The organism is Flavobacterium sp., from assembly GCF_039916025.1.
Classification (GTDB): domain Bacteria; phylum Bacteroidota; class Bacteroidia; order Flavobacteriales; family Flavobacteriaceae; genus Flavobacterium.
Genome location: NZ_JBDSMB010000147.1, coordinates 1 through 51801 on the forward strand (window position 1 = coordinate 1; position 51801 = coordinate 51801).

The 51801-nt window shown below is 34.5% G+C and carries 58 protein-coding genes, 1 tRNA gene and 2 pseudogenes; 32 read left to right on the plus strand and 29 right to left on the minus strand.

Going from position 1 to position 51801, the window contains the following annotated elements:
- Window positions 1-59 precede the first annotated feature (59 nt).
- The 3 genes from glyA to guaC all read left to right on the plus strand — a co-directional run bounded on the left by glyA (window position 60) and on the right by guaC (window position 3139).
- Window positions 60-1334: a serine hydroxymethyltransferase gene (gene glyA, locus ABIQ27_RS11060; protein ID WP_348033960.1), complete on the plus strand. Its 1275-nt coding sequence runs from the start codon at window positions 60-62 to the stop codon at window positions 1332-1334.
- Window positions 1335-1402: 68 nt separating this feature from the next.
- The gene (locus ABIQ27_RS11065) at window positions 1403-1996 is read left to right on the plus strand and encodes a tRNA-(ms[2]io[6]A)-hydroxylase (RefSeq protein ID WP_348033961.1); all 594 of its coding nucleotides are present in this window, start codon (window positions 1403-1405) and stop codon (window positions 1994-1996) included.
- A 102-nt stretch (window positions 1997-2098) separates the two neighbouring features.
- Complete coding sequence (gene guaC / locus ABIQ27_RS11070; RefSeq protein ID WP_348033962.1) at window positions 2099-3139, plus strand: GMP reductase; 1041 nt, start codon at window positions 2099-2101, stop codon at window positions 3137-3139.
- On the opposite strand, the gene ABIQ27_RS11075 is transcribed toward guaC, so the two are convergent.
- Window positions 3140-3712 carry a pentapeptide repeat-containing protein gene (locus ABIQ27_RS11075; protein WP_348033963.1) on the minus strand — a complete coding sequence of 191 codons (573 nt, stop codon included), beginning with the start codon at window positions 3710-3712 and terminating at the stop codon, window positions 3140-3142.
- Window positions 3713-3849: 137 nt separating this feature from the next.
- On the opposite strand from ABIQ27_RS11075, the gene ABIQ27_RS11080 reads away from it, so the two are divergent.
- On the plus strand, window positions 3850-5139 hold the full coding sequence (locus ABIQ27_RS11080) for an MFS transporter (RefSeq protein WP_348033964.1): 1290 nt from the start codon (window positions 3850-3852) through the stop codon (window positions 5137-5139).
- 232 nt (window positions 5140-5371) lie between these two features.
- On the opposite strand, the gene ABIQ27_RS11085 is transcribed toward ABIQ27_RS11080, so the two are convergent.
- A complete protein-coding gene (locus tag ABIQ27_RS11085; RefSeq protein ID WP_348033965.1) occupies window positions 5372-5800 on the minus strand; it encodes a hypothetical protein in 429 nt (142 codons plus the stop codon).
- 264 nt (window positions 5801-6064) lie between these two features.
- On the opposite strand from ABIQ27_RS11085, the gene ABIQ27_RS11090 reads away from it, so the two are divergent.
- The gene (locus ABIQ27_RS11090) at window positions 6065-6397 is read left to right on the plus strand and encodes a hypothetical protein (RefSeq protein WP_348033966.1); all 333 of its coding nucleotides are present in this window, start codon (window positions 6065-6067) and stop codon (window positions 6395-6397) included.
- A 158-nt stretch (window positions 6398-6555) separates the two neighbouring features.
- Here the strand turns inward: ABIQ27_RS11090 and ABIQ27_RS11095 are convergent.
- The 5 genes from ABIQ27_RS11095 to ABIQ27_RS11115 all read right to left on the minus strand — a co-directional run bounded on the left by ABIQ27_RS11095 (window position 6556) and on the right by ABIQ27_RS11115 (window position 10455).
- Window positions 6556-6629: transfer RNA gene (locus ABIQ27_RS11095), tRNA-Arg, on the minus strand.
- Between the two features lie 57 nt (window positions 6630-6686).
- Window positions 6687-6836, minus strand: coding sequence for an SsrA-binding protein (locus ABIQ27_RS11100; RefSeq protein ID WP_348033967.1), 150 nt, complete (start codon window positions 6834-6836; stop codon window positions 6687-6689).
- Between the two features lie 59 nt (window positions 6837-6895).
- Window positions 6896-8755 (minus strand): M56 family metallopeptidase, encoded by a 1860-nt coding sequence (locus tag ABIQ27_RS11105; protein WP_348033968.1) that lies wholly within the window; start codon window positions 8753-8755, stop codon window positions 6896-6898.
- 1 nt (window position 8756) lies between these two features.
- On the minus strand, window positions 8757-9116 hold the full coding sequence (locus ABIQ27_RS11110; protein ID WP_348033969.1) for a BlaI/MecI/CopY family transcriptional regulator: 360 nt from the start codon (window positions 9114-9116) through the stop codon (window positions 8757-8759).
- A 115-nt stretch (window positions 9117-9231) separates the two neighbouring features.
- Window positions 9232-10455, minus strand: a complete 1224-nt coding sequence (locus tag ABIQ27_RS11115; RefSeq protein WP_348033970.1) for an MFS transporter — start codon at window positions 10453-10455, stop codon at window positions 9232-9234.
- Window positions 10456-10550: 95 nt separating this feature from the next.
- Between ABIQ27_RS11115 and ABIQ27_RS11120 the strand changes: the two genes are divergently transcribed.
- Together ABIQ27_RS11120 and ABIQ27_RS11125 are read left to right on the plus strand one after the other, a co-directional pair.
- The gene (locus ABIQ27_RS11120; protein WP_348033971.1) at window positions 10551-11153 is read left to right on the plus strand and encodes a DUF1684 domain-containing protein; all 603 of its coding nucleotides are present in this window, start codon (window positions 10551-10553) and stop codon (window positions 11151-11153) included.
- Entirely contained in the window at window positions 11153-11806 is a 654-nt protein-coding gene (locus tag ABIQ27_RS11125; protein WP_348033972.1) for a TatD family hydrolase, read from the plus strand. The genes ABIQ27_RS11120 and ABIQ27_RS11125 overlap by 1 nt, the downstream gene beginning before the upstream one ends.
- Here ABIQ27_RS11125 and ABIQ27_RS11130 read toward each other — a convergent pair.
- Window positions 11790-12341 carry a ferritin gene (locus tag ABIQ27_RS11130; RefSeq protein ID WP_348033973.1) on the minus strand — a complete coding sequence of 184 codons (552 nt, stop codon included), beginning with the start codon at window positions 12339-12341 and terminating at the stop codon, window positions 11790-11792. The two genes, ABIQ27_RS11125 and ABIQ27_RS11130, sit on opposite strands and share 17 nt — an antisense overlap.
- 107 nt (window positions 12342-12448) lie before the next feature.
- Entirely contained in the window at window positions 12449-13030 is a 582-nt protein-coding gene (locus ABIQ27_RS11135; RefSeq protein ID WP_348033974.1) for a hypothetical protein, read from the minus strand.
- A gap of 133 nt (window positions 13031-13163) precedes the next feature.
- Here ABIQ27_RS11135 and ABIQ27_RS11140 point away from each other — a divergent pair, with 133 nt between their 5' ends.
- The 3 genes from ABIQ27_RS11140 to ABIQ27_RS11150 are packed head-to-tail and all read left to right on the plus strand — an operon-like array spanning window position 13164 to window position 15245.
- Window positions 13164-13883 carry a tRNA threonylcarbamoyladenosine dehydratase gene (locus ABIQ27_RS11140; protein WP_348033975.1) on the plus strand — a complete coding sequence of 240 codons (720 nt, stop codon included), beginning with the start codon at window positions 13164-13166 and terminating at the stop codon, window positions 13881-13883.
- A gap of 49 nt (window positions 13884-13932) precedes the next feature.
- Window positions 13933-14595, plus strand: coding sequence for an HAD family hydrolase (locus tag ABIQ27_RS11145; RefSeq protein WP_348033976.1), 663 nt, complete (start codon window positions 13933-13935; stop codon window positions 14593-14595).
- On the plus strand, window positions 14592-15245 hold the full coding sequence (locus ABIQ27_RS11150; protein ID WP_348033977.1) for a GDSL-type esterase/lipase family protein: 654 nt from the start codon (window positions 14592-14594) through the stop codon (window positions 15243-15245). Before ABIQ27_RS11145 ends, ABIQ27_RS11150 begins: the two co-directional genes overlap by 4 nt.
- A gap of 50 nt (window positions 15246-15295) precedes the next feature.
- Here ABIQ27_RS11150 and ABIQ27_RS11155 read toward each other — a convergent pair whose 3' ends face one another.
- Genes ABIQ27_RS11155 through ABIQ27_RS11170 form a run of 4 tightly spaced genes read right to left on the minus strand, consistent with a single transcriptional unit; the run spans window position 15296 to window position 18054 of the window.
- Window positions 15296-15526 (minus strand): hypothetical protein, encoded by a 231-nt coding sequence (locus ABIQ27_RS11155; protein ID WP_348033978.1) that lies wholly within the window; start codon window positions 15524-15526, stop codon window positions 15296-15298.
- Between the two features lie 58 nt (window positions 15527-15584).
- Entirely contained in the window at window positions 15585-16871 is a 1287-nt protein-coding gene (locus ABIQ27_RS11160) for a deoxyribodipyrimidine photo-lyase (RefSeq protein WP_348033979.1), read from the minus strand.
- Window positions 16872-16883: 12 nt separating this feature from the next.
- Complete coding sequence (locus ABIQ27_RS11165) at window positions 16884-17582, minus strand: SDR family oxidoreductase (RefSeq protein ID WP_348033980.1); 699 nt, start codon at window positions 17580-17582, stop codon at window positions 16884-16886.
- 1 nt (window position 17583) lies between these two features.
- On the minus strand, window positions 17584-18054 hold the full coding sequence (locus ABIQ27_RS11170) for an SRPBCC family protein (protein ID WP_348033981.1): 471 nt from the start codon (window positions 18052-18054) through the stop codon (window positions 17584-17586).
- Between the two features lie 137 nt (window positions 18055-18191).
- Here ABIQ27_RS11170 and ABIQ27_RS11175 point away from each other — a divergent pair, with 137 nt between their 5' ends.
- Window positions 18192-19040, plus strand: coding sequence for a DUF2911 domain-containing protein (locus ABIQ27_RS11175; RefSeq protein ID WP_348033982.1), 849 nt, complete (start codon window positions 18192-18194; stop codon window positions 19038-19040).
- 56 nt (window positions 19041-19096) lie between these two features.
- Here ABIQ27_RS11175 and ABIQ27_RS11180 read toward each other — a convergent pair whose 3' ends face one another.
- Both ABIQ27_RS11180 and ABIQ27_RS11185 read right to left on the minus strand, forming a co-directional pair.
- Complete coding sequence (locus tag ABIQ27_RS11180; RefSeq protein ID WP_348033983.1) at window positions 19097-20818, minus strand: sodium:solute symporter; 1722 nt, start codon at window positions 20816-20818, stop codon at window positions 19097-19099.
- 112 nt (window positions 20819-20930) lie between these two features.
- Entirely contained in the window at window positions 20931-23420 is a 2490-nt protein-coding gene (locus ABIQ27_RS11185; protein WP_348033984.1) for a PIG-L family deacetylase, read from the minus strand.
- A gap of 184 nt (window positions 23421-23604) precedes the next feature.
- On the opposite strand from ABIQ27_RS11185, the gene ABIQ27_RS11190 reads away from it, so the two are divergent.
- From ABIQ27_RS11190 to ABIQ27_RS11210, 5 genes are read left to right on the plus strand one after another with little or no spacing between them, the layout of a single operon-like run.
- Window positions 23605-23850, plus strand: coding sequence for a hypothetical protein (locus ABIQ27_RS11190; protein ID WP_348033985.1), 246 nt, complete (start codon window positions 23605-23607; stop codon window positions 23848-23850).
- Window positions 23843-23998: a lmo0937 family membrane protein gene (locus ABIQ27_RS11195; RefSeq protein ID WP_348033986.1), complete on the plus strand. Its 156-nt coding sequence runs from the start codon at window positions 23843-23845 to the stop codon at window positions 23996-23998. The genes ABIQ27_RS11190 and ABIQ27_RS11195 overlap by 8 nt, the downstream gene beginning before the upstream one ends.
- 31 nt (window positions 23999-24029) lie before the next feature.
- Entirely contained in the window at window positions 24030-24356 is a 327-nt protein-coding gene (locus tag ABIQ27_RS11200) for a YtxH domain-containing protein (RefSeq protein ID WP_348033987.1), read from the plus strand.
- Window positions 24357-24389: 33 nt separating this feature from the next.
- Window positions 24390-24743 (plus strand): phage holin family protein, encoded by a 354-nt coding sequence (locus tag ABIQ27_RS11205; RefSeq protein WP_348033988.1) that lies wholly within the window; start codon window positions 24390-24392, stop codon window positions 24741-24743.
- Window positions 24744-24746: 3 nt separating this feature from the next.
- Window positions 24747-25082, plus strand: coding sequence for a hypothetical protein (locus ABIQ27_RS11210; RefSeq protein ID WP_348033989.1), 336 nt, complete (start codon window positions 24747-24749; stop codon window positions 25080-25082).
- A 73-nt stretch (window positions 25083-25155) separates the two neighbouring features.
- On the opposite strand, the gene ABIQ27_RS11215 is transcribed toward ABIQ27_RS11210, so the two are convergent.
- From ABIQ27_RS11215 to ABIQ27_RS11260, 10 genes are all read right to left on the minus strand, one after another.
- A complete protein-coding gene (locus ABIQ27_RS11215; RefSeq protein ID WP_348033990.1) occupies window positions 25156-25542 on the minus strand; it encodes a hypothetical protein in 387 nt (128 codons plus the stop codon).
- A gap of 269 nt (window positions 25543-25811) precedes the next feature.
- A complete protein-coding gene (locus ABIQ27_RS11220) occupies window positions 25812-26273 on the minus strand; it encodes a hypothetical protein (RefSeq protein ID WP_348033991.1) in 462 nt (153 codons plus the stop codon).
- 73 nt (window positions 26274-26346) lie between these two features.
- A complete protein-coding gene (locus ABIQ27_RS11225; RefSeq protein ID WP_348033992.1) occupies window positions 26347-26496 on the minus strand; it encodes a lmo0937 family membrane protein in 150 nt (49 codons plus the stop codon).
- A 20-nt stretch (window positions 26497-26516) separates the two neighbouring features.
- Window positions 26517-26828 (minus strand): hypothetical protein, encoded by a 312-nt coding sequence (locus ABIQ27_RS11230; protein ID WP_348033993.1) that lies wholly within the window; start codon window positions 26826-26828, stop codon window positions 26517-26519.
- Between the two features lie 141 nt (window positions 26829-26969).
- Entirely contained in the window at window positions 26970-27500 is a 531-nt protein-coding gene (locus ABIQ27_RS11235; protein ID WP_348033994.1) for a mechanosensitive ion channel family protein, read from the minus strand.
- 30 nt (window positions 27501-27530) lie between these two features.
- The gene (locus ABIQ27_RS11240) at window positions 27531-28784 is read right to left on the minus strand and encodes an AI-2E family transporter (RefSeq protein ID WP_348033995.1); all 1254 of its coding nucleotides are present in this window, start codon (window positions 28782-28784) and stop codon (window positions 27531-27533) included.
- Window positions 28785-28814: 30 nt separating this feature from the next.
- Entirely contained in the window at window positions 28815-29399 is a 585-nt protein-coding gene (locus ABIQ27_RS11245; RefSeq protein ID WP_348033996.1) for a Maf-like protein, read from the minus strand.
- A complete protein-coding gene (locus tag ABIQ27_RS11250) occupies window positions 29386-30318 on the minus strand; it encodes a geranylgeranylglycerol-phosphate geranylgeranyltransferase (protein ID WP_348033997.1) in 933 nt (310 codons plus the stop codon). The genes ABIQ27_RS11245 and ABIQ27_RS11250 overlap by 14 nt, the downstream gene beginning before the upstream one ends.
- A gap of 72 nt (window positions 30319-30390) precedes the next feature.
- Window positions 30391-30918 (minus strand): HAD-IIIA family hydrolase, encoded by a 528-nt coding sequence (locus ABIQ27_RS11255; RefSeq protein WP_348033998.1) that lies wholly within the window; start codon window positions 30916-30918, stop codon window positions 30391-30393.
- A complete protein-coding gene (locus ABIQ27_RS11260) occupies window positions 30902-31663 on the minus strand; it encodes a DUF2520 domain-containing protein (RefSeq protein ID WP_348033999.1) in 762 nt (253 codons plus the stop codon). The genes ABIQ27_RS11255 and ABIQ27_RS11260 overlap by 17 nt, the downstream gene beginning before the upstream one ends.
- Window positions 31664-31816: 153 nt before the next feature.
- On the opposite strand from ABIQ27_RS11260, the gene ccsA reads away from it, so the two are divergent.
- A complete protein-coding gene (ccsA, locus tag ABIQ27_RS11265; RefSeq protein ID WP_348034000.1) occupies window positions 31817-35020 on the plus strand; it encodes a cytochrome c biogenesis protein CcsA in 3204 nt (1067 codons plus the stop codon).
- A gap of 56 nt (window positions 35021-35076) precedes the next feature.
- On the opposite strand, the gene ABIQ27_RS11270 is transcribed toward ccsA, so the two are convergent.
- The gene (locus ABIQ27_RS11270; protein ID WP_348034001.1) at window positions 35077-35865 is read right to left on the minus strand and encodes an anti-sigma factor; all 789 of its coding nucleotides are present in this window, start codon (window positions 35863-35865) and stop codon (window positions 35077-35079) included.
- Window positions 35866-36396, minus strand: coding sequence for a sigma-70 family RNA polymerase sigma factor (locus tag ABIQ27_RS11275; protein ID WP_348034002.1), 531 nt, complete (start codon window positions 36394-36396; stop codon window positions 35866-35868). It abuts the gene before it with no gap.
- A gap of 142 nt (window positions 36397-36538) precedes the next feature.
- Between ABIQ27_RS11275 and ABIQ27_RS11280 the strand changes: the two genes are divergently transcribed.
- The 5 genes and pseudogenes from ABIQ27_RS11280 (at window position 36539) to ABIQ27_RS11300 (ending at window position 39979) form a co-directional block, all read left to right on the plus strand.
- Window positions 36539-37189, plus strand: a complete 651-nt coding sequence (locus tag ABIQ27_RS11280; protein ID WP_348034003.1) for a DUF4331 family protein — start codon at window positions 36539-36541, stop codon at window positions 37187-37189.
- A 22-nt stretch (window positions 37190-37211) separates the two neighbouring features.
- The gene (locus tag ABIQ27_RS11285; protein WP_348034004.1) at window positions 37212-37775 is read left to right on the plus strand and encodes a DUF4331 family protein; all 564 of its coding nucleotides are present in this window, start codon (window positions 37212-37214) and stop codon (window positions 37773-37775) included.
- 154 nt (window positions 37776-37929) lie between these two features.
- A pseudogene (locus ABIQ27_RS11290) lies at window positions 37930-38202 on the plus strand (DUF4331 family protein); the annotation flags it as partial.
- An 84-nt stretch (window positions 38203-38286) separates the two neighbouring features.
- Window positions 38287-39138 (plus strand): annotated as a pseudogene (locus ABIQ27_RS11295) (DUF4331 family protein).
- A 157-nt stretch (window positions 39139-39295) separates the two neighbouring features.
- On the plus strand, window positions 39296-39979 hold the full coding sequence (locus ABIQ27_RS11300) for a HupE/UreJ family protein (RefSeq protein ID WP_348034005.1): 684 nt from the start codon (window positions 39296-39298) through the stop codon (window positions 39977-39979).
- A gap of 3 nt (window positions 39980-39982) precedes the next feature.
- On the opposite strand, the gene ABIQ27_RS11305 is transcribed toward ABIQ27_RS11300, so the two are convergent.
- Window positions 39983-41281 (minus strand): hypothetical protein, encoded by a 1299-nt coding sequence (locus ABIQ27_RS11305; protein WP_348034006.1) that lies wholly within the window; start codon window positions 41279-41281, stop codon window positions 39983-39985.
- Between the two features lie 481 nt (window positions 41282-41762).
- Between ABIQ27_RS11305 and ABIQ27_RS11310 the strand changes: the two genes are divergently transcribed.
- Both ABIQ27_RS11310 and ABIQ27_RS11315 read left to right on the plus strand, forming a co-directional pair.
- Window positions 41763-42359 (plus strand): glutathione peroxidase, encoded by a 597-nt coding sequence (locus ABIQ27_RS11310; protein ID WP_348034007.1) that lies wholly within the window; start codon window positions 41763-41765, stop codon window positions 42357-42359.
- Between the two features lie 187 nt (window positions 42360-42546).
- Window positions 42547-42921, plus strand: a complete 375-nt coding sequence (locus ABIQ27_RS11315) for a hypothetical protein (RefSeq protein WP_348034008.1) — start codon at window positions 42547-42549, stop codon at window positions 42919-42921.
- A gap of 2 nt (window positions 42922-42923) precedes the next feature.
- On the opposite strand, the gene ABIQ27_RS11320 is transcribed toward ABIQ27_RS11315, so the two are convergent.
- Window positions 42924-43421, minus strand: a complete 498-nt coding sequence (locus ABIQ27_RS11320; protein ID WP_348034009.1) for an N-acetyltransferase family protein — start codon at window positions 43419-43421, stop codon at window positions 42924-42926.
- A gap of 91 nt (window positions 43422-43512) precedes the next feature.
- Here ABIQ27_RS11320 and menD point away from each other — a divergent pair, with 91 nt between their 5' ends.
- From menD to ABIQ27_RS11360, 8 genes are all read left to right on the plus strand, one after another.
- Window positions 43513-45174, plus strand: coding sequence for a 2-succinyl-5-enolpyruvyl-6-hydroxy-3-cyclohexene-1-carboxylic-acid synthase (gene menD / locus ABIQ27_RS11325; protein ID WP_348034010.1), 1662 nt, complete (start codon window positions 43513-43515; stop codon window positions 45172-45174).
- 30 nt (window positions 45175-45204) lie between these two features.
- Window positions 45205-46443 (plus strand): HD domain-containing protein, encoded by a 1239-nt coding sequence (locus ABIQ27_RS11330; RefSeq protein WP_348034011.1) that lies wholly within the window; start codon window positions 45205-45207, stop codon window positions 46441-46443.
- A 27-nt stretch (window positions 46444-46470) separates the two neighbouring features.
- Complete coding sequence (gene lpxD / locus ABIQ27_RS11335) at window positions 46471-47493, plus strand: UDP-3-O-(3-hydroxymyristoyl)glucosamine N-acyltransferase (RefSeq protein ID WP_348034012.1); 1023 nt, start codon at window positions 46471-46473, stop codon at window positions 47491-47493.
- 11 nt (window positions 47494-47504) lie between these two features.
- A complete protein-coding gene (locus tag ABIQ27_RS11340; protein WP_348034013.1) occupies window positions 47505-48893 on the plus strand; it encodes a bifunctional UDP-3-O-[3-hydroxymyristoyl] N-acetylglucosamine deacetylase/3-hydroxyacyl-ACP dehydratase in 1389 nt (462 codons plus the stop codon).
- Between the two features lie 10 nt (window positions 48894-48903).
- A complete protein-coding gene (gene lpxA, locus ABIQ27_RS11345) occupies window positions 48904-49686 on the plus strand; it encodes an acyl-ACP--UDP-N-acetylglucosamine O-acyltransferase (protein WP_348034014.1) in 783 nt (260 codons plus the stop codon).
- A 79-nt stretch (window positions 49687-49765) separates the two neighbouring features.
- On the plus strand, window positions 49766-50332 hold the full coding sequence (gene efp / locus ABIQ27_RS11350) for an elongation factor P (RefSeq protein WP_293890376.1): 567 nt from the start codon (window positions 49766-49768) through the stop codon (window positions 50330-50332).
- Window positions 50333-50334: 2 nt separating this feature from the next.
- Complete coding sequence (locus tag ABIQ27_RS11355) at window positions 50335-51264, plus strand: UDP-3-O-(3-hydroxymyristoyl)glucosamine N-acyltransferase (RefSeq protein ID WP_348034015.1); 930 nt, start codon at window positions 50335-50337, stop codon at window positions 51262-51264.
- A 2-nt stretch (window positions 51265-51266) separates the two neighbouring features.
- The gene (locus ABIQ27_RS11360) at window positions 51267-51626 is read left to right on the plus strand and encodes a nuclear transport factor 2 family protein (RefSeq protein WP_348034016.1); all 360 of its coding nucleotides are present in this window, start codon (window positions 51267-51269) and stop codon (window positions 51624-51626) included.
- The last annotated feature ends 175 nt before the right edge of the window (window positions 51627-51801 follow it).

Sequence of the window (51801 nt, forward strand, 5' to 3'; positions counted from 1 at the left end):
CTATTAATTTACCAAACCATTTTTGTAATTTTGAGCACAATTAATCGAAATAATTTCAAATGCAACGCGACAAACAAATTTTTGACCTTATCCTTGAGGAACAAGACAGACAAATTCACGGAATTGAACTAATTGCATCAGAGAACTTTGTAAGCGACCAAGTGATGGAAGCCGCAGGTTCAGTGCTTACTAATAAATATGCTGAAGGATATCCAGGCAGAAGATATTATGGTGGATGCGAAGTGGTAGATGTGATTGAACAAATCGCTATTGACAGAGCCAAAGAACTTTTTGGAGCTGATTATGTAAATGTACAACCACATTCAGGTTCGCAGGCAAATACTGCTGTTTATGCAGCTTGTTTGAAACCTGGCGATAAAATTCTTGGATTTGATTTATCGCATGGTGGACATTTAACGCACGGTTCTCCAGTTAACTTTTCAGGAAAATTATATTCTCCGGTTTTTTATGGCGTAGACCAGGAAACAGGGGTTTTGGATTATGATAAAATTCAGGAAGTAGCGACAAGAGAAATGCCAAAAATGATTATCGCCGGAGCTTCTGCGTATTCACGCGATATGGATTTTAAACGTTTCCGTGAAATTGCAGACAGCGTTGGCGCACTTTTGTTAGCCGATATTTCTCATCCTGCAGGATTAATTGCCAAAGGTTTGATGAATGATCCAATTCCGCATTGCCATATCGTAACAACTACAACACACAAAACATTACGTGGACCAAGAGGTGGAATCATTATGATGGGGAAAGATTTCGAAAACCCATGGGGATTGAAAACGCCAAAAGGCGAAATCAGAATGATGTCACACGTTTTAGACATGTCAGTTTTTCCGGGAAATCAAGGTGGCCCATTAGAACATATTATTGCGGCGAAAGCTGTTGCATTCGGAGAAGCTTTATCAGATGAGTTTTTCACGTATGCAATGCAGGTGCAAAAAAATGCTAAAGCAATGGCAGAAAGTTTCGTTAAAAGAGGGTATCATTTAATTTCTGGCGGAACAGACAATCATATGATGTTGATTGATTTGCGCAACAAAGGAATTTCTGGTAAAGATGCTGAAATTGCATTAGGCAAAGCCGAAATCACAGTAAATAAAAACATGGTTCCATTTGATGATAAATCACCATTCGTAACTTCGGGTATTCGTGTTGGAACACCGGCAATTACTACGCGTGGTTTGATGGAAAACGATATGGAAACGATTGTTGACTTAATTGACAGAGTTCTTTCAAACTCAACAAATGATGAAATGCTGGAAGAAATCGCAGACGAAGTAAACGACATGATGAGCGAAAGAGCCATCTTTGTTTATTAATTCAATAAAATAAAATTACTCAAAACCTTCAGAAGCTGCTTTTGAAGGTTTTTTTAATAAAGAATAAAATGGGAGTATTACGTTTAGAATTGCCTACCGATCCAAGATGGGTAAATATTGTTGAGAAAAACATAGAAGAAATTCTAACAGATCATGCGTGGTGCGAACAAAAAGCAGCTACAAATGCTATAACCATTATTACCAATAATTCGGAACACGAAGATTTGGTTACCGATTTATTGGCTTTGGCCAAAGAAGAATTAGACCATTTTGAGCAGGTTCATGATATGATTAAAAAGCGTGGACTGAAATTGGGTCGCGAACGAAAAGATGATTATGTAAACGAATTGGCGCAATACATGAAACGAAGCAATACGGGAAGCCGTGTCTCTGCTTTGGTGGAACGATTGCTTTTTTCCGCAATGATTGAAGCAAGAAGCTGTGAGCGTTTTAAAGTGCTTTCAGAGAATATTCAGGATGAAGAATTGTCAAGATTCTACAGAGAATTGATGAAAAGCGAAGCCGGGCATTACACAACTTTTATAACCTATGCACGAAAATATGGCAAAGGCATTGATGTTGAAAAACGCTGGCGCGAATGGATTGCATTCGAAGCTCAAATCATTGCTAATTATGGAAATAAAGAAACTATCCACGGTTAAAATAAGCAAAACACTGTTGATAAATTACTGATTACTTTTTTGAAAAAAAACTGCTATTTGCATATCTAAATTCTATATTTGAGATAATTGAATTTTAGACAAATGAGAATTGAAACCGACATAAAATTGGGATTTAAAGATGTAATGATACGTCCAAAACGTTCAACTTTAAACAGTAGGGCACAGGTTAGTCTGGAACGTGAATTTAAATTTTTGCACAGTACTGTCACCTGGACAGGAGTTCCAATTATGGCTGCCAATATGGATACTGTTGGTACTTTTGAAATGGCATTGGCTTTAGCCAAAGAAAAACTATTTACTGCAATTCACAAACATTACACTGTTCAGCAATGGAATGATTTTGTCAAATCTGCTCCTGGTGATATTTGTGATTATATCGCTGTCAGCACCGGAACCGGAAAGAATGACTTCAAGAAAATAGCCGAAATATTCGAGCACAATCCTCAGCTAAAATTTATTTGCATTGACGTTGCCAATGGTTATTCAGAGCATTTTGTTGAATTTTTGCGTCAGGCGCGAAAACAATATCCAAATAAAGTAATTATTGCCGGTAATGTCGTTACTGGTGAAATGGTGGAAGAATTGCTTTTGGAAGGTGCCGATATTGTAAAAGTGGGAATTGGCCCGGGTTCTGTTTGTACAACCAGAATTAAAACAGGTGTTGGTTATCCACAGCTTTCCGCGATTATTGAGTGTGCCGATGCTGCTCACGGACTTGGTGGACATATTATCAGCGATGGTGGCTGCTCAACTCCGGGTGATGTTGCCAAAGCATTTGGTGCCGGTTCTGATTTTGTGATGCTGGGCGGAATGCTTGCCGGCCATACCGAAAGTGGCGGAAAAACATTAGAAATCAATGGTGAAAAGTTCAAGCAATTCTACGGAATGAGTTCGGAAACAGCCATGAAAAAACACGTTGGTGGCGTAGCTGAATATCGTGCCAGTGAAGGAAAGACAGTCCAGATGCCATTCAAAGGTGATGTAATTGGAACACTGCACGATATTCTTGGTGGAATTCGAAGTACGTGTACTTATGTTGGTGCAGCGAAACTAAAAGAACTGACCAAACGAACTACTTTTATCAGAGTAATTGAGCAGGAAAACAGAGTGTTTACGAAGTAATTACTTTATAACCAAATCATACTTTTCCAAAAGGCCTTTCAAACCATCGGTTGAGAACACAGCTTTCTTTAGTTTGTTTTTTTCAGGATCGATTGTGTAATCATAGCTCGTATAAAAGTCGGCTTTATTTGCAATAGCATCTATAAAAACAGCTCTTCGCAAGTTACAATTATCAAAAACAGCTTCGGTCAAATCGCTATTCATAAAATCTACCGAAATCATGCTGCAATTGATGAACTGCATTTTCTTTAATTTCAACGCATAAAATTTGGCATAATCCAACAAGCAGTCTTTAAAATTAAACTCATAAATCAACTGGTCAGTCATTGCAAAGTTTACGTTTGTGAAATTACATTTGGTAAACTGCACGCCACGTAACGAAACATAATTGATTTTGGTGTCGTTGAAATTGCAGTCAAAGAAATTGCAATCCACAAAATAAACGCTTTGGAAAGTGCACTGTGTGAAGTCGCAGTTGTAAAAAGTGCAGTTTTCAAACTCTTTGTATTTGATATCTGTTTCTTCAAAGTTGACATCTTTGAATTCCTGGTCAAGTAAGTAATCGGATGACATAATAAAATTTTAAAGCGTAAAACTAAGAGTTTTTTTGGATGTATTATTTTGCCTTATGTTAATATTGCTATAAACATTCAAAAGCTTTTTTTATTTAGTGACAAAAGGCTAAATTTACGTTGCTATTTTAAGTAAATATGAATCAGGAAAAGACTAAAATCTCTGGGTTTTTCTATAAAAATCCGTCACTCAAAATAAAAGAATTCCAAGCTTTTCTGACTACACGTTTCGGATTGATATTTGCCCTGAATATGCAGTCCACCATTTTATATTACTGGGTTTATCATATTACGAATGACAAGCTTTCTCTTGGTTTTGTTGGTCTTGCTGAAGTTATTCCCGCTATTGGCTGTTCTTTATTTGCTGGCCATTTTGTAGATCAAAGCGAGAAAAGAAAAATGATTGTGACTTGTTTAGCCGGTTATTTAATCATCGCTGTTTGTTTGGGATTTTTGGCCTTGCCTGTAACACATCAAAATCTCTCGGTAACAACGATTGTCTGTCTGATTTATTTCTTTGTTTTTCTTGGCGGAATCCTGCGTTCCTTTTTTAGTCCGTCTATGTTTTCATTGTTTGGATTGGTTGTCCCGAGAGAACATTATGCCAACGCGACGAGTTGGAGTAGTATGTCGTGGCAAATGGGAGCAGTGCTCGGACCATTAGTAGCAGGTTTCGGAATCGCGTGGTTTGGAATTCCGACCGGACTTTTCGGTGTATTAGGAATCCAGTTATTATTATTTTTTCCGATTTTATCTATTACGGTTAAACCGATATTAAAAAAGGTAAAAGAACCAATTTTGGAAAGTGTTGCTGATGGATTGCGGTTTGTTGTAAAAACTCCGGCGCTTTTAGGAGCATTATCTTTGGATATGTTTTCGGTATTGTTTGGCGGTGCGGTTGCCTTATTGCCCGTTTATCAAAAGGAAATTTTGCATGTAAACGAAATGGGATTCGGAATTCTTCGTGCGGCGCCAGGAATGGGAGCCTTGATTACGTTAGGACTTTTGGCATTTTTGCCTTTGAAAACTTATCCGGGCAGAAAACTATTTGTCTGCGTAACAGGATTTGCGCTATCGATTATTGTCTTTGGTATTTCAAAGAATTTTTATCTTTCGTTTTCAATGCTGTTGCTTTCAGGAATGTTTGATGCCGTTAGCGTTGTAATCAGAAGTACTATTTTGCAACTGGTAACTCCGGATGATATGCGCGGAAGAGTTTCTGCAGTGAATACGATGTTTGTGAGTTCGTCTAATGAACTTGGAGATTTTGAAAGCGGTGTGATGGCCAATTGGCTTGGAACTGTACGTGCGGTTGTCGTTGGTGGCTGCCTGACTTTGGGTGTTGTTGTCTTTACTTTTTTCAAAGCGCCGCAATTGCGCGACTTTAGTTTTGAAGATAAAGATAAGGATAATAAAAAAACAGTGTAAAATTAATTACACTGTTTTTCTGTGCAAAAGCACTGTAATCAGGAAAAAATATCACATGTGGTATTGATAATTGCTGACTGTTATTGCTTCGGAAAACTATTTAAATCTCTCTCTAAAGAGTATCATCTGTAGTTGTTCTTTTATTGTGCAATTCTTTTCACGGATACTTGTACAACTGAAGCCCTCTGCAGCAAATCCTGATTATATTGTTAAGTTAATATTCATTTTATTATTAATGATTTCTATGTGAGCCATTACGTGATGGACTGCTGTATCTGGTCTCATTATAGTTTTCTTCTTCTTTTTCTTCTTCTTCTTCAGAATCATAGACGTCGTTCTCGTTGTTTATGAAGTCATCATCATCTTCCGGCGTTCTATAATTATTACGGTCTTCTTCATCAAGAGAATCTTCATATTCATTTTCGTTGCCACCAATGTTAGGATTTCTACCACCAGGTGCCATTTGTTTGTTATATCCTTCGTTTGGATTATTTTGATTGTTTGGATAAGTTTTGCTTTTGTTGTCACCGCTTAAAAAATCGTCATCGTTTGCCTCTGGATTTCCTGAAGCAGTATTCATGTTTTTTTCCGTATCAGATTTTTTTCTACTATCAATTTCAGAACCTTGTCCAAATTGATTACCTTTTTGATTTGAGTTCATTTCTATTATATTTTAAATTAATAAAGTAGGTGCTTTACAAAATTGCATCAATATTCTAACTGATTTGTTATATAATTTTTTCTCTTCGTTATATAATTTTAATTGTCAGGAATGAGAACCAGATGTTTGAAAATCTTATCGTTAATGCATTTATAATAATTATATAAGATATCTATAAAAATGTATAAAACGAAAACGTATTAATAGTTTCAACTTTGTATGGACATTGAATAACAAATCAATAATAATTTAAAAACTATCATCATGGACTTAATTAAAAGTATCGAAAATTTTTTAGGTTTTGGAGACGAGCCAACAGAAGAAGCAACAAAGAAAACAACAAAAACTTCTACTGCAAAAACACCTAAAGCTAAGGCCACTCCGAAAACAAACGGCACAGCAAAAGCCAAAACTGCAAAGGCGACTACCGCTAATGCAAAAACTACCGCAACATCAAAAACATCAGCAGCTACTACTAAGACTGCAAAATCTGCAACTGCCAAAAAAACGGTAAAATCTACTGCTGCCAGTTCAGATTCTGCTAAAAAAGTTGCGAAAACAACAAGCGCTCCTAAAAAAGCTCCTGCAAAAAAATAACAGTAACTCTAAAACATTGCTGTAATATTCCCAAAGTTGAGCTTTTGACAAACTGGATTTTGCTAAACAACATTCGACTAAGCTCCGCTTTGAGAATAAAACAAACAAAAAAACGCTCAAGCAAGCTTGGCGTTTTCCTTTATTGTTCTATTCATCCGTGACCTTGACTGGATTCAAACCAGTAACCTCTTGAGCCGTAATCAAGTGCGCTATTCAGTTGCGCCACAAGGCCTTTTTTGTGGGTGCAAATATAGGCAATACTATTAAATTCACAAATGAATTAGGGAATTTATTTTGTAATTTTTAAAGCACGAGTTGTGACATAATAACGCCAACCAATGATAGCCATTTGCCATTTTTTGGCTTTGCTTAAATCCAATTGCTGTTTCGTAAAACTAGGCAGTAAGAGTTTATTTAGTTTGGCAAGCACTTTATACATAGTTGGTGTTTTGTACAAAATTAAAAAAGCAAGTCAATTACGATTAGCTTTTTTATAATTTATTTTTTCTGGTTCTTAAGTTCTGCTTTGGCTTTCTCAAATTCGGCTTTGGCGGCATCCATTTCGGCTCTGGCTTTTAGCATTTCTTCTTTGGCTTGTAACATTTCAGCTTTTGCTTTTTCCATTTCTGGTTTGGAAGCATCCATTTCGCGTCTGGCTCGTTCCATTTCAGGTTTAGCGCGTTCCATTTCTTCTTTAGCTCTTAACATATCTTTTTTCATTAACGGTCGCATTCTTTTCATTTGAACTCTGGCATTTTCCATAGCTTCAGTTCTGATTTTCATCATATCTTTACCATTAATAAAAATTTGATTTCCCTCGCCATCAGATGACGATGAAATGGAAACGCCACCTTTGCCTTCATATTTCTCTAATGCTTCTTTAATTTCTTTATCGTCAGATAGTACTTTTCCATTGATAATAACCATAGGTTTTTTATCTCCCAGTCTTTTGATTATTACATTTGAATTAGTATTATCATTCCAAGCCAATGCTTCCGGAGATTCGGGTGCTTCTGGAGCCTCAGGTGCTTCTGGCGATTCAGGAGCTTCGAAATTGTCAAAATCGAAATCGAAAGCAAACTTACCCGCAGCATCATTTATACTATCTTCAGTCGCTAATTCAATAACTCTTTCTTCATTTCTGCCACTTCCATTGTTAGTAAATACTCTCACTTGTCTCGGACTTCCAAAGCCGATATTATTATCATACTTATAAAACTTAATGGGTTTTATAGGTTCTCTTCCGTCAACTTGTGATACACCTTTATTACCTTCTTTGTCTTTATATTCTACTTTTATTCCAGTGATTTCGCTGGCACCGTTTCTTTTTACTTTTGAATATTTCAATGTAATTCCGTAGTGTTTTTTTAATTCAGCAGCATCATTTTTCATTTCTGCGTCAGTTGTGTTTTTATCTACAACGACATGAACTTCATTGCCAGACTGAACTCTTCTGGTGAAGGTTTGCTCTTCTTTTTCCTGGGCAATGACTTTTATTTGAAATAATAAGATAAAGCCAATTAATGCCGGAATGATAAGGGCATATTTTAATGAATTTCTTTTGTGGGACTGATTTTTGTTTAGCATAACGATTCGTTTTTTGATTAATGATTGATAAAAATTGTTGGTTATTGATAAGCAGCTTTGATGAGAGACTACTTTTAATAAAGCTCTTTGATAAGACTTTTTGTCTTCCAGTTGTTCGATGGCTTTTTGGTCGGCGATATATTCCAGGTTTTGTGTGATTGCTTTTTTGTAAAGCCAAACAAACGGGTTAAACCAAAATGCGATACAGAACAATTTGGTAATCAAAACATCCAATGAGTGCCTTTCCTGGCTGTGGATTTTTTCATGTAATAAGATACTTTGGAGTTCCTCATTAGAATACAAATTAGAGTTATAAACGATATAGTTAAAGAATGAAAATGGCGCTATATTTTCATTTAAATTAACCAGTTTAAATTTCTCTTTTCTAATAACTTGCTGTTGATAAAGCATTCGATAAAGCGATGTGAAATTAAAAACAATTTTAATCACTAGAGCGCAGGCAATGATGACATAACTAATCCAAATAAATTGCATCCAATCAAATGCTTCAACAACAGGAACATCTTGTATGGGTAAGACTGATTGCCGTGAATAGGTAATCAGATCTTCAGTCGAAATTTTAGGTCTTTCAATCAGTATAATTTTCTTAATAAAGAACAATGGCAATAGGAGTGAAGTAAATAAACCACTCAACAGAAACCAACGGTTGCTGTTGAAGAATGTTTCTTTTCGCACCAAAAAATGATACGCCAAGTAGAATAAAGCAATCAAAACGCTAGACTTTAAAAGATAAATGAATACTGATTCCATATTATTTCTTGTTTTCTATAATAGATAAAATTTCTCTTAATTCTTCAGCAGAAATCTTTTCTTCTTCCGCAAAAAAGGATACCATATTTTTATACGAACTATTGAAATAGGTGTCAATAGCTGTATTCATAAATCGCTTTCTGTAATCTTCCATTTTAACTTTTGGAAAGTATTGATGTGTGTTTCCAAATGCATTGTGAGAAACAAAACCCTTGTCTTCCAGGTTTCTGATAATGGTTGAAAGCGTGTTATAGTGTGGTTGTTCTTCGGTGATTTCTGCCATGACTTCTTTGACAAAAGCTTTTTTAAGCTTCCATAAAATCTGCATGATTTCTTCTTCTTTATTCGTTAACTTTTGCATAGTTGTTTAATTTGAAATCAAACGTACAACTATATTTCTAGTTACGCAACTATATTTCTAGTTATTTAACTATTTTTTAAGGATTAAAAAATTGAATAAATGATAAAGTATTGAATTACAGCATTTTGTTTTCTTTCTGTATCAAAGAATTAGTCCAAATACCAAAGACTGATCCAACAATACCTAAGCATCCCATAAATATCCAGTTGGCAGAATAACCATAATACTGAACAATTTGCATCCCTATTTTGGAACTGAGAATTTGAGCAGCACCGAAGCTCATAGTGTAGACAGCCATATAACGTCCTATATGACCTTTTGGTGCCCGGCTTACAGCTACTGAATTGGAAAACGGAAACGAAAATATTTCGCCAAAAGTCATAAAAACCATCATGACTAGCATAATGCCAACCCAAACATTTATAAGCAGCAAGAACATACTAATAGCCATGAGGAAACTACCAACAAGGGTGATTTTGATTTTGTTGATATTTTTTCTCTCCACAAAACTCACTATAGGCATCTCAAATAAAAAGATTATAAGCCCATTGAGCGTTAACAGCAATCCGGTTTGCAATTCGGTTAAATGAAATTGTACACTTTCATACAACGGAATAGTATTAAATAGCTGAAAGAATAAGATACCCACTATTAAACAAGTCACCTGAAATATCCAAAAAGGTTTGTCTTTAAAAACAGATTTACCCGCTGCTTCATCGGCTTCCTGCTGGGTGGCATGCGGTGCTACTTTCTTTTCTTTTACCAGCATCCAAAATAGGAGGATAGCAATGATACAAGTGCCACCGTCAGCCCAAAACAATCCCCGATAGCCGATAAACATAATGATTAATCCACCAAGTGCCGGACCAGTGGCAAATCCAAGGTTAACGGCTAGACGCACTAAGGTTAGTGCCCGGGTTCTGTTCTCGGGTTTGGCATATACTCCTAAAGAAACAAACATGGCCGGACGAAACATATCGGCTATGATAAAAATGCCAAACATAGCAGCACATAAACCATAAAACGTGGTGACAAATTCTAAAAAGAACAATAAGATTCCTGTCGTTAATAAACTGAAAATCATAATGCGGTAAAACCCTATTTTATCGGAGAGTTTTCCGCCCAACCAAGATCCTATCATTGAACCGGCACCACAAAATGCAATAATTGATCCCACATCACTATAACTAAAATGTAAATCCTCTTTCAAATATTTAGAAAGAAAAGGTAGTACCATTGTCCCAGCACGATTGATATAGGTGATGACTGTAAGTATCCAAATTTCCCGGGAAAATCCTCTGAAGTTGTTGATGTAGCGTTGAAAAGCAGTTCTGAGCATTGCTTATTGATTGATATTGCAAAGTTAAAAAAACTTTGTGTGTCAAAATCTTACTGTCGTACTTAGTTTTACATTATTTTTGTTAAAAACCACTTATGAAAAATCTGTTTTGTTTTATATTCTGCATCGCTAGTTTTACTCTTTTGGCTCAAGAACAATGGACGATAGAATCGACAAAAACGTTTCAGGATATTTTGAATAAAGAATATGCAACTCCTGGAGAAAGCCCGTTAACAGATGAAGATTTGGCAGCCTTTAAAGGTTTGGATTTTTATCCAATATCTCCAAAATTTGTAGTAAAAGCTACTTTTACCAAAAGCGAGAATGAGCAATCGTTCAAAATGAAAACCACAGGTACACGTACACCCGAATATATAAAATATGGCGAGTTGTATTTTAAATTGGATAATAAAGAATATAAGCTTAACGTTTATCAAGGTTTGGATTTAATGAAAAAACCGGGATTTGAAGACTATCTTTTTCTTCCTTTTTCAGACTTGACCTGTGGAAAGCAAAGTTATATTGGCGGACGTTATATCGATATGCGAATCCCAAAAGGAAAAACAGTAATTATAGATTTCAATCAAGCCTATAATCCTTACTGTGCTTATAATCACAAATATTCCTGTCCGATTGTGCCGCTTGAAAATGATTTAGAAATAGAAATTTTAGCAGGTGTCAAAAAGTTTCATGACTAATGCAATATTACAATTTACATACGCATAAGTTCACTAACAATTCTTCCATTTTGGAGTTGGTCAATCAATATCCATGGGAATTTGATAACAAAATTCCACAATATTCAATCGGCATTCATCCTTGGTATATTAATGAAGAACGGTTAGCAAATGATTTAAAAACGATTGAAGAGAAGCTCCAATTAAAAGAATGTTTGGCAATCGGCGAATGTGGATTGGATAAAAGGATTGAAGTTCCAATCGAATTCCAAATTGAGGTTTTTAAAAAACAAATTGCTTTAGCAGAAAAATATCAGAAACCATTAGTGCTGCATCTGGTAGCAGCTTTTGATGAACTTATCGAAATCAAAAAGCGGTTACAGGTTTCTGTACCAATAATCATTCATGGATTTTCTAAGAATGAACAAGTAGCAAAACAATTAATTGCCAACGGATTTTATTTGTCATTTGGAAAATACTTACTCCGAAACCCAGAATTAAAGGAAGTGTTCAAGACTATTCCAAACGACAGATTCTTTCTTGAAACCGATACGATTGAAGAAACGTTGGAAGAAGTTTATAAGTTAGCTGCAGATTATAAAAACATGACTTTAGCCGAAATGAAAACACTTGTTGAACAAAACTGGAAAAGTATTTTTAAGGTTCTTCCGTAGTAACATCCCGAGCTAAAGTAGCATCATCAGGAGTTTTTTCTAAATCTTTATCCAATTCATATAGCGCTTGATGAGTAGCTTTTTCACCACCACAAATTTTAATTTTATCCAATAATTCCAACGCAAGAGTTTCTTCTTCATCTTGTTCTTTTACAAACCACTGCATAAAATTCCATGTAATCCAATCTTCTTCGTTAAAGGACATTTTTACTATTTTGTAAACAGCTTTTGTGTTGTCAACTTCATGTTCAAATACTTTTTCAAAGCAATTGTTCACGCTAGTAGGATTGGAAGGCGGAGCCGGAATAGCAACAACTTTTACTTTTGCACCTCTTTTTAAGATATATTCAAGAATCTTCATCATATGATTTCTCTCTTCCCCAGCATGACGGAAAAGAAAATTGGCTATACCGCCAAATCCTTCACCATCAGCCCAAGCGGCATAGGATAAATATATTTGAGAAGCATGAGCCTCTTTGGTCATTTGATCGTTTAAGGCTTGTGCAAGTGTATCGGATAGTCGATTAGTTTTCATTTGATTTCTATTTAATTTTTCCATTATAAAATTAAATATAATTCAATGAGCGCTGTTGTAACATTTTGGCAACAAGTTATAGGATGTCCATATTGAGCTGGTTTAATTTATTCTTCCCATTTAATATTTGTTATAAAACTTTCTCCATGTTCTTTTGACCAAATCAATGATGCTGTAATTTTGCAATTTTTATATTTCCATTCTACCCGTCTTTCAGAACTGTAACTTTTTTTGCCATCAATGCCTTCAACAATATCTTCAACAGTTTTCTTTTTGCCTTGACCAGGTTCAGGCTCACCGATTTGTTTAGAAATAAACTTTACTACTTTGTCAAATTCGGTATTGTAAACTTTACTTCTTTTTGATTGCTCTACTTTATAAATGTTTATTTTCCAATTGTATGAAATGTCTCTGACAATGCTATCGTTTTTTGTGTAATAATAACGGACAGAAGCTGACGGAAGCCCGTCGTTTATTTTACGGGTAAAGCATTTAGGTTGTGCGTATTCAGCCTTGCTTCTGCTGGCATAGAAGGTTTTGAATTTCGGAAAATTTTCATAGGAATCAAATTTAGCTTCAATCGCAGCAATATCTTTTACTGTAATCTGATTATAATTGAAATAATCCTTTTGTGAATATAGATTCACACTTAACAGAAATAAGAGTAAAGCGAATGTTTTTGATTTCATAAGATGCGAATATCTCTCAAATATATAAAAAAGTATTACTCTTTATAGCATTTATTTAACCTATGCTTTCCTTAATTTTCCTTATTTTTGCGGCTTCAAATAGTACTTCGTACTTCAAAAATCGTACTTCAAAATGGCAAAGTGGCAGGAAAGAGCTGAGCTTTTATTCAAAACAGAAGGCTTAAATAATTTAAAAAATGCTAAGGTATTGGTTGTTGGACTCGGCGGCGTTGGTTCGTTCGCGGCAGAGTTTTTGGCTCGCGCCGGAGTAGGAAACTTAACCATTGTTGACGGCGATGTTGTCGATATTACTAATATTAACCGACAGTTGCCAGCCTTGCATTCTACTATAGGAATGCCGAAAGTCCATGTTGTTGGCGACAGATTGATGGATATTAATCCGGAACTGAACTTAACCCGTGTGGAAGAATTTCTTTCTCCCGAACGCGCTTTTGAAATTGTAACATCCGATTTTGATTATGTCTTAGATTGTATTGATAGCGTTACCCCAAAACTGAACCTTATTGCGGCCTGCAAAAGAAAACGCGTCAAAGTGATTTCGAGTATGGGTGCAGGAGGAAAGATGGATGCATCAAAGGTCAAGGTTGCCAATATAAAAAATACAGTCCATTGCCATTTGGCGAAGACCATCAGAAAGCGTTTGAAAAAGATGAAGATTGATAAACTTAAAGTAGTTTTCTCTTCTGAAATACAAGATGCCAGCAGCTTGAAAATGACCGACGGAACCAACTACAAAAGATCTTTTTATGGAACCAACAGTTATATGCCGTGCCTTTTTGGTTTGTATGCTGCCGAAACTGTGATTAGATATTTATTAAAAAAGAGTGATTAGTAACTAGTGATTAGCTTCGGATTAAATTTTAAAAACCAAATTATCCTCAATGATTAAAACCGTAATTTTCGATATGGATGGTGTTATTGTTGACACTGAACCGGTTCACCATTATGCCTACAACGAATATTTCAAGCAACTCAATATTGAGATTACTCCCGAAATGTATGCTTCTTTCACGGGGAATTCAACAAAGAATATTTTTGAAAAACTAAAAGAACAATTTGGCTTAGCTGACGATGTAAAGACTTTGGTTGATACGAAACGCAATTTGTTTAATGATGCTTTTGACAATAAGGAAGATTTGTATTTATTGGATGGTGTAGAAGATTTGATTAAAGATTTGCACAGCAATGGTATGCAGTTAGTCTTGGCTTCGTCTTCGGCAACAGTTACTATTAATAGAATTTTTAACCGTTTTGGATTGCATAAATATTTCACACATATTGTTTCCGGAGAAGATTTTCCAAAGTCGAAACCGCATCCGGCTATCTTTCTGAAAGCTGCCGAATTATCGCAAACGCCGGTAGAAAACTGCATCGTGATAGAAGACAGTACCAACGGGATTAAAGCTTCCAACGCTGCCGGAATTTATTGTATTGGTTACGATAGTTTTCATTCTAAAATGCAGGATTACTCATTGGCGGACAAAATAATCAGTAACTTTAACGAACTGAATTATAACAATATTGTCAATATCCAACCGTCATGAAAAAACAAATTTTAGCCTTACTGATTTTATTTATTTCGATAAATACATTTTCGCAAACCAAACCTTTTTGGGACGAAATCAAAGCTTTCAGAATTCAGGATAGTATTCAGAAACCGCAGGACGGAATTATATTGTTTATAGGTAGTTCATCTTTCCGATTGTGGAAAACAGCTAAGGAAGATTTTCATAACAACAACATTCTAAACCGTGCATTTGGCGGCGCCACATTGGAAGATGTAATCCGTTATCAGGATGATGTTGTTTTGAAATACAAACCTAAAAAGATATTTCTGTATTGTGGTGAAAATGATATTGCCAGTTCTGAAAAAGTAACGCCCGAAATAGTTTTTGGCCGATTTAAAACATTATACGAAACGATGCGCACTCAATTTCCGGATACGCCAATTGTATTTGTTTCGATTAAGCCATGTATTCTGCGTTGGGCAATGAAGCACAGAATGATGACGGCCAATAGTTTGATTAGTGCTTACTTGAAAGACAAACCAAATGCTGTGTTTGTTGATATATGGGATAAAATGCTGGAAGATGGTGAGCCAATGAAAGACATCTTTAAAGAAGATAATCTACACATGAACTCAAAAGGTTATGCTATTTGGATAAAGGAAATGAATGCTTTGGTAAATGAATGAGCATTAAAAAAGCCAGTTATTAAACTGGCTTTTTATTTTTGAAACTAAATTTATTTCTTGATTACTACGTCTACATCTTTACTGTCTACGTCAACGCCATCACTGTTTATTTTTACGGATGTTCCATCGTCTTTAGGTTTCGCGGCTACTGTATCAACTACGACCGTTTTTTCAACTGTTGTAGACTCAGTAGTTGTGTTCACTTCAGTTGGTGTTTCTTCTTTTTTACCACATGATGCAATCATCATTGCAGCAAAAATTGCCATACAGATATTTTTCATAAAATATATATTTAAGATTAATTGTAAAGATAGTTATATAATTTATTGTAAACAATATTTATCCGAGGGCTTCTTTGTAGACCTCTAAACATTTTTCCCGCGCTTCTTTATGGTCAACAATTGGTTTTGGATAGGAATCAGTTCCGAATTCAGGAATCCATTTTTTGATGTAGATTAAATCTTTATCAAATTTCTTGATTTGCTCCGTTGGATTGAATATCCTGAAATATGGTGCTGCATCGACACCGCTTCCGGCTGCCCATTGCCAGTTACCAACATTACTCGATTGCTCATAATCCAACAGTTTTGTAGCAAAATAGGTTTCGCCCCAACGCCAATCTATTAATAAATGTTTGCACAGGAAACTGGCCACTATCATTCTCACCCGGTTGTGCATGTGTCCGGTGGTATTGAGTTCCCGAATTCCGGCATCTACAAATGGATATCCCGTTTTTCCGTCACACCATTTTTGAAACAACTCTTCATTATTATCCCATTTGATGTTGTCGTATTTTGGCCTGAAACTCGCATTGATTGTGTGTGGAAAATGCCAAAGTATTTGCATAAAAAACTCACGCCAGATTAATTCTTTCAGAAAGGTTTCATTTTTGCTTTCGAGTGCTTTGGTCACTATTTTCCGAATAGAAACAGTTCCAAATCTTAAATAAATTCCAAGGTAAGATGTTTTATTCATCGCAGGAAAATTACGCGTCGCTTCGTAATTATCGATTAATAAATCGGAAATGTCATATTGCGTAACCTTAATTTTTGATGTCTCAAAACCAATAGCTGCCAAACTCAAAAATGGATAGGAGTGAAGTGTGATTTTATTTAATACATCTTCTGATTTGTAATAAGTTAATTTAGTTTTACTAAAGTTATCTTTCCATTTGTTGGAATAGGGCGTGAAAACTACATAAGGCGTTCCATCATCTTTAACAACTTCACTTTTTTCAAAAATAACCTGGTCTTTGCTGGTTTTGAATTCGATTTTTTTATCCTTGAATAAATGGTATAATTCCAAATCGCGTTTGCGCGCATAAGGTTCGTAATCGTGATTGGTATAAACGGTTTGGATTTGATTTTCATCAATCAGTTTGGAAAAAATTTCAAATGGATTTCCATGAAACACCGCTAATGATTTTCCAATCGCCTGAAGCTGGTTTTGTATTTTCTCTAATTGCTGATGTATAAAGGTTACTCGAGCATCATCTTTGGTTAATTGAGAAAGAATGGTTTCATCGAATATGAATATCGATAACACTTCTTCATTGCTATTTAAAGCGTGAAAAAGTCCAACATTATCTTCTAATCGCAAATCACGCCGAAACCAGAATATGTTCATTTTTGTTATCAGTTATGCGTTTACTAGTAAGGATGACATGCCACCATCAACATGAAAAATTTGTCCTGAAATCCAGGAATTTTTTTCATTTAAAAGAAAATTTGCCATTTGCGCTATATCTTTTGTTGCCCCAAATCGTTTTAATGGATGACGTTGTGCTGATTTTTCTCTTTTTTCATCGTTGCTTAAAAATTTGTCTGCCAATGGTGTATCGGTTAATGATGGTGCGATTACATTTACTCTGATTTTTGGCGCATATTCTGCAGCTAATGCTTTTGCAAAACCTTCGATAGCGCCTTTTGAAGCAGCAACACTTGTATGAAATGGCATTCCCATTTTGACCGCAACCGAACTAAATAAAACAATACTCGATTGTTCGGAAGCAGTTAGTTGTGGCAAAACACTCTGAACGACTTTAACCATAGAAAAGAAATTAATATGCATATCGCTTTCAAATGTTTCTGATTTTAAACCCCGAAAAGGACGCAAATTAATACTTCCTGGACAATATACCAATCCGTCAATAACTGTTGGTAAAATTGAAGTATCTAGAATATCTGCTGAAGCATCAAAAGGAATATGAGTAACGTTTAGATTAGCCAAATTTTCATTTGTTCTGGAAGCCACAAAAACATTATTTTCGTTCTGCAATTCTTTTGCTAATTCAAGCCCGATGCCATAAGAGCCACCAATTAATAGTATGTTTTTCATCTTATTGTTCTTTAAATTCTCCAAAAAGTTCAATTAGTTTATCTCTACGGTAATTAAAGATTTCTTTGAGGGTTGGTTTTACTAAAAAAGGATGCACCATTTGACCCAAAATTCCCATTGGGACTTTATAATCAACAATATCTTCCATCTCAACACCACCTGGAATTTCTTTTAGAAAATGTTTGTGATGCCAAAATGCATAAGGCCCAAAACGTTGTTCATCAACAAAATATATTTTATCTTTAATGTGTGTAATTTCGGTCACCCATTTGATAGGAATTCTGAAGAAAGGTGTAACTGTATATTGAATAATTTGTCCTGGAAACATATTTTTTTCATCGCCCGAAAGCGTTTTAAAATCCATATAATCAGGCGTTATAGTTTTTAAGTTTTTTGGATTTGCCAAAAATTCCCAAGCCTGATCTAACGAAACTGGTAAATTTTGCTTGGTATGTAAAGTGTAAATCTTCATTGCTGTCTTTTATGTAAAAGTAATACATTTGTTTATTTATATTTAAAATACATTAAACAAAATATATTTAAGTTATTCTTAACACACTTCAATTCATACTATTTATAAATTTGAGAAACTTTCTAAACTCTCAACAAATGAAAAAAATTATTTTTGTTTTAGCAACTATGATTGCTAGCTATGTTCTTCACGCACAGGTAAAAACTCCGGCTCCAAGTCCGCATTCAACAATAACACAAGTTGTTGGTTTGACTGATGTAACAGTAGATTATTCTCGTCCAAGCGCCAAGGGAAGAGTTATTTTTGGTGACTTAGTTCCTTTTGGTAAACTTTGGAGAACTGGTGCCAATGCAAATACAACGGTTTCATTTAGTGAAGATGTTGTAATAAATGGCAGTACTCTTAAAAAAGGAAAATATGCTTTATACACTACGCCAAAAGCTGATATGTGGGAAGTAATTTTCTATTCAGATACCGACAATTGGGGAACACCTGAAAACTGGAATGTCAACAACGTAGCTGTTTCGACTAATGTAGATCCAATTGCTCTTAATAATAATGTGGAATCATTCACTATTTCGGTTGGCAATCTAACCAATGATAGTGGGACATTAGATATTTCCTGGGAAAAAACAATGGTTTCCATTAAGTTCGATGTGCCTACACAAAAAGCTGCAATGGCAAGCATCGAAAAGACTTTGGCTGGAGCAACGGCTGGTGATTATTTTTCTGCTGCTCAATATTATTACAATTCCAACGGAGATATGAATAAAGCATTGGAGTATGTAAACAAAGCTATTTCAATGGCTAAGGAAGAAGTTCCTTTTTGGCAATTGCGTCAAAAATCATTAATACAAGCTAAACTTGGTGATAAGACCGGAGCTATTGCCACAGCAAATTTATCTTTGGCTGGAGCAACTAAAGCTAAAAATAATGATTACGTTAAGATGAATAACGACAGTATAAAAGACTGGAGTAAAAAATAGTATTCCCTTTCCAATAAAAACCGACCACGATTTCTGTTAAGGATTTCGTGGTTTTTTTATGCAATCACTTTTTGTTTTCCTTTAAAGAAGAATTGGGAAAACATAGACAATAGTACTGTTAGCGACGCACCGATGAAATTCAGCCATAAATAACCTAATTTTTCCTGACCAGTCGGATAGATATGAATGGTGTAATAGTAGATAAAAAATATCGTAATCTGACTAACAACAGCACTATAGAAAATAGCATTTGCTTTTACAAACTTGATATAAAATCCAACCAGGAATACGCCCAATACTGTTCCGTAGAAAATGGAACCAACAATATTTACCAACTGAATAAGGTTTTCAAATAATGTTCCCACGCATGCAAAACCAATTGCAATTATTCCCCAAAGCAGTGTGAAAGACTTTGTAGCATTCACATAATGTTTTTCGGATTTTTCTTCAGTAATATTTCGTTTGTAGATATCAATAGCAGTGGTGGAAGCCAGTGCTGTTAATCCGGAAGCCGAAGATGACATCGCGGCAGAAAGGATTACCGCCAACAAAAGTCCGATTAAGCCCGAAGGCAAATAGTGCAAAATGAAATAAATGAAGACATAATCTTTATCATTGGTTTCTGCTTTTTCATCAACTTTGGCAATAATTTCTTTGGCTTCATCATGCAAATCTCTTTCTTTTCCCGATAAGGATAGTAACTTATGTCTTAGGATTTTATTGTCGTAGCCTTGATTAAGGTGGTCAATATAAATAAGATTGAACTCTTTCTTTTCTTCTGATAATTGTGCTAATTGCTTTTCAAGTGAATGGTATTCTGCTGCATATTTAGATTTTTCAATCGCTGTTTTATTTACCGGATTGAAGTTCAGCGGCACAGGATTGAATTGAAAAAAGACAAATACCATCACGCCGGTCAATAAAATAAAGAACTGCATCGGCACTTTCAAAAAACCATTCATGATTAAACCCATCTGGCTTTCTCTATCTGACTTTCCGGATAAATAACGTCCAACTTGTGACTGATCTGTTCCGAAATAGGAAAGCATCAAGAAAAATCCACCGGTGATTCCGCTCCAGAAAGTATATCTGTTTTCCGGGTCAAATGAGAAATCCAGAATATTCATTTTATCATTGGCACCGGCAATATGCATTGCATTGGAAAATGTCATGTCATTGGGTAACAAATGCAATATCAAAAAGAAAGTGACAAACATACCCAGCATAATGACAAACATCTGTTGTTTTTGCGTAACATTGACGGCTTTGGTTCCACCGGCAAAAGTGTAAATGATAACCAAAATCCCGATGATAATATTGAGCATCGTTAAATTCCAACCCAAAATAGAAGAGAGGATAATTGATGGTGCATAAATGGTCAAACCTGTTCCCAAACCTCTTTGAATAAGAAACAAAATAGCAGTGAATGAGCGTGTCTTTAAATCAAACCGCTGTTCAAGATATTCATAAGCAGTGAATACTTTTAATTTGTGATAAATTGGAATAAAAGTCATTGAGATGACAACCATTGCGACTGGTAAACCAAAATAGAATTGCACAAATCCCATTCCGTCATGATAGGCTTGTCCCGGAGTTGAAAGGAAAGTTATTGCACTTGCCTGCGTTGCCATTACCGACAGACCAACTGTCCACCACGGAGTTTCTTTATTACCCAAAATGTAATCTTCTACATTTTTGCTTCCTTTAGTTTTATACACACCATAGAAAACAATAAATAAAAGTGTAACCGATAAGACAATCCAGTCGAGTTGTTGCATGGCTTAAAAGAATATTTGCATTAGTACAAAGAAGATAAGGATGTAAATGACATTAATCACTAAAACCCAAGTGTAACTGTTCTTCCAGGTGGTTGTTTTCTTGTTTTCCATATTATTTTCCGATTGCGATGATGTTTGCCAATAACCTAAATGCTCCCGAAACACCTTCGGGTAATTCTCTAAAGAAACTTAAGCCTGTATATACATAATTTCCTTTACCGTATTTTGCAATTAACAGCGCTCCGTTTTTTGGTTTTTCTCCTTTGTCATTAGAAGAAAGAATAGGAGTAAAGGCAGCATCCCATTCGTTTGGATAATTCAAGCCTTGTTCTTGTTTCCAATCTTTAAAATCGTCAGCCGTGATTTTATTAGGATAATTCAAGACAGGATGTTTTGGATTTAGGAATCGCATTTCAGCATTTTCTTCGGTAACCCTGTCACGCGAAATTTTTAATGGAAATGGCGACATGTCTTTGGTAACCAAATCGTCTGTCGTATTATATTGGACAATCATCGTTTTGCCGTTTTTTACAAAATCCAATAAAATATTTTGCTTGAAAGCTAATGCGTTTACCGTATTGTAAGCCCGGATTCCAGTCATAACAACATCAAAGCTTTCGAGTCTTTCTGCTGAGATTTCTTCAGGTCTAATGATTTCGACTTCATAACCCATTTGCGTTAAGCTTTTTGGAACTTCATCGCCAGCGCCCATGATGTAAGCAATCTTTTCGTTCTTCGTTTTAATTTTTAAACGAATTGCTTTTGCTTCGGCAGGTTTCAACACCATTTGCTTATAGATGTGCGGATAGTTGATATCGATTTTATTTAAACTGTAGGTTTGACCGTCAACTGTTACGATGCTCTTGATACTTATATCACTGGCTTCTTTAGATGGAGAAACATTGAAAACTGCTGCTACTTCTTGTCCTTTTTTATCAATCGTAAAAGGAATTTCTGCTGGAGATACTTCCCAACCTTCAGGCACTTCTAGTTTTACGTTACCGTTAATCGCATCTTTACCTGCTTTTACTTTTACGGTGATGGTTTTGTCTCTATCGTTGTTGAAAATATAAACTTTCTCAGCGAAAGCTGAAGTCACAACCGGAACAATATCCAATGGCTGATAGACTTCGCCTTTTACATCATCATTGTATTTATAGACTACTTTTTTTTCAAATGGAATTGTTACGCCATTTATTTCAATCATAAAAACAGCTTTGACATCTCGCAATACATCGGCTTTACCAATGTTCTGCTGGTCTTTAACGGTGTACATCCCAATTGTTCCTTTTTTGTTTAACCAATAAGCATTGGTGAATTGTTCATCATTTTGCAATTCAACGTCAATAGTTCGGGTAATGGATTTGTTGTTAGTTAATTCCGTTACAGATTGAATTGACATTGAACTTGGAAATGTCTGAATAGTATTCAGGTTCATTTTCACATCGCTTCTATTAATGGCTTCAAGTTTTATTTTGATAGTACTTCCCGGAGTTGCTTCTTGGTTTTCGGCAACAGATTCAAGGTATAAACCGGCACATCCTGCAATGATTTTTTTAATTTCTTCCGATTTGATGGCTTTCCAATGTTCATCTTCCAGCTTTTGAATTAAATCGTAAGCTTTAACCAATTCGGGAATAGAAGCTGATGGGTTTTTGAAATCGAAAGCCTTTTCTACGTTAGCAAGTAAACCTCCAATTTCTTTTCCGCCTTTAACGCGGTTCCATGTTGTGTCGATTCCGTCAAAAATGTTGGCTTTGTCTTTTGGAGCATCGCCTTTTAGAAATTCCAAATATTCATCTTCTTCGCCGCGGGTTCCTGTAGAACCAAAACCTTGTGACTGATGACGACTTCGGCTTAGTGCTGCAATTTCCTGATTGGATTTGCCCAACGATTGATAATACGTTCCTATTTGCAGTTTGCTCAAATTGCTTTTATCGGCAGCATCAAATTTTTCTTTGCTTCCATAAAACCACCACGTAGTATTAAAGAATAAACGTTTGGGTTGCCAGGTTGTTGTGTATTGAAACTGATTTGGAAAAACGTTTGCATCATTTACTTTGTCAAAAGCTTCAAAACTCAACATAGCAGATGATGTATGATGACCGTGCGTTGTTCCAGGTGAGCGATGGTCAAAACGGTTGATGATTACATCTGGTTGGAATTTGCGAATGACCCAAATGATGTCACTTAGCACTTGGTCTTTATCCCAAATTTGCAAAGTTTCATCTGGATTTTTAGAAAATCCAAAGTCATTGGCACGTGTAAAGAATTGTACACCACCATCAATTTTGCGGGCTTCAATAAGTTCCTGTGTTCTGATTACACCAAGTTGTTCACGTAATTCAGGACCTATTAGGTTTTGTCCTCCATCACCACGTGTCAAAGATAAATAACCGGTTTGTGCTTTGACATCATTGGACAAATAGGCAATCAGGCGTGTGTTCTCATCATCGGGATGTGCGGCAATATATAAAACAGAACCGAGGAAGTTTAGTTTTTGGATCTGATTGTATAATTCTACGGCATTAGGTTTAGCGGGTTGTTGAGCTAATGCATTTATAGTTAGTAAAAGTAGTGAGAATAGTATAAAGTGTTTCATGTGAAATGGTTTGCCATTGCTCAAATATAGTAATTTAAGTATTCAATATTCAGAGATTAGCATTGAGTTTAACAGTTTTTTAGACTTTACTTTATGGGATAAATATAACTAATTTTTAAAATCGTGTAATGCTTTTACAGCTACTGTTGACCAACTTTGTAACATAATTTAAAAACATCTGATTATGGATACTATAGATGAAAGAGGTTTTAGAATTCCAGGAGATTGGGATTTAAAATCTAAATTATTGAGGCGAAGATTTCCGCAATTAACTCTTTCCGATTTGGAATTTGAAAAAGACCGGGAAATCGATTTGTTAAAACGAATTGAAACACGGCTCAATAAAAAACGAAACGAAGTAATAGAAATTATCAAAAATACAATACCAAACAAATTTATTAATAACTTAAAAATTAAATATCATGAGTAATTTACTTTATACAGTTGCAGTAATCCTATTAATATTATGGGCATTAGGCTATTTTGCCTACGGAATGGGTAACATAATCCACGTTCTTTTAGTCATAGCAATCATTGCTATATTATTTAGAGTTATAAAAGGTAATGATCCTATTTAATCTTAATAAATAATTTAAAAATCAATATAAAATGAAAAATTCAAGTAGTACAACGAAAGTGGTAGGTGCCTTAGTATTAGGTGCAGCTGCCGGAGCAGCATTAGGAGTGTTATTTGCTCCTAAGAAAGGTTCAGAAACAAGAAAAGACATTGCAGATAATGCAAAGAAAATGTCAAAAAATGTAAAAAATAAATTCAAAGGCCAAGTTGATGAGTTGAAAAATCAGGTTGCCAAAGCTGAGAAATTCCTTGAAGACAATGTTTCAAGTGCAAAAAACTCTGTAGAAGATAAAGTTACTAATGCTAAAAGCAATTTTGAACACAAAATCGGTAATGTTGTTGATGCAGCAAAATCTTAAACCTCGAATTGTTTAACCCTTATTGTCCTCAATATGCAACTAAATGAAAAATTAGAAGCGCTGACTGACAGCTTGAAAGAGTATGCAGACACTAACTATGAGCTCATTAAATTGGAAGTCATTGATCATTCTTCGGATATAATTTCAGGACTTATCAGTGCACTCATAGTTGGAGTCATGTTAGTTTTATTCCTTCTTTTTGGTAGTGCTTATGTTGCTTATTATTTATCTGATTTGCTTCAGATAGATTATATAGGGTTTGCTATTGTTGGTGGATTTTACCTTCTCGTGGCCATCATTTTTCATTTCAATAAAAAGAAATTAATTGAAGGTCCGGTTTGCAACAACTTTATTAAAAGAAAAATGGCCAAAAAATCACAATACTAATTTATGGAAACTACAGCTATAGCATGTGAAAAAGACCTAATGGATAGAATTGCCGAATTGAAAATTCTCAAATCACAGCAGGAATCAATTATCAGCGAACAATTTAAAGACTTAAAAGATTCTTTAAACATTGGAACAATTCTAAAGGAATCTGTTGCGCATATTGCTGCAGATAGTGAAACACGTAACGATTTGGTCAAAATAGCAGCTACCACCGGTACAAAATATGTAATAGAAAAAGTACTGGGAAGTAATAATAGTATTAAAAGATTTCTCGGCTCAATGTTAGCTGAAAAAGTTTCAAATACATTCATTGGTAAAATGATTTCGAAACTTTAGAACTCACATTTACACCATAAAAAAAACCTCTTATCGAAATAAGAGGTTTTTTTATGTAAATAAGTATACGTTTTTATTCAGTAGAAGCAGAAGCACTTTGATTTGCAAATCTGCCTTTAGAATTATAAGGATACATTTTCTTATGGGTTTTGAGAAGTTGGTATGGTTCATCACCATCAAAATCCGTAATAGATACTCTTACTTTGTTGTAAAGCGAATAACCACCATAATTAGTTGGTAAATTTTCAGATTTTTGCCATTGCCCATCTACTTTATAATGATAAACTAATTCAAGATTATCAAAATAGGCTTCAAGGTTTGGGAAATAATAATACCGGACATAACAGTTCGTTTTAGAATCAATAGGTAACGAAGACACATCACCTTTGGAAGTCTGTGCACTCGACAAATAGCAAGTAAAAAGAAACAGCACCAGGAATAGTTTTTTTAATGATTTCATGATTTTGACTTTTTGTTTTTAAGTTTTGGGGCACAAAACGATACAATCATTTTACAAAACATAAAAAATTATTAGACAAATGTATATAATAAATTTTCAATAAAACAGTCAAAACGCAAAAAAAATCGACGAAATACACTTTAGTCAATTTTTTTTAAGAATTGTATTATACAAAATATTGATTATCAAGACTTTTGTATTTGTAATACATTATGTAATAAAAAAAAGCAAAGACTAAGTCTTTGCTTTTTAATGGATTTTATAAATTTTTATTTTTTTCCGTGGCCTTTTCCTTTTCCAGGTGTACCATTAGGTTTTCCTTTTCCTTTCATTTGTCCGTAATGGTTACCATTGTCGTGACCATTTTTCTTCCAGGCTTTACTTCCTACATATTTCACTTTATGTTTACTATATAATTTATAAGGAGCATTACCTCTATAGTCTGTTAAGTAAACGGTTTTACCTTTATATAAGTCATAACCTGAGTAACGGGTTGGAAGTACAGCTGTACGAGTCCAAACACCATTTTTTTGATATATATATCGTTGAGCAGGTACATCATAGTATGTTTCAATATCCGGAAGATAATAATAATTTACTTTGGCCGGAGCAGTTGGTGCCCATTTTGGAGTGATTCCATAGGTTCGATCCACTTTTACTGCTACCTGAGCTTTTGTATTGAATGCAATTAATAATAAAGCTGCAAGCATCAATGATTTTATAGTTTTCATAATTTAATTATTTTTAGTTATACTTAATGTTGTTTGAAATAATCATGCCAATTTTTTTTGAATGGCTGATTTGTTAAGATCTTCCTCTGATTAACCGCAATATTATTGCGATTACAGCTATAACCAGCAGAACGTGAATTAATCCACTAGTGCCATAAACAAAATATCCCAAGGCCCAAAGGATGACCATTATTATTGCTATTGTGTAAAGTAAATTTTGCATTTTTCTTCTTTTAGATTTGACTATAAAAGAATAATTAGCAAAAGGATAATTATAATAATAGCCCCGACTGAAAGATAAACGCCATTTCCTGTTGATTTTAGATTTGTTTTAATTGCTCTAACTTCTTTTCTAAGTGATTTTCTTTCTGAAGAAGTCAACTCTGATTTGTCCATTTTTTTTATTTCTTCCAATCTGTTGAGCATTACTTTTACTTCAGCAGGCACTTCCTTAGTAGTAGTGCTTACAGCCGCTGGTTCAGGAGAATTTGCGAACATTGGTGTAATTGATAAAGTCATTAACATTATCATCGTGTAAAAAGTCATTTTTTTCATCTTAAGTTGTTTTTTGAATTAAGCATTATTGCTTACGGTAAAATTGCAACTAAATGAAATGAGTAATGTTACACATATTTTGGTATAAGTTATGGAATTCACACCTAAGAAATATTTTGTTAAAATGAGATTTAATAAATATCAATCAGTAAATTCTTTGTCTTCAAATTTAGATGTGATGATAGAAATACCTTTTTGTAGCAGTAGGTTATTTGGATAAGTAATACGTTCTCCTTTATCGGTTTTCAGATACATATGAAAAGCTTTTATATCTTCAATTTCGGCTTGTATTGGAAAATCTTTATCATGCACCTGAATAATATCTCCAATTCTAAAAGGAAAAAAGAAAAACAGGATAATCCCTGATGTAATATTACTCAAAATTGACCATTGAGCAAACATGGCAACACCAACTACAGTTGTCACCGAAGAAAGCGTAAAGAAAATATCCTTTTTTTGCACACCCCAAATTACTATTACTGCAATAATTGCGAGTACGTTTATCAATAAATGGATATACTTAATCACCAAATTGGTTCTATGTTCCATAATGGAAGATAGCTTGGCATAACGTCGAATTAGCTTTGCTGCGACGATTCTGAGAAATATAACAATTGCCAAAAGAATTCCTGTGGCAATAACTTCTTTGGTTAGACTAGAGAAGAATAACATATTTTTTTATGTAAAAATACTTAATAAAAACTATTTGTCAACGTTGATATCTGCGCTATTTTGATCTTTTTCCAGGCTATCTTCTGTTGGCGTGAGACTAATTTCTGTTGGTGTAATAGTAACTTCTGCAGGCATAGTTGGTGTTACATCAGTGCTTATATCAACAGGTGTTGATGTGTAACGATAATTGTAATGAGGAAATCTGATTTTATGCCATTCGAAAGTTTTAGGGATATCATCACCCAATAAATAACCCCAAGGTTCAAGTGTGTCGATTCGGTCGAAAATAACTTTCAGGATAGCTATAATTGGTATGGCCAGGAACATTCCGGTAATTCCACCTAAAACATTTCCAATAATGATTCCGACGATAGAAACCAAAGCATTGATTTGTACTTTTGAATTGACAAACATTGGTACCAGAATATTGTTATCGATTAACTGAACAACGAGGTTTACACCTATAACTCCTAAAGCAATAGTTAAATCTGTGGAGCCCGAAAGCGAAATTACAATACTCAATGCACCGGCAAAAAGGATTCCAATATAGGGAACCAAATTTAAAATACCGGTTATGATTCCGAGTAGTATGAAATATTCACATCCAATTAAATATAATCCAATAGTTGTTAATAAAGAAACAGCAATCATTTCAAATAACAATCCTGTGATATAACTTTGTACGGCAATCTTTATTTGAGATAAAACTTCACGCAATTTTTTGTGGCTTTCAGGTTTTACCAATTTACACAAAAACGTAACAAAATGATTTTGGTACAACAAAAACAGGAAAGTATAAATAGGGATCAAGGTTATATTTAAAAGAATGTCTGCAGCGGAATTTAAAGTGGTGCCGACAATTTTTTTGCCCGAACTCATGCTGTCACTCGTAGCGTTTGTGATAATTTCATTTTGTTCACGCTTGCTCAAATTGAAGTTTTCTCTAATCATTTGCTGAAAATGTTCTAAATGATAGTAGAAATTGTGTTTAATTTTTCCCCAATCATTTGTCATATCACTGATTTGAATGGATAAAAAATAGAAAACTCCCAAAAACAACAGCACAAAAAGAATAATTGCAAAAATGACAGCGATAAAATGTGGAAAGTGAAGCTTCCTAATCAAAAAGCTAACTATAGGTCTAAGCATTATCGCAAAAAGTAGGGCGAGCAGTATCGGACAAATAATTTCCTGACCAAAAAAAAGCGTAACGAATATTGTTGCCAAACTAATAAGCGTGGCCGAAAGTTTAATATAGAAAGGGAATTTAATAGTGTCAGACATAGCAGGTTGTTTTTCGTAAAGTTACTGTTTTCAGTTGTAATTTCTCAAGTAGTGGTATACTTTTTCTGTTGGTAGCCCAACCACATTGGTGTATGAACCATCAATTCTGGTAATGCCAACTAAGCCAATCCATTCCTGAATGCCATAAGCTCCGGCTTTGTCAAAGGGTTTGTAATTATCAAGATAATAATGAATGGCATCATCTGAAAGCTGATTGAAAGTCACTTTGGTAACATCGAAAATAGTTTCCGTTTTTTCAATTGTTTTAAAGCAAACTGAAGTAATTACTTCATGTGTTTCGTTTGATAACGATTTCAAAATGGCAAAAGCATCATCATAATCTTTAGGCTTTCCCAAAGCTTTGTTATTCAGCCAAACAATAGTATCGCTGGTTATCAGAATTTCATTTGCAGTTATTTCTCCGTCAAAAGCATTGGCTTTTAATTGGGCTAAATAATTTGTGATTTCTACACCTTGTAAGTCATCCGGATAAATTTCTTCAATATCTTTTAAGCGGATTTCGAAATCAAGATCTAAATCTTTGAAAAACTGCTGTCTTCTGGGCGAACCCGAAGCTAAGATTATTTTATAACCTTTGAGTTTATCCCTTAACATTATACATTATGTTTAAATTAATGGCTAAAATGGAAAGTATTCCAAAAAATATTATCCATTTCAAAACAGTACTTAGTAAACGAAAATCTTCTTTTGTTTTGGCATTCCAAATTTTAGCCACAAAGAAAATCATTGGCGCAATAACAAAAAGCAAACCGTAAATCACAGCATAATAAAGCTTAGATACCATTAAGTTGTTATTGATATACCAAAGCAAAATTAATGTAGCAATTATGCCTAATGCAGCAGCTATTTTCGAAGTTTTTTCAGTTCCAATTGCAATTGGTAATGTGCTCATTCCGCTATTGTAATCGCCTTCCACATCTTCCATGTCTTTCACTATTTCGCGAATCAAATTAATGATAAAAGCAAAAATCGCATAATCAATTAATATCGAAAACATAACGCCCATTTCTGTTTGATTACCTTCATAGGTAGCAGGCAACAAATCAAAAAGACCAATGATAATAACGCTAAAAGATAGGAGCAAGGCAACAATGATATTACCAACCAAAAGCATTTGTTTCAAACTTGTCGCATACATATATAAAGTGGCAGAAACAATTATAAATGCACCGGCAAAGCTAGGTTTGTGAATCACATTGGCTAAATAATAGCCAATAACAACACCAGCTATATTTAAAATAAAATACAAATTATAGGCAGTTTTTTCAGAAATGAGTTTACCAACAATTGCATTTTCTTTATCGTTATCACGATCAGTTTCCTGATCTAAAATGTCATTTATAATATATCCTGCAGCAGCAATTAAAACTGTTGCAAGAACCAACAATCCATATTGCCAATCGGTTAATGATAAAAATATGTTTTGGAATTTTAAAAATCCATAACGCAAAAGAAGCTGCATGAAAGCAAGCAGTAAGAGGTTTTGGTAACGTATTAATTTTAAGTATTTCATTTATTGTTAATTTGATTTATTCGTGGATTTGGTTATTCGTTTTAACTCATAATTCATAACTCATAATTTTAATCAATCGTGTTTGCCATTATAGTACATATGCCATTTGCCTTGTACTTTCATTACTTGTTCTATCATTTCCCGAACAGCGCCTTTTCCGCCTTTTTTATGCGAAATGTATTTGCAGATAGCTTTGATTTCCTGACTTGCATCCTGCGGACAAACAGGCATGCCAACTAACTGCATCACATGAAAATCGGGAATATCATCGCCCATATATAAAACCTGCTCCGGATTTATGTTGTATTTTGCAACGTATTCTTTAAAAGTGGCTACTTTATCCGACGAAGCCAAATGGATATCAGTAATTCCCAAATTTTTCAATCGGATCCGAACACCTTCATTATTTCCACCGGAAATGATACAAACATGATAACCGCTTTCAACAGCTGCTTTCATGGCAAAACCATCGCGGATGTTCATGATTCTCAACATTTCACCAGTAGGCGTAACATGAACCGAACTATCGGTTAAAACGCCATCTACATCAAAAATGAAGGTTGTGATGTTGTTTAGTATTTCCTTATAACTTTTTCCCATTATCGATAATAGATTTTGTTAACATTTTATAAATTTCCTTTTGATTGTCATCTGTCAGAAAGCTCAGATGTGCATTTATGGTTTGTGTGTCATTTCTTTTCGCTGGTCCGGTTTGCGCTTCATTTGGCGAAAGCGTCAAAATTTTATTGGCAGTTTCCTGAATTAATGGTTTTAGAATATCGAACGACAAATCATTTTCATTGCAGATATCGTTACCAATCTGATACAAATGATTGACAAAATTTGACACAAAAACAGCCGCTACATGCAATGCTTTTCGTTGTTCAGAATTGATTTTATATACTGTATTTGAAATAGATTTAGCAACAGTTTCAAGAATTTGAAAATCTTTCCCTTTTTGTGCTTCGATACAAATCGGAATGGTTTTAAAATCGACTTCCTTTGATTTTGAAAACGTTTGCAAAGGATAAAAAACACCTTTTCTGTTTTTGCTGTCGATTGCCTCTATTGAAACACTTCCCGAAGTATGTGCCACAAACTGATTGTTAAACGGAAATGCTGCAGAAACTTCTGCAATAGCATCGTCTGTTACTGCAATTATAAATAAATCAACAGCAATGAGTTCATTATAATTAGTGTGAATTTTGTCAATTGGAAGTAAATGAGAAACCGATGCTGCCTTTCTTGTAAATACCTGAACCAATTCAATATCAGCAGTTTTACTGAATGCTTGAATAAGATGTTGGGCAACATTTCCTGAACCAATAATTGACACTCGAATCATGTGGCTAAATTATTGAAAATTAATTTCATTTTTTAGTTTAAATAAAAGAAATGCGCAACTCTTAAAAAAGAATTAAAACCACAAATAAATGAAGTAGAAATCTATTTATTTACGTTATTTTTGTAGCACTTTTTTAAAAATTTATTCCAACTTATGGAAAAGAAAATATACTCGATTTTATTCTCTACACGATTAATGGCTCTTTTGTTTCTTGGTTTTGCGGTTGCGATGGCTACAGGAACATTCATAGAAAGTAAATACAATACGGATACAGCAAGAATTTGGGTTTACAATTCCTGGTGGTTTGAAGCCATCATGTTGTTTTTTGTGATTAATTTCGTTGGAAACATCAAGCGTTACAAGCTTTATAAAAAAGAAAAATGGGCAACATTGTTACTGCATTTGTCTTTTATTTTTATTATTTCGGGGGCTTTTATTACCAGATATATCAGTTTTGAAGGCATGATGCCAATTCGTGAAGGCGCAGTTTCGAATCAGTTTTATTCTGATAAAAATTATTTGACTGTTTTTGTGGATGGCATTCATAATGGGAAAATGATGCGCAGGGTTTTTGAAAAACCATTATTGCTTTCTCCGGTTGCAAATAATCATTTTTCTATTACTGACAAGTTTGATAAAATTCCATTAGAAATTGAGTATAAAGATTTTGTTCTCGATGCCAAAGAGACCATCAAGGAAACAGCAACCGGCGATGTTTATTTGAAATTAGTAGAATCGGGTGAAGGAACACGACATGAACATATGTTAAAAGAAGGCGAAGTCCAGAACATTCACAATGTGTTGTTTGCTTTGAATACCCCAACCCATGGCGCCATTAATATTGATACCAAAACCAATACTATTTCTTCTCCGTTTGATGGACAATTCATGCGAATGGCTGACAAACTGGAAGGAAAAGTGACAAAAGATTCTGTTCAAACGTTGATGTATCGCTCGTTATATAATGTTGGTGGTTCTCAATTTGTAATTCCGGATCAACCAAAAAAAGGAATTAAATCATACAAACCAAGTGGTAATTTCAAAGCTAAAAATGGAGATGATGCGGTTACGTTACTCGTAAAAACTGATGGTAAAGAACAAGAAGTTACATTAGTTGGCTCAAAAGGAAAACAAGGCGAGCCAAAGGTTGTCAAACTAGGAAGTTTAGAGTTTACTTTGATGTACGGAAGCAAAGTTTATACACTTCCTTTTAGCTTAAAGCTGAACGATTTTATCGGTAAGAAACAGCCAGGCTCTGATACCAACTTTGCATCATTTGAAAGCAAAGTAACTATTATTGACAGCAATGAAAACAAAAACGTTCGAATTTATATGAACCATATCCTTGACCACAAAGATTATCGCTTCTTCCAGGCGTCTTTTGATCCTGATGAGAAGGGAACAGTGCTTTCGGTAAACCATGATTTTTGGGGAACAACTGTTACCTATGTTGGGTATTTCTTATTGTTCTTCTGCCTGATGGCTATTTTGTTTGTCAAAGGTTCACGTTTTACGGATTTGAAAAGAAAGTTGAGTAATATTGAAAAGAAGAAAGCCAAATTTGCCGCTCTTCTAATCTTATTGATTTCGTTTGATGGAATAGCTCAAAAACAGCCAAATCATAATGAGCAGCAGATAACTCAAAAACAGATTGATTCGGTTTTTACCAAATATAAAGTGGCAGAAAAAAATGCTGCCCAATTCGGAAGACTGGTGATTCAGGATGCCGGTGGAAGGATGAAACCTATCAACACATTTTCTTCAGAGCTATTGCGAAAAGTACATCACAAGGATACTTATAATGAAATGAATTCTGATCAGGTGTTTATTTCAATGGCTCAGTTTCCACAGCTTTGGTATGAAACAGAATTAATCTACATCAAAAAAGGGAATGACAGTATTCGTAAAATATTGGGAATTCCGGCAACACAGGAATTTGCCAGCTTCAGATCCTTTATCGACGACAAGGGAAACTATAAGTTAGGCAGCTATGTCGATGAAGCCAAAAAATCTGCGAACCAAACTCAGTTTGAAAAAGATTTCATTGCTGCTGACGAAAAGATCGAACTATTAAATATGGCACTCAGCGGGCAGATATTGACCATTTTCCCGGTACCAAAAGATTCGAATAACAAATGGGTTTCCTATTTAGACATCAGCCATCCTACAGGGACAGCACTTGATACCATCAAGCTGGCTTTACCTGCTTATTTTGAAGCAGCTGCCAAGGCAAGTCAGACAAAAAATTATACTATGGCAAATACATATTTAGCAGGTATTGAAAGGTATCAGCAAAAGTATGGAAGCGCCGTCCGACCTTCGGATAAAAAAATTGATTACGAGATATTGTATAACAAATATGATGTGCTGCAAAAATTGCCTTATTGGTATTTGATGGCTGCTGCCTTGATGTTTATATTTGTTATCCTCCAGATTTTCTTTGACAAAAAATGGGTTCGGATCATTATCAACATTATGCATCTCAGTATTGGATTGCTATTCGCTCTGCATACAACAGCATTAATTTTCAGGTGGTATATTTCGGGACACGCGCCATGGAGCAATGCCTATGAAGCTATTGTATATGTTGCCTGGTCTACAATGTTCTTTGGTTTGGCGTTTGCGTGGCCTAAAAGGAAACCAGCATTTTCAATCAAATACCTATTTGATTCTATATTCGGATTATTCTTCAAGAGCAAATCGAAGTTAACAGTTGCTTCGTGTGGGTTTGTTTCAGCTATGATATTAACAGCTGCTTACGCTAACTGGATTGATCCGCAGATTGGAAACTTACAGCCGGTATTGAATTCCTATTGGCTAATGATTCACGTTGCGGTTATAGTGGCGAGTTACGGGCCTTTTGCTGTGGGAGCTATTTTAGGATTTGTTTCTTTACTATTGATACTTTTCACCACAAAAGAGAACAAAGCTAAAATGGAACTGAACATCAAAGAAATAACGATTATCAACGAAATGTCTTTGACAGTTGGATTGGTAATGCTTTCCATCGGAAACTTCCTTGGTGGACAATGGGCAAATGAAAGTTGGGGAAGATATTGGGGCTGGGATCCAAAAGAAACCTGGGCTTTGATTAGCATTATGGTATATGCCTTTGTTATTCATGCTCGATTTGTTCCTGCATTACGCAATAAATGGTTGTTTAACCTGATGGCAATGTTTGCTTTCCTGTCGATATTGTTTACTTATTATGGTGTGAATTTCCACTTAACAGGTTTGCATTCGTATGCAAGCGGAGAAGCAAAATCACTGAGCTGGATTTGGTATTCACTAGGAACGATAAGTTTAATCGGAATTGTAACTTACCCAAAGTATAGAAAGTATTATAAAAAGAAATAAAAAAAGTCCTCTCGTTATTTGTAACGAGAGGACTTTTTTTTGCTTATTAATTTGATTTATACTTTTCCTAAAGTATATAATTGCTCCATAGTAGGCGAAGCGCTTCCGCCGGCTGGTTCAAGTGTGATTCCAAACGCTTCAGCATCTCCGGTTTTCTCTACAGCAAATATCCTGATTTTGTTTCCTTTGAAGTTGGTCAGCATACCAATGCTTGTTGGAGTTAATTGCGGAACTAATTTCAAAGACCAGATTTGGTATTCTTTTCCTTCTGGTGGTTCCGGTAATCCGCTGGCATCTACATAAACAACCTGAGTTTGTTTATTCCAGTAGATTTTAGCTTTAGCTGTTGGAGCAACTGCTTGTCCACCAAGCGTAACAATAGTATTAGTTTCGTCACGAACTACATTCAAAACAGTTTCAGTTTCCTTGTTTCTCGTTTCTAAATCAACTACAGTTTCCTGCAATTTTGATTTTTCTTGCTCTACAGTTACCACTTGATTTTTACATTCATTCACTTTTGAATATTGGTAACCAATACCAATCAACAATAGGATAGAAGCTGCCCAACCAAGATAAGTTGTCCAATTGCTTCCTGATTTCATTGTTACAACTTTACTGTGTTTCAGTTCCAGTTGTGATTTTATTTTTTCAAACTGACTATGAGAAATAAAAGGAGAAAAACTGCTTGAAAGGTTAATAATAGCCTTTTCAATAAATACAATTTCTTCTTTAACTTCCGCATGTTTGAAAGCCATAGCGGTAACTTCATCGTTTTCTGATTCGTTTAACAAACCATAAACATAAAGTTCCAAAATTCCTGATTCAATATATTCTTTAGTTTCCATTTATACTTTTAAAAAAGTTCGTAGGTCATTCATACAATTTCGATTTTGGGTTTTTACAGTTCCAAGCGGGATGGCTAGCTCATCCGAAGCTTCTTGCTGTGTAAATCCTTTGAAAAACAATAAATCTATTAACTGAATACATTTTGGTTTGAGTTTGTTTACAAAATCTCTTAATCCAATACTATCAATTTTATTCGTCAACTTATTACTGTCATCCAACAGATGTACGAAATTATCAGAAGAGAGGTTTTTTTGGCTGTTGTTATAACCTTTAGAACGTAACTTATCAATAGCAGTATTTCTAGTGATATTAAGCATCCATGTATATAAGCGTCCTTTGCTTTGATTATAGCTATCAATGTTTTTCCAAATCTTAACAAAGACTTCCTGAAGCACGTCTTCGGCTTCTTCCCGGTCTTTAATCAAATTGGTAATGATACTGAAAAGGCTTTTGGAATACATATCATACAATTGGGTGAATGCCCTTTCTTCCTTCCTTAATAATAAAGGTAATAAATCTTCTTGTGTCATAGCGATTAAATTATTTATTGTAAAAATAGGTAACTTTTATTTAAAACTACAATTTTAATTTTTTTCAAATTTTTAACATTTTTTTAAACCAAAAGGAATCTTATTCCGTACATGATTGTATTAACGTCAAAATTATAACATAATGAAAAAAACAAAATTACTTTTAGGTCTGTCGCTGGTGGCGATTTCAGGTCTAATTTTTATTGCTGCGGATCATGCTGATGCACCTGCAGTAACTGGTAATGCTTCAGACATTACCGATGTGTACGCCTTCCAGGGGCAAGACACGAATAACATGGTATTTGTAGTAAACACTCAGGGATTATTATCTCCGGGCGCAACAGCTGCAGCAGCATTTAGCGAAAATGTTCTAACAGAAATCAACATTGACAACAATGGCGATAATGTGGAAGATTTAGTAATTCAGGCAATTAGAAAAAACGACAAGATGTATTTCTTTGGACCGTTTGCTCCACAAACCACAGGTTTAACAAGTACTGTAAATACAACAGCAACAGCAAACAGCGTGGAAATTTCTAATTATGGCGAACCAGCTATTATTGGTCAAAAAAGCGGGATGAAATTCTTTGCCGGACCAAGAGACGATCCTTTCTTTTTTGACTTAGGTCAATTCAAAGCTATTTTAGCAGGAAATGCTACTGGTTTTAACAATCCAGGTACTGATTCATTTGCGGGAACCAATGTGCTTTCTATGGTAGTAGAAGTTCCTAAATCTTTATTAGGATCTTCTTCATCAATCAATATTTGGGCTGAAACCAAAACTAAACAATAACTAACTTAAATATTTAAAAATCATGAAAACAAATAAAATAACAAAGATAGTTTTGGGTTTACTATTTACTTCTGCCTTACTTGTTGGCTGTAGTAATGATGAAAAAATCGATTCAAGTGTAACTAATAAATTTGGTGTTAATTTTGCCGGAACATTTCTACAGAAGGATCAAATGGCACGACCAGCGATTAACACAGTATTTATTGCATCAGGTACACCTAAAGATGCATTCAATGCAACACTTCCTTCACAAATGGGGGCAGCTTATCAATCAGTATTCCAATCAAGATTATTGGCTTTAAACCCGGGCTATACAACCAATGCATTAGGACTTGATGCAGCAACTTTTACAGGGGTTTTAGCTACTGATGTACTGAATGTGAGCAAAACAGCACCAACAACCTTTTTTGATGGAACTAATGTTTTAACAGGAAGAACTTTAGGTGATGACGTGATTGATGTTGAATTATTATTGATTTTTGGTGGACCAACAGGTGGAGACAATGCTGGGTTGACTTCTGATCATGTTAATGCAAATGATAAAGCATTTACAGCGACATTCCCTTATCTAGCTACCGCTTGGTAAAGTTTTTTTGCTTAAAAAAAAGGCATATAGAGATATATGCCTTTTTTTATGAATTAAATATTTAGTTGAATTATACAAACTAAAAATCAAATTGTATAAAACCAAAAGATAAGTAGTCACGTACATTTGAATATAATCTTAAAAATAATTTAAAATGAAAAAAACAAAAATCTATTTAGGGCTATCGTTTTTAGCCATTTCTGGTCTAGTCTTTATTGCAGCTGACCACATTGACGCACCAGCGGTTACAGGTAATGCTTCTGATATTACTGATGTTTACGCTTTTCAGGGGCAAGACACCAACAACATGGTATTCGTTATGAATACTCAGGGTTTGTTAACGCCGGCTTCAACTGGAGCAGCAACATTCGACGAAAATGTATTGATGGAAATCAATATTGATAATACAGGAGACAATGTTGAAGACTTAGTTATCCAAGCTATTAGAAAAGGTGATAAAATTCATTTCTTTGGCCCAGTTGTTCCCGGAACCACAGGAACTACAAGTACAATCAAAACTGATGCTGAAATTGGGAGTGTGAAAATTTCTTCGTATGGTGCAGCTCCAATTATTTCTACTCAAAATGGATATAAGTTTTTTGCAGGATCAAGAGATGATCCATTCTTTTTTGATTTAGGTCGATTCCAAGCAATTTTAGCAGGAACTGCTTCTGCTTTTAGTCCAGTTGGTACTGACTCATTTGCTGGAACAAACGTACTTTCTGTAGTTATTGAAGTTCCAAAAACTTCATTAGGTTCAGCAGCCTCTATTAATGTGTGGGGAGAAACAAAAAGAAAACAATAATTAAATTAATATAAAAAGATGAAAACAAATAAATATATAATTGTAGCTGTAGTATTAGTAATATCTATGCTTTCAGTTAACTGTAGCAATGATTCCAATTCTCCGGATTATTCAGGAACATATGTGCAAAAAGATCAAATGGCGCGACCTGCTATTAACACAGTATTTGTAGCAGCGGGAGCACCTAAAGATGCCTTTAATGGTACTATTCCATCACAAATGGGTGCTGCATATCAAGCAACATTTCAAGCAAGATTATTAGCCTTAAACGCTGGTTATACAACAAATGCATTAGGACAAACAGCCTCACAATTAACAGGCTTATTATCAACAGATGTATTAAATGTAAAGACTAGCGGAACTACCACTTTTTTTGATGGTGTCCCAGCTCATACATTGTCTGGAAGAGCATTAGCAGATGACGTAATTGACGTTGAGCTTTTATTAATTTTTGGTGGTCCAACTGGCGGTGATAATCCAGGTTTAACTTCAGATAATGTCGATAGTAATGACAAACCATTTTTAACTTCATTTCCTTACTTAGCAGCTGCTTGGTAAAATGTATTAAAATAGTGAAGAGCACAATAATTTTATTGTGCTCTTTTTTTTTATCTAAAACCTAACCTACAAACATCACATTATGAAAGCAATTGCGGAAATAACTATGAGCTCTTTGATTGGTTTATTATCTTTACTAAAATAACTCTTCTAAAAAATGAAAAACAGATTACTTACTAATCATAAAATAAAATTTTTATGCTGTATTTTTTTATTTTCTGGAGTTTATCATACAGCTCATGCTCATGTTGCAGTTGTAGATTTAGAAGATATGTCTCCTAAAGACACTATTTTTCTTTATATAAAATTAGGGTTTCAACATATTATTCCACTAGGTATTGATCACATCTTGTTTGTGTTGAGTTTGTTTTTATTAAACCCAAAACTTAAACCGGTTTTACTGCAGGCCACAGCATTTACTGTTGCACATACTGTAACTTTAGGCTTGTCAATGTATCAGGTTATTAATCCACCAAGTGCTATTGTTGAACCAATTATTGCGCTGTCGATCATGTATGTCGCAATGGAGAATATTATTTCGCCAAATTTAAAACCATCACGAATTGGAATTGTTTTTCTTTTTGGATTAATTCACGGAATGGGATTTGCAAGTGTCTTAAGTAATTTAGGATTGCCGGAAAAATCATTTTTAACTTCACTATTGATGTTTAACGTAGGAGTAGAGTTAGGACAAATTACAATAATTGTATTGGCTTACTTTTTATTAGCAAAGTTTTTTGGAGATAAACCCTATTACCGAAAGTATATTGTTATTCCGTTGTCATCCATTATATTTATTATTGCAACCTATTGGACAATTGAAAGAATATTTTTTACTTAGAAATTATTCATTCAATTTAGATTTTAAATCGCGAGCAATACTTGGACTTAAATCGTAGTAATTTTCATTAGCAGCCTTGTAGAATTCTTCGGCATTGTACCCTTTTTTATTGGCTTCCATAAGTTTTCCCATATAATATAATTCTAAGGCCTCAAGCGGTTTACCTGAAATATATTTTTTATAAATAGCATTTGCCTCTTCAATTTTGTTATTAGCAAACAGGGAATAAGCATACCAAGAATAGGTTTGTGGTGTTGCTCTGTTTGTAAGTTCCGCTTTAGATAAAATTTCTGCCTTTGCAGGATTATTGAGTATTTGCGTATAAAGTTGAATCAAATATTTAGTGTACATTGAACCATAAATGCTGTCCGTTACAATACTTTCGTATTGTTTAGCATACTTTTTTTCGGCTACTAAATCTTTTTTGTGTTGCGCTACTAAAATTAATTTGTAAAGTGGTTCAGGAGATTTAGTTTTGGTTTGAACAAATTTGAATATTTTTTCGGCTAAAGCATCATTATTATCATGCTGTAAAGCAATCCAACCAATTCCCATTATACTATGTAAATCGGCACTATTTAATTTTATACTTTCTTTATAATCAGAATAAGCATTATCTAACTCTCCTACATGAGTATATAAATCAGCACCATTTGATAGGGAAATATTCCTTGAGGCAGCATCATTAACGACCATTTCAGTAGCTCGCTTCATAGAAGCTATAGACTGTTCGAAATCTCCATTATAATGAGCAAGTTTTGATTTTCTGAATTGATAACCAAAACCACCTTCTAGCTTCAGTTTCTCTAAATTTTCGGTAGCATTTTTAATATTTCCTAATTCAAAATCAACGTCAAAAGTAATAGTATATTCTTCCGATTTTCTTATTCCAAGAGATTTTGCTTTTTGTAAATACTCATTTGCCTTTTTAAAATGGTGTTGTAAAATCGAATTAGATGCAAGGAATAAAAAAATACCAGCTTCCTTATTATTAAAGTTTTTTTCAACATTAATTAATATACTATCAGCTGTTTTTACATCGTTAAAATCCCCCAATAAATTAAATCTTCCAACTAAGGTTGAAGCGTACTTTGGTTCGTTAACAATATCAAAACCATTTTTTTGAATTCTATTTTTCCAAAACTCCAGATTTTCCTGATTTATAGTAATTGCCTTTGGAGTTCCATAATTTGTTAGTAAACTATCAATATATGTTTTAGAAACAATAGGGGTATCTACATTTTTACATTGAATAAATAATAATGATGAAAGTACAATTATGGTTGATTTTAAAATTTGCATGATGTCTTTTTATGTGTTGCTAAAGTATAGAATTTTAATCTATAGTATTATTTTTTATGGTTATAAATAGTAATTGAAATTCGTTGCTTTAATTTCATGGTTTTTATTGAAAATCAAATCTATTAGTTACTTAATACTGCAACCAACAAAAAAATACGTAATTATCATAATAAAGGTTTTTTGTTATTGTTAAAACCTTTAAAACTAAGTCTCAATAGTGGTATTTCGACTGATATAAAAATTGTTAAAAAATGAAAACCAAATTTCTTTTACTTCCGTATATGAAATTGGAAAGACTGCTATGAAATTGGTTTTTTGGTTAGGTTGTGATAGGAATTTAATTTTCAAATTACTTTTCTATTACGTTTGTTTGAAGCTCGGTGGTATTTATATCACTGAGCTTTTTTAATGTTAATAAAACTTTAGGAATTGTATAACACAAGCTATAGAAATATTGTCTAATTTTATCAAAAATAAAGCTATGAGAAAGTATCTACTATTAACCTGCAGCATACTGCTGCTATGGAGTTGTCAAAATCAGGCACAGAATAATAAAACAAATAATAAAACAATGGAAACACAGGCAGCTATTTCAGCAGAGACAATCTATCAATTTAAAGTTAAGGATTTGTATGGTAAGGAGTTTGACTTTGCCTCGCTAAAAGGAAAGAAAATATTAGTTGTTAACACGGCTTCAGAATGTGGATTAACACCACAATACAAAGATTTGGAAGCTATTTACAAAAAGTACAAAGACCTTAATTTTGTTATAGTTGGTTTCCCAGCCAATAATTTTGGATCACAGGAACCGGGAAGTAATGAGCAAATTGCCAAATTCTGTGAAATGAATTACGGAGTTACTTTTCCAATGATGAGTAAAATATCTGTTAAAGGAAATGACATGGATAAAGTATATCAGTTCTTAACCCAAAAAAACAAAAACGGATTACAGGATAGCGAAGTTGAATGGAACTTCCAAAAATATTTAATCAATGAAAAAGGAGAATTAGTAAAAGTTTTATCTCCAAGAGTATTGCCAACTGATGCTGCTATCGTAGGTTGGATTAATGGAAAATAATAACTAAAAGTTATTTTAATAAAAAAAGCCTGATGAATTTCATCGGGTTTTTTGCTTTAATAATATCGACTAATGTCACGTATGTTGTGATTTAAAGAGTTTTTTTTACTTTAAACGATTTTTAGATAGTTACTAAATTATTCTTGATAAGTTTGATTTGAATTTCAATACCACAATACTTCTACTTATGAAGAATATATTCAGCCCAGTATACAGACAAGATTATTTACAAGGTTTTTCAAAGGGTTTAAATCCTTATTTAAATATAGAAGAAAATCAAAATGACGCTTACGTTTTTGGGTTTAATCAAGGAAGATTAGATTACGAACGTATGAATGGTAAAGTTGCCTATGGCATTCCTAAACTAATCGTCACCAATAAAGTTTTAGAAGATTTTCTTTTGGCCGGAATGCTTGGAATCAGTATAAATGATGACGATTATACCGCTTTCCAAATTGATGTTATTTCTAAATGGTATCAAAGTGGAATCGAAAAATACAATCCTGATCAAAGTAGTTATCTTTTAGCAATACTGGAAGAAAACGGGATTGAAATAATCTAGTTTTATTCCAATATCAATTGCATAATCACACTGTGCAGCCATCGGTCAAATTTGAAGCCGCTTTCCCTTATAATCCCTACTGTAGCAAAACCAAACTGCTCGTGAAAAGCAATACTGTTTTCATTTTCAGCATCAATGACTCCAATCATTGTATGGAGTTTTTGCTTTTTGGCTAAATCAATTAGGTTTTGCAGTATCACTTTTCCAATGCCATTTCCATGTTCATTTGGTGCAACATAAACTGAATGCTCGACCGTAAACTTATACGCTTCGCGAAAACGGAATTCACTATAATATCCAAAACCAACAATCCGCTCATCAATCGTTACAACAATTACAGGAAATCCTTTGAATAGTTTTTCTTCAAAAATTGATTGCTGCTGTTCTAATGTCCGCAATTCATAATCATACAATGCTGTTGAGTTTGCAATATAATAATTGAGAATGCCGACGATGGTTTCAGCATCCTGAGTTTGATAAGGTCTGATTTTGATTTCCATAAGCAAAAAAGTAATTGTAAAAGTAAGAAAACAAATAACAGTATTGTAAAACCTATACAATTTGTATCTTTGTTTCCATTAAAAAATTACGATGATTTATCCTAAAATACCTTTAGCGCAAAGCATTATCGAAATATGCCATGCCAAAGGAGTTCATGATATTATTATTTCCCCAGGTTCCAGGAATGCACCGCTTACAATAGGATTTACCAATAATCCAAAGTTTACTTGCTATAGTATTGCAGATGAGCGTTGTGCTGCTTTTTTTGCTTTGGGAATAGCACAGCAAATCAAAAAACCGGTTGCGGTAGTTTGTACTTCAGGTTCGGCATTGCTGAATTATTATCCGGCTTTAGCCGAAGCTTTTTATAGTCAGATTCCATTTATTGTTATTTCGGCCGATAGGCCTTTTGATAAAATCGATATTGGCGATGGGCAAACCATTCGTCAGGAAAATGTTTTTATAAATCATTCGTTATTTAATGCGAATTTAACCGAAGAAGCTTCCGAAGAAAACGATGTATTTATCAACGAAGCTATTAATGTTGCCATTGCCCGAAAAGGACCAGTGCATATCAACGTTCCGTTTGAGGAACCATTATACGAAACCACCAATAAACTTTCGGTAGATTTTAATGTGACAGGTTTGCTTATAACTCACAGATTGGTTGATGTTGATGATATTATTGCTTTTTCTACGTTATGGAATCACAGCAAAAAAATATTGATTTTGGTTGGCGAATGCGCCCCGAATTCAATCGAACAAAAGTGGCTGGAACAATTAGCATCAATTCCATCGGTAGTTGTGATGACTGAAACTACTTCTAATTTGGATCATCCAGGTTTTATCAATAACATCGATACGTTAATCACACCTTTTTCTCCTTCTGAATTTTTAGAACTTCAACCGAGAATTCTAATCACATTTGGCGGAATGATTGTTTCGAAAAGGGTGAAGGCATTCCTCAGAAAATACAAACCAAAACACCACTGGCATATTGATGAGCATCGCGCTTATGACACATTTGGCATGCTGACCAAACATTTTCAGGTAAGCCCAAATCAGTTTTTTAAACAACTTTTACCTTTTGTAAAAAATATTGAAAGCGATTATAAAACAACTTTTCAAAACATTCAGTCAAAACGAAAAGTGAAGCATGCGGATTATCTTTCCAAAATTCCTTTTTGTGATTTAAAAGCTTTTGAAAGTATATTATCAAGTTTGCCAACCGAAATCCAATTGCAAATCAGCAACAGTTCTGCTATACGCTATGCGCAGTTATTTGATATCGATAAATCAATAGAAGTGTTTTGTAACAGAGGCACAAGTGGTATCGATGGTAGCACTTCAACGGCTATTGGTGCTGCAGTCGGAGGCAAAAAACCAACAGTTTTGATCACAGGCGATGTAGGTTTTATTTATGACAGCAATGCACTTTGGAACAATTATATTCCGAAGGATTTTAAAATCATTTTGATAAATAATGGCGGAGGCGGAATTTTTAGAATCCTGCCCGGACATCAGGAAACGGAAACCTTCAACACTTATTTTGAAACATCACATTGCTTAACAGCTGAGCATTTAGCCAAGATGTATTTATTTGATTATGAAACCGCAAGCGATGAAGCGTCACTTAAAAAAGGTTTGTCAAAATTGTATAAGCAAAACGACAAACCAATGATACTTGAAATTTTCACTCCAACCCGCGAGAATGACAAACTATTGCTTAACTACTTCAAAGCTTTGGTATAAATTTATATCTTTACTCAAACCAACAAATTTGTGAGCAATACTAACAAACTTAAAATATTCAACGATCCGATTTATGGTTTTATAACCATTCCGAATACGTTGATTTATGATTTAATTCAGCATCCCTATTTTCAGCGTTTGCGTCGCATAACTCAAATGGGATTGTCTTATTTGGTTTATCCCGGTGCGCATCACACACGTTTTCATCATGCGATTGGCGCAATGCATATGATGCAAAGAGCGGTTGAAGTACTGCGTTCAAAGGAAGTTTCGATTTCTAAAGAAGAAGAAAACGCCTTATACATTGCGATACTTTTGCACGATATTGGTCATGGACCATTTTCACATACTTTGGAACACAGCATTGTGGAAGTGCATCATGAAGAGATTTCACTATTGTTCATGAAGAAACTTAACGAAGAATTTAATGGTCAGTTAAGTTTGGCAATCCAGATTTTTAAAGGAGAATATCATAGAAAATTCATGCTTCAGTTGATTTCAAGTCAATTGGATATGGATAGAATGGATTATTTAAAACGTGACAGTTTTTATTCCGGTGTTGCCGAAGGAAATATCAATTCTGACCGACTAATTCAGATGTTGAACGTGACTGATGATGTTTTAGTCATGGAAGAAAAAGGGATTTATTCTATCGAAAAATTCCTAATGGCAAGACGTTTAATGTACTGGCAAGCCTATTTGCACAAAACAAGTTTGGTCGCGGAACTTACTTTGACCAATGCACTAAAAAGAGCCAAAGAGTTGCTTCATAAAGGTATTGATATTGAATGCAGCAAACCGCTAAAACATTTTATGGAGAACAAAGTAACTCTTGAAAATTTCTCCAATAGTAATTTAGATAGCTTTGCGCAATTGGATGATTTTGATATTGTTAGCGCATTAAAAAACTGGCAGCATCATGATGATTTTATCCTGAGTAGTTTGAGCAAAATGATTATCAACAGAGACTTATCAAAAATAAAACTCAACAGCGAAAAATTTCCAAAAGAAGTGCTGGAGGAAATGACAACTCGATTTGCAAAGCAGAATAATATTACTGAGCAGGAAGCCAAATACTTTATCTTTAAAGGAAAGATTAAAAATCAGGCTTACAGTAAAGACGCAGAACCAATTAGGATTTTGAAAAAAGATAAATCCATTGAAGATGTTGTTGAAGCTTCCGATCAATTGAATTTAAAAGCTTTGTCAAAACCCGTAACCAAGTATTTTATATGTTTTCCAAAACTACTTGATGAAAACAACTATTAAAATCGATTTTTTTATACTTTTGTGGCAATGAAATTTACAGCATCTCAAATAGCGGGAATTCTTGAAGGCAAAGTGGTAGGTAACCCTGATGCGATTGTCTTTAAATTAGCTAAAATTGAAGAAGGCACTGAAGGTTCGCTAACGTTTTTAGCCAACCCAAAGTACGTTAATTTCATATACACTACAGCAGCGACTATTACCATTGTTAATAATGATTTTATTGCAGAAAATGAGCTTACGACTACTTTGATTAAAGTGGAAGATGCTTATCAGGCTTTTTCAAAATTGTTAGAATATTACAATCAGGTCAAGCTAATGAAATCAGGTATTGAACAACCATCAGTGATTTCAGAGAATGTGACTTATGGGGAACATCTTTATTTGGGAAGCTTTAGTTATATTGGAAAAAATGTAACTATTGGCAACAACGTAAAAATATATCCTAACTGCTTTATTGGTGATAACGTCACCATTGGCGATAACTGTATTTTTTTTGCAGGTGTAAAAATATATTCTGAAACTGAAATTGGCAACAATTGCAATTTTCATTCAGGATGCGTTGTAGGTTCAGATGGCTTTGGTTTCGCACCAACAGAAGATGGAACCTTTAGCAAAATTCCCCAAATCGGAAATGTAATCATTGAAGATGATGTTGAAATAGGAGCAAACACTACTATTGACAGAGCTACTTTGGGAACAACATTCATTAGAAAAGGAGTAAAATTAGACAATCATATTCAGGTTGCGCATAATGTTGAAATAGGAGAGAACACTGTTATTGCAGCACAAACGGGAATTGCAGGCTCAACTAAAATTGGCAGCAATTGCCTGATTGGTGGACAAGTTGGAATTGCAGGCCATATTACAATTGGGAATAACGTTCGTGTTCAGGCACAGTCGGGTGTTGGAAAAAATGTTCCTGATGGTGAAATATTGCAGGGCAGTCCATCTTTTGGATATGCTGATTACAGTAAGTCGTATGTTCATTTTAGAAATTTGCCAAAGATTGTCGCCGATATAGAAGAATTGAAAAAAAATAATACTAATTAAATAGCTTACCAATGGTTAAACAAAAAACCATCCAGAACGAAATTTCACTTACTGGTGTTGGACTTCATACGGGAAAAGAAGTAAAAATGACTTTCAAGCCTGCGCCTGTGAACAATGGTTTTACCTTTGTCAGAGTAGATCTTGAAGGTTGTCCTGTTATTGAAGCCGATGCCAATTATGTAGTAAATACACAACGTGGCACAAACCTTGAAAAATTAGGCGTTAAAATCCAGACTTCAGAGCACGTTCTTGCAGCTTTTGTAGGTTGCGATGTTGATAACGTAATTATAGAATTAAACGAATCTGAGCCACCAATTATGGATGGTTCTTCTAAGTTTTTTGTGGAAGCTATCGAGAAAGCCGGAGTTGTTGAACAAGAGGCAGAACGTCATTATTATGTTGTGAAAGAAGTAATTTCTTTTACTGATGAAGCTACGGGAAGCGAAATTCTTTTGATGCCATCTGACGAATATCAGGTGACAACTATGGTTGATTTTGGTACTAAAGTTTTAGGTACACAAAATGCTACGATGAAAAACATTTCAGAATTTAAGACTGAAATTGCTGATGCACGTACATTTAGTTTCCTTCACGAATTGGAAACACTTTTAGATAGCGGACTGATTAAAGGTGGCGATTTAAACAATGCTATCGTTTATGTTGATAAAGAAATTTCACCAAAGACTATCGAAAACCTAAAAGTTGCTTTTGGTAAAGATTCTATTTCGGTTAAGCCAAATGGTATTCTTGACAACCTGACTTTACATTATCCAAACGAAGCGGCGCGTCATAAATTGTTGGATGTAATTGGTGATTTAGCTTTGGTAGGAACTCGTATCAAAGGAAAAGTAATTGCCAACAAACCCGGACATTTTGTAAACACGCAGTTTGCTAAGAAATTGTCTAAGATGATTAAAATAGAACAGAAAAATCAGGTGCCGGTTTATAATTTAAACCTTGAGCCATTAATGGATATTCATAAAATCATGAGTATTCTTCCGCACAGACCGCCATTTTTGTTTATCGACAGAATCATTGAAATGTCAGACAGTCATGTGGTTGGTTTGAAAAATGTAACTATGAACGAAACTTTCTTCGTAGGACATTTTCCCGGAGCGCCAGTTATGCCCGGTGTAATCATTGTTGAAGCTATGGCACAAACGGGTGGAATATTAATTCTAAGTTCTGTTCCTGATCCTGAAAACTATTTAACATACTTCATGAAAATTGACAATGTGAAGTTCAAACACAAAGTATTGCCAGGCGATACTTTGGTATTCAAATGTGATTTGATTTCACCTATCCGTAGAGGAATTTGTCATATGCAGGCAAGTGCTTACGCTAATGGAAAATTAGTAGCAGAAGCTGAATTGATGGCGCAAATTGCCAGAATTAATTAAACGATAACTTATGAATCAACCGTTAGCATACGTACATCCAGGAGCAAAGATTGCCAAAAATGTAGTAATAGAACCTTTTACAACCATTCACAATAATGTAGTTATTGGTGATGGAACCTGGATTGGTTCTAATGTAACCATCATGGAAGGCGCACGAATCGGGAAGAATTGTAATATATTTCCAGGTGCAGTAATTTCTGCTGTTCCTCAGGATTTAAAATTCGGCGGAGAAGAATCACTTGCAGTAATTGGTGATAACGTAACTATTAGAGAGTGCGTTACGATTAATCGTGGTACAATCGCTTCTGGCCAAACCAAGATTGGAAATAACTGTCTTATCATGGCAACAGCGCACATTGCTCACGATTGTCATATTGGTGATAATGCCATTATTGTAAACGGAGTAGCTTTGGCCGGGCACGTAACCGTTGGAAATTTTGCCATCGTTGGCGGTTTGGCTGCGATTCATCAGTTTATCCAAATTGGTGATCACGCTATGATTTCCGGAGGTTCGTTAGTTCGTAAAGATGTTCCGCCTTATACAAAAGCAGCGAAAGAACCACTTTCTTATGTTGGAATTAATTCAGTTGGATTAAGAAGAAGAGGGTTTACTTCAGACAAGATTAGAGAAATACAGGATATTTATAGAATTCTGTACCAAAAAAATTATAATACATCGCAAGCTGTTGGTATTATCGAAGCTGAAATGTCGGCTTCACCGGAACGTGATGAGATTTTGGATTTTATCAGAAACTCATCAAGAGGAATCATGAAAGGATACTCTGGAGCTTAATTAAAAAAGTATACATTAGAAAAAAATCTGAAACAAGTTCAGATTAAACGAATAACCAAATTAACAAATACACATCAAAATGGCATCTACATCAGATATTAGAAACGGATTATGCATCAAGTTCAATCACGATATTTATAAAATCATTGAATTCCTTCACGTTAAACCTGGAAAAGGCCCGGCTTTCGTAAGAACTAAACTTAGAAGCTTAACTAACGGAAAAGTATTGGATAATACATTTTCGGCCGGACACAAAATTGAAGAAGTGCGTGTCGAAACCCAAAACTTCCAGTATTTATATGCCGAAGGAGATCAGTTTCATTTTATGAATACGGATTCTTACGAACAAATTACTTTGGATAAAAAAGTTCTTGATGCTCCAGACTTGTTAAAAGAAGGAACAGTAGTAATGGTTCAGATAAATACCGAAACTGATTTGCCACTTTCTGTAGATATGCCAGCTTCAATCGTTTTGGAAGTTACTTATGCCGAACCAGGCGTAAAAGGAAATACAGCTACAAATGCTACAAAACCTGCGAAAGTAGAAACTGGAGCTTCTGTAAATGTTCCGTTGTTTATCAATGAAGGTGACAAAATCAAAATTGATACTGCTACTGGTTCTTATATGGAAAGAGTAAAAGAATAGTTTTGAAATTTTCAAAAACACATACTTTAAAAGAAATTGCAGCCATCATCGGAAGCCAATATGTTGGTGCAGATGATTTTGCTGTGGAAGGCATGAACGAAATTCATGTGGTGACACCTGGAGATATTGTTTTTGTTGACCATCCAAAATATTATGATAAAGCATTGGAATCGGCAGCAACTATTGTTTTAATCAACAAAGAAGTTGATTGCCCAAAAGGGAAAGCGTTGTTGATTTCGGATGATCCTTTTAGAGATTTTAATACGCTTACCAAATATTTTCGTCCATTTGTGGCGGCTAATGCGAGCATTTCAGAATCGGCTACCATTGGAGAAAATTCAGTAATACAACCAAATTGTTTTATCGGTCATAATGTTTCGATTGGAAAAAACTGTCTGCTTCACGCGAATGTGATTGTCTATGACAATACGGTGATTGGTGATAATGTAATCATCCATTCAGGAACCATCCTTGGTGCTGATGCTTTTTATTATAAAAAACGCGCTGAAGGCTTCGATCAACTGATTTCTGGTGGAAGAGTTGTTATTGAAGATAATGTTGGAATAGGAGCGTTGTGCACTATTGATAAAGGCGTTACCGGAGATACAACAATAGGTGCCGGGACAAAAATCGATAATCAGGTGCATGTTGGACACGACACCGTTATTGGAAAAAAATGTTTAATTGCTTCGCAAACAGGAATCGCAGGTTGTGTAATCATTGAAGACGAAGTAACCATGTGGGGACAAGTTGGAACCACTAGCGGAATCACAATTGGAACTAAAGCGGTTATCATGGGACAAACCGGAGTAACTAAATCTGTTGAAGGCGGAAAGAGTTATTTTGGAACACCAATAGAAGAATCAAGAGAAAAACTGAAGCAATTAGCCAACGTTAAAAGAATACCGGAAATTTTAAACAAACTTAAATAAACATGAGCGCTAAAGAAATCGTTCAGGAATTTTACAAATCAGATGCGTTATTAGAAAACGAAACAGTTTCCAAACTTTTACATGCAGATGTAGTTTTGGAATGGCACAGTTCTAAAGGTTTTTTGAAACTTAAGCATCAGGATATAATTGATTTAACTACAGAATTTGGTAAAGCGTATGTTCGTTCTAAAGCCAGAATTACACATATTCTGGAAGAAGGAAATACCGTTTCTGTTCGTTATTCTCATTATGTAAAAACTATGGAAAACCCAAGAGAAGAAATGCTCTTGGCACATTTCATGGTTATTTGGGAATTAAAAAACAATAAGCTTTACAGAGGTTATCAAATGAGTCAGTTGTAAAACCCGAAAAAACTAATTACTAATCACTAATTACTAATTACTATTTTCTACTTTTGCAACACCAATAAAATAAACACAATAAACAAACACAAACATGAGCGTTTTAGTTAATAAAAATTCAAAAATAATAGTACAAGGATTTACAGGAAGCGAAGGAACTTTTCACGCTGAACAA

What these genes read in the sequence shown, in the direction of transcription:
- ABIQ27_RS11115 (WP_348033970.1), bottom strand. Translation starts at nt 10,455, where the DNA reads ATGCTCAGAACTGCTTTTCAACGCTACATCAACAACTTCAGAGGATTT.
- ABIQ27_RS11175 (WP_348033982.1), top strand. Translation starts at nt 18,192, where the DNA reads ATGAAAAAAATTATTTTTGTTTTAGCAACTATGATTGCTAGCTATGTT.
- ABIQ27_RS11130 (WP_348033973.1), bottom strand. Translation starts at nt 12,341, where the DNA reads ATGAAAACTAATCGACTATCCGATACACTTGCACAAGCCTTAAACGAT.
- menD (WP_348034010.1), top strand. Translation starts at nt 43,513, where the DNA reads ATGATTTATCCTAAAATACCTTTAGCGCAAAGCATTATCGAAATATGC.
- ABIQ27_RS11085 (WP_348033965.1), bottom strand. Translation starts at nt 5,800, where the DNA reads ATGAACTCAAATCAAAAAGGTAATCAATTTGGACAAGGTTCTGAAATT.
- ABIQ27_RS11340 (WP_348034013.1), top strand. Translation starts at nt 47,505, where the DNA reads ATGGTTAAACAAAAAACCATCCAGAACGAAATTTCACTTACTGGTGTT.
- ABIQ27_RS11255 (WP_348033998.1), bottom strand. Translation starts at nt 30,918, where the DNA reads ATGGGAAAAAGTTATAAGGAAATACTAAACAACATCACAACCTTCATT.
- ABIQ27_RS11110 (WP_348033969.1), bottom strand. Translation starts at nt 9,116, where the DNA reads ATGCAAAAGTTAACGAATAAAGAAGAAGAAATCATGCAGATTTTATGG.
- ABIQ27_RS11135 (WP_348033974.1), bottom strand. Translation starts at nt 13,030, where the DNA reads ATGAAATCAAAAACATTCGCTTTACTCTTATTTCTGTTAAGTGTGAAT.
- ccsA (WP_348034000.1), top strand. Translation starts at nt 31,817, where the DNA reads ATGGAAAAGAAAATATACTCGATTTTATTCTCTACACGATTAATGGCT.
- ABIQ27_RS11220 (WP_348033991.1), bottom strand. Translation starts at nt 26,273, where the DNA reads ATGAAAACTATAAAATCATTGATGCTTGCAGCTTTATTATTAATTGCA.
- ABIQ27_RS11065 (WP_348033961.1), top strand. Translation starts at nt 1,403, where the DNA reads ATGGGAGTATTACGTTTAGAATTGCCTACCGATCCAAGATGGGTAAAT.
- ABIQ27_RS11225 (WP_348033992.1), bottom strand. Translation starts at nt 26,496, where the DNA reads ATGCAAAATTTACTTTACACAATAGCAATAATAATGGTCATCCTTTGG.
- glyA (WP_348033960.1), top strand. Translation starts at nt 60, where the DNA reads ATGCAACGCGACAAACAAATTTTTGACCTTATCCTTGAGGAACAAGAC.
- ABIQ27_RS11260 (WP_348033999.1), bottom strand. Translation starts at nt 31,663, where the DNA reads ATGATTCGAGTGTCAATTATTGGTTCAGGAAATGTTGCCCAACATCTT.
- lpxA (WP_348034014.1), top strand. Translation starts at nt 48,904, where the DNA reads ATGAATCAACCGTTAGCATACGTACATCCAGGAGCAAAGATTGCCAAA.
- ABIQ27_RS11150 (WP_348033977.1), top strand. Translation starts at nt 14,592, where the DNA reads ATGAAAAAACAAATTTTAGCCTTACTGATTTTATTTATTTCGATAAAT.
- ABIQ27_RS11125 (WP_348033972.1), top strand. Translation starts at nt 11,153, where the DNA reads ATGCAATATTACAATTTACATACGCATAAGTTCACTAACAATTCTTCC.
- ABIQ27_RS11185 (WP_348033984.1), bottom strand. Translation starts at nt 23,420, where the DNA reads ATGAAACACTTTATACTATTCTCACTACTTTTACTAACTATAAATGCA.
- ABIQ27_RS11230 (WP_348033993.1), bottom strand. Translation starts at nt 26,828, where the DNA reads ATGAAAAAAATGACTTTTTACACGATGATAATGTTAATGACTTTATCA.
- ABIQ27_RS11120 (WP_348033971.1), top strand. Translation starts at nt 10,551, where the DNA reads ATGAAAAATCTGTTTTGTTTTATATTCTGCATCGCTAGTTTTACTCTT.
- ABIQ27_RS11195 (WP_348033986.1), top strand. Translation starts at nt 23,843, where the DNA reads ATGAGTAATTTACTTTATACAGTTGCAGTAATCCTATTAATATTATGG.
- ABIQ27_RS11300 (WP_348034005.1), top strand. Translation starts at nt 39,296, where the DNA reads ATGAAAAACAGATTACTTACTAATCATAAAATAAAATTTTTATGCTGT.
- ABIQ27_RS11320 (WP_348034009.1), bottom strand. Translation starts at nt 43,421, where the DNA reads ATGGAAATCAAAATCAGACCTTATCAAACTCAGGATGCTGAAACCATC.
- ABIQ27_RS11100 (WP_348033967.1), bottom strand. Translation starts at nt 6,836, where the DNA reads ATGTATAAAGTGCTTGCCAAACTAAATAAACTCTTACTGCCTAGTTTT.
- ABIQ27_RS11305 (WP_348034006.1), bottom strand. Translation starts at nt 41,281, where the DNA reads ATGCAAATTTTAAAATCAACCATAATTGTACTTTCATCATTATTATTT.
- ABIQ27_RS11240 (WP_348033995.1), bottom strand. Translation starts at nt 28,784, where the DNA reads ATGTCTGACACTATTAAATTCCCTTTCTATATTAAACTTTCGGCCACG.
- ABIQ27_RS11215 (WP_348033990.1), bottom strand. Translation starts at nt 25,542, where the DNA reads ATGAAATCATTAAAAAAACTATTCCTGGTGCTGTTTCTTTTTACTTGC.
- ABIQ27_RS11170 (WP_348033981.1), bottom strand. Translation starts at nt 18,054, where the DNA reads ATGAAGATTTACACTTTACATACCAAGCAAAATTTACCAGTTTCGTTA.
- ABIQ27_RS11180 (WP_348033983.1), bottom strand. Translation starts at nt 20,818, where the DNA reads ATGCAACAACTCGACTGGATTGTCTTATCGGTTACACTTTTATTTATT.
- ABIQ27_RS11140 (WP_348033975.1), top strand. Translation starts at nt 13,164, where the DNA reads ATGGCAAAGTGGCAGGAAAGAGCTGAGCTTTTATTCAAAACAGAAGGC.
- ABIQ27_RS11310 (WP_348034007.1), top strand. Translation starts at nt 41,763, where the DNA reads ATGAGAAAGTATCTACTATTAACCTGCAGCATACTGCTGCTATGGAGT.
- ABIQ27_RS11105 (WP_348033968.1), bottom strand. Translation starts at nt 8,755, where the DNA reads ATGGAATCAGTATTCATTTATCTTTTAAAGTCTAGCGTTTTGATTGCT.
- ABIQ27_RS11190 (WP_348033985.1), top strand. Translation starts at nt 23,605, where the DNA reads ATGGATACTATAGATGAAAGAGGTTTTAGAATTCCAGGAGATTGGGAT.
- ABIQ27_RS11205 (WP_348033988.1), top strand. Translation starts at nt 24,390, where the DNA reads ATGCAACTAAATGAAAAATTAGAAGCGCTGACTGACAGCTTGAAAGAG.
- ABIQ27_RS11285 (WP_348034004.1), top strand. Translation starts at nt 37,212, where the DNA reads ATGAAAACAAATAAAATAACAAAGATAGTTTTGGGTTTACTATTTACT.
- ABIQ27_RS11200 (WP_348033987.1), top strand. Translation starts at nt 24,030, where the DNA reads ATGAAAAATTCAAGTAGTACAACGAAAGTGGTAGGTGCCTTAGTATTA.
- ABIQ27_RS11275 (WP_348034002.1), bottom strand. Translation starts at nt 36,396, where the DNA reads ATGACACAAGAAGATTTATTACCTTTATTATTAAGGAAGGAAGAAAGG.
- ABIQ27_RS11270 (WP_348034001.1), bottom strand. Translation starts at nt 35,865, where the DNA reads ATGGAAACTAAAGAATATATTGAATCAGGAATTTTGGAACTTTATGTT.
- ABIQ27_RS11080 (WP_348033964.1), top strand. Translation starts at nt 3,850, where the DNA reads ATGAATCAGGAAAAGACTAAAATCTCTGGGTTTTTCTATAAAAATCCG.
- ABIQ27_RS11245 (WP_348033996.1), bottom strand. Translation starts at nt 29,399, where the DNA reads ATGTTAAGGGATAAACTCAAAGGTTATAAAATAATCTTAGCTTCGGGT.
- ABIQ27_RS11315 (WP_348034008.1), top strand. Translation starts at nt 42,547, where the DNA reads ATGAAGAATATATTCAGCCCAGTATACAGACAAGATTATTTACAAGGT.
- ABIQ27_RS11235 (WP_348033994.1), bottom strand. Translation starts at nt 27,500, where the DNA reads ATGTTATTCTTCTCTAGTCTAACCAAAGAAGTTATTGCCACAGGAATT.
- ABIQ27_RS11160 (WP_348033979.1), bottom strand. Translation starts at nt 16,871, where the DNA reads ATGAACATATTCTGGTTTCGGCGTGATTTGCGATTAGAAGATAATGTT.
- ABIQ27_RS11090 (WP_348033966.1), top strand. Translation starts at nt 6,065, where the DNA reads ATGGACTTAATTAAAAGTATCGAAAATTTTTTAGGTTTTGGAGACGAG.
- ABIQ27_RS11360 (WP_348034016.1), top strand. Translation starts at nt 51,267, where the DNA reads ATGAGCGCTAAAGAAATCGTTCAGGAATTTTACAAATCAGATGCGTTA.
- efp (WP_293890376.1), top strand. Translation starts at nt 49,766, where the DNA reads ATGGCATCTACATCAGATATTAGAAACGGATTATGCATCAAGTTCAAT.
- guaC (WP_348033962.1), top strand. Translation starts at nt 2,099, where the DNA reads ATGAGAATTGAAACCGACATAAAATTGGGATTTAAAGATGTAATGATA.
- lpxD (WP_348034012.1), top strand. Translation starts at nt 46,471, where the DNA reads ATGAAATTTACAGCATCTCAAATAGCGGGAATTCTTGAAGGCAAAGTG.
- ABIQ27_RS11155 (WP_348033978.1), bottom strand. Translation starts at nt 15,526, where the DNA reads ATGAAAAATATCTGTATGGCAATTTTTGCTGCAATGATGATTGCATCA.
- ABIQ27_RS11250 (WP_348033997.1), bottom strand. Translation starts at nt 30,318, where the DNA reads ATGAAATACTTAAAATTAATACGTTACCAAAACCTCTTACTGCTTGCT.
- ABIQ27_RS11210 (WP_348033989.1), top strand. Translation starts at nt 24,747, where the DNA reads ATGGAAACTACAGCTATAGCATGTGAAAAAGACCTAATGGATAGAATT.
- ABIQ27_RS11075 (WP_348033963.1), bottom strand. Translation starts at nt 3,712, where the DNA reads ATGTCATCCGATTACTTACTTGACCAGGAATTCAAAGATGTCAACTTT.
- ABIQ27_RS11165 (WP_348033980.1), bottom strand. Translation starts at nt 17,582, where the DNA reads ATGAAAAACATACTATTAATTGGTGGCTCTTATGGCATCGGGCTTGAA.
- ABIQ27_RS11145 (WP_348033976.1), top strand. Translation starts at nt 13,933, where the DNA reads ATGATTAAAACCGTAATTTTCGATATGGATGGTGTTATTGTTGACACT.
- ABIQ27_RS11280 (WP_348034003.1), top strand. Translation starts at nt 36,539, where the DNA reads ATGAAAAAAACAAAATTACTTTTAGGTCTGTCGCTGGTGGCGATTTCA.